Origin of the sequence: Blautia sp. An81 (genome assembly GCF_002161285.1) — a bacterium.
Classification (GTDB): domain Bacteria; phylum Bacillota; class Clostridia; order Lachnospirales; family Lachnospiraceae; genus Blautia; species Blautia ornithocaccae.
Genome location: NZ_NFHH01000030.1, coordinates 1 through 45097 on the forward strand (window position 1 = coordinate 1; position 45097 = coordinate 45097).

General features: G+C 43.5%; 44 protein-coding genes, 1 tRNA gene and 2 pseudogenes. 2 read left to right on the forward strand and 45 right to left on the reverse strand.

The genetic code is table 11. The annotated features are described in order from the left end of the window. The 41 genes and pseudogenes from B5G33_RS22790 to B5G33_RS18115 form a co-directional block, all read right to left on the reverse strand. Positions 1-161: pseudogene (locus B5G33_RS22790) on the reverse strand (IS256 family transposase); the annotation flags it as partial. 347 nt (positions 162-508) lie between these two features. Continuing rightward, positions 509-844, reverse strand: a complete 336-nt coding sequence (locus B5G33_RS17920) for a helix-turn-helix domain-containing protein (RefSeq protein ID WP_087418618.1) — start codon at positions 842-844, stop codon at positions 509-511. Between the two features lie 12 nt (positions 845-856). Then, complete coding sequence (locus B5G33_RS17925; RefSeq protein WP_087418619.1) at positions 857-1960, reverse strand: DUF5688 family protein; 1104 nt, start codon at positions 1958-1960, stop codon at positions 857-859. Next, positions 1960-2094, reverse strand: coding sequence for a hypothetical protein (locus B5G33_RS22245; protein WP_275532845.1), 135 nt, complete (start codon positions 2092-2094; stop codon positions 1960-1962). Before B5G33_RS22245 ends, B5G33_RS17925 begins: the two co-directional genes overlap by 1 nt. Positions 2095-2108: 14 nt before the next feature. Continuing rightward, positions 2109-2375 (reverse strand): hypothetical protein, encoded by a 267-nt coding sequence (locus B5G33_RS17930; protein WP_055171206.1) that lies wholly within the window; start codon positions 2373-2375, stop codon positions 2109-2111. Between the two features lie 176 nt (positions 2376-2551). Continuing rightward, positions 2552-4501 carry a DNA topoisomerase 3 gene (locus B5G33_RS17935; protein WP_242974761.1) on the reverse strand — a complete coding sequence of 650 codons (1950 nt, stop codon included), beginning with the start codon at positions 4499-4501 and terminating at the stop codon, positions 2552-2554. Beyond that, positions 4502-6085: a CD1107 family mobile element protein gene (locus B5G33_RS17940; protein WP_087418620.1), complete on the reverse strand. Its 1584-nt coding sequence runs from the start codon at positions 6083-6085 to the stop codon at positions 4502-4504. Further along, positions 6063-6320 (reverse strand): DUF4315 family protein, encoded by a 258-nt coding sequence (locus tag B5G33_RS17945; protein WP_015533635.1) that lies wholly within the window; start codon positions 6318-6320, stop codon positions 6063-6065. The genes B5G33_RS17940 and B5G33_RS17945 overlap by 23 nt, the downstream gene beginning before the upstream one ends. Positions 6321-6335: 15 nt before the next feature. Then, positions 6336-8927, reverse strand: coding sequence for a CD1108 family mobile element protein (locus B5G33_RS17950; RefSeq protein ID WP_087418621.1), 2592 nt, complete (start codon positions 8925-8927; stop codon positions 6336-6338). Next, a complete protein-coding gene (locus B5G33_RS17955) occupies positions 8927-11422 on the reverse strand; it encodes a VirB4-like conjugal transfer ATPase, CD1110 family (protein ID WP_087418622.1) in 2496 nt (831 codons plus the stop codon). The genes B5G33_RS17950 and B5G33_RS17955 overlap by 1 nt, the downstream gene beginning before the upstream one ends. Next, the gene (locus B5G33_RS17960) at positions 11370-11777 is read right to left on the reverse strand and encodes a PrgI family protein (RefSeq protein ID WP_087418623.1); all 408 of its coding nucleotides are present in this window, start codon (positions 11775-11777) and stop codon (positions 11370-11372) included. The genes B5G33_RS17955 and B5G33_RS17960 overlap by 53 nt, the downstream gene beginning before the upstream one ends. A 51-nt stretch (positions 11778-11828) precedes the next feature. Next, entirely contained in the window at positions 11829-12701 is an 873-nt protein-coding gene (locus B5G33_RS17965; protein ID WP_087418624.1) for a VirB6/TrbL-like conjugal transfer protein, CD1112 family, read from the reverse strand. A gap of 13 nt (positions 12702-12714) precedes the next feature. Further along, positions 12715-12930: a Maff2 family mobile element protein gene (locus tag B5G33_RS17970; RefSeq protein ID WP_002582189.1), complete on the reverse strand. Its 216-nt coding sequence runs from the start codon at positions 12928-12930 to the stop codon at positions 12715-12717. Between the two features lie 375 nt (positions 12931-13305). Further along, positions 13306-15096, reverse strand: coding sequence for a VirD4-like conjugal transfer protein, CD1115 family (locus tag B5G33_RS17980; protein ID WP_162614065.1), 1791 nt, complete (start codon positions 15094-15096; stop codon positions 13306-13308). Positions 15097-15143: 47 nt separating this feature from the next. Continuing rightward, entirely contained in the window at positions 15144-15620 is a 477-nt protein-coding gene (locus tag B5G33_RS17985) for a PcfB family protein (RefSeq protein WP_087418626.1), read from the reverse strand. A 179-nt stretch (positions 15621-15799) separates the two neighbouring features. Continuing rightward, on the reverse strand, positions 15800-16369 hold the full coding sequence (locus B5G33_RS17990) for a hypothetical protein (protein ID WP_087418627.1): 570 nt from the start codon (positions 16367-16369) through the stop codon (positions 15800-15802). Next, positions 16359-17621 (reverse strand): hypothetical protein, encoded by a 1263-nt coding sequence (locus B5G33_RS17995; RefSeq protein WP_087418628.1) that lies wholly within the window; start codon positions 17619-17621, stop codon positions 16359-16361. The genes B5G33_RS17990 and B5G33_RS17995 overlap by 11 nt, the downstream gene beginning before the upstream one ends. Positions 17622-17638: 17 nt before the next feature. Next, entirely contained in the window at positions 17639-18289 is a 651-nt protein-coding gene (locus B5G33_RS18000; protein ID WP_087418644.1) for a hypothetical protein, read from the reverse strand. An 83-nt stretch (positions 18290-18372) separates the two neighbouring features. Further along, positions 18373-18708, reverse strand: a complete 336-nt coding sequence (locus B5G33_RS18005) for a DUF6050 family protein (RefSeq protein ID WP_087418629.1) — start codon at positions 18706-18708, stop codon at positions 18373-18375. Beyond that, positions 18689-19753, reverse strand: coding sequence for a DUF6017 domain-containing protein (locus B5G33_RS18010; RefSeq protein WP_087418630.1), 1065 nt, complete (start codon positions 19751-19753; stop codon positions 18689-18691). The genes B5G33_RS18005 and B5G33_RS18010 overlap by 20 nt, the downstream gene beginning before the upstream one ends. 17 nt (positions 19754-19770) lie before the next feature. After that, entirely contained in the window at positions 19771-20661 is an 891-nt protein-coding gene (locus tag B5G33_RS18015; RefSeq protein ID WP_087418631.1) for a ParB/RepB/Spo0J family partition protein, read from the reverse strand. After that, entirely contained in the window at positions 20651-21436 is a 786-nt protein-coding gene (locus B5G33_RS18020) for a ParA family protein (RefSeq protein WP_087418632.1), read from the reverse strand. The genes B5G33_RS18015 and B5G33_RS18020 overlap by 11 nt, the downstream gene beginning before the upstream one ends. Before the next feature lie 20 nt (positions 21437-21456). After that, a complete protein-coding gene (locus B5G33_RS18025) occupies positions 21457-21636 on the reverse strand; it encodes a hypothetical protein (RefSeq protein WP_087418633.1) in 180 nt (59 codons plus the stop codon). After that, positions 21636-22109 (reverse strand): DUF6075 family protein, encoded by a 474-nt coding sequence (locus B5G33_RS18030; RefSeq protein WP_087418645.1) that lies wholly within the window; start codon positions 22107-22109, stop codon positions 21636-21638. Before B5G33_RS18030 ends, B5G33_RS18025 begins: the two co-directional genes overlap by 1 nt. Positions 22110-22425: 316 nt before the next feature. Then, positions 22426-23904 (reverse strand): annotated as a pseudogene (gene lysS / locus B5G33_RS18035) (lysine--tRNA ligase); the annotation flags it as partial. Positions 23905-23930: 26 nt separating this feature from the next. After that, a complete protein-coding gene (gene greA / locus B5G33_RS18040) occupies positions 23931-24413 on the reverse strand; it encodes a transcription elongation factor GreA (protein ID WP_087273497.1) in 483 nt (160 codons plus the stop codon). A 121-nt stretch (positions 24414-24534) separates the two neighbouring features. Continuing rightward, the gene (gene dusB, locus B5G33_RS18045) at positions 24535-25491 is read right to left on the reverse strand and encodes a tRNA dihydrouridine synthase DusB (RefSeq protein WP_087418635.1); all 957 of its coding nucleotides are present in this window, start codon (positions 25489-25491) and stop codon (positions 24535-24537) included. Beyond that, positions 25481-26272: a type III pantothenate kinase gene (locus B5G33_RS18050; protein WP_087273501.1), complete on the reverse strand. Its 792-nt coding sequence runs from the start codon at positions 26270-26272 to the stop codon at positions 25481-25483. Before B5G33_RS18050 ends, dusB begins: the two co-directional genes overlap by 11 nt. 3 nt (positions 26273-26275) lie before the next feature. Continuing rightward, positions 26276-26611, reverse strand: coding sequence for a DUF6145 family protein (locus tag B5G33_RS18055; protein WP_087273552.1), 336 nt, complete (start codon positions 26609-26611; stop codon positions 26276-26278). 19 nt (positions 26612-26630) lie between these two features. Next, the gene (locus tag B5G33_RS18060) at positions 26631-27479 is read right to left on the reverse strand and encodes a biotin--[acetyl-CoA-carboxylase] ligase (RefSeq protein ID WP_087273503.1); all 849 of its coding nucleotides are present in this window, start codon (positions 27477-27479) and stop codon (positions 26631-26633) included. Beyond that, complete coding sequence (gene argF / locus B5G33_RS18065; RefSeq protein WP_087418636.1) at positions 27479-28474, reverse strand: ornithine carbamoyltransferase; 996 nt, start codon at positions 28472-28474, stop codon at positions 27479-27481. Before argF ends, B5G33_RS18060 begins: the two co-directional genes overlap by 1 nt. 279 nt (positions 28475-28753) lie before the next feature. Then, complete coding sequence (locus tag B5G33_RS18070; protein ID WP_087273508.1) at positions 28754-29689, reverse strand: SPFH domain-containing protein; 936 nt, start codon at positions 29687-29689, stop codon at positions 28754-28756. A gap of 1 nt (position 29690) precedes the next feature. Further along, positions 29691-30137: an NfeD family protein gene (locus tag B5G33_RS18075; protein ID WP_242971364.1), complete on the reverse strand. Its 447-nt coding sequence runs from the start codon at positions 30135-30137 to the stop codon at positions 29691-29693. Between the two features lie 312 nt (positions 30138-30449). Then, positions 30450-31313, reverse strand: coding sequence for a cell wall hydrolase (locus B5G33_RS18080; protein ID WP_087418637.1), 864 nt, complete (start codon positions 31311-31313; stop codon positions 30450-30452). A gap of 234 nt (positions 31314-31547) precedes the next feature. After that, positions 31548-32357 (reverse strand): TrmH family RNA methyltransferase, encoded by an 810-nt coding sequence (locus tag B5G33_RS18085; protein WP_087418638.1) that lies wholly within the window; start codon positions 32355-32357, stop codon positions 31548-31550. Positions 32358-32457: 100 nt separating this feature from the next. Further along, positions 32458-33459 carry a 6-phosphofructokinase gene (pfkA, locus tag B5G33_RS18090; RefSeq protein WP_087273514.1) on the reverse strand — a complete coding sequence of 334 codons (1002 nt, stop codon included), beginning with the start codon at positions 33457-33459 and terminating at the stop codon, positions 32458-32460. Positions 33460-33521: 62 nt separating this feature from the next. After that, positions 33522-37004 carry a DNA polymerase III subunit alpha gene (locus B5G33_RS18095; protein WP_087418639.1) on the reverse strand — a complete coding sequence of 1161 codons (3483 nt, stop codon included), beginning with the start codon at positions 37002-37004 and terminating at the stop codon, positions 33522-33524. Positions 37005-37034: 30 nt separating this feature from the next. After that, the gene (locus tag B5G33_RS18100) at positions 37035-37628 is read right to left on the reverse strand and encodes a class I SAM-dependent DNA methyltransferase (protein ID WP_087273518.1); all 594 of its coding nucleotides are present in this window, start codon (positions 37626-37628) and stop codon (positions 37035-37037) included. A 72-nt stretch (positions 37629-37700) separates the two neighbouring features. Beyond that, positions 37701-38540 carry a CvfB family protein gene (locus B5G33_RS18105; RefSeq protein WP_087418640.1) on the reverse strand — a complete coding sequence of 280 codons (840 nt, stop codon included), beginning with the start codon at positions 38538-38540 and terminating at the stop codon, positions 37701-37703. 11 nt (positions 38541-38551) lie between these two features. Next, on the reverse strand, positions 38552-39259 hold the full coding sequence (locus tag B5G33_RS18110) for an acyl-[acyl-carrier-protein] thioesterase (protein ID WP_087418641.1): 708 nt from the start codon (positions 39257-39259) through the stop codon (positions 38552-38554). 66 nt (positions 39260-39325) lie between these two features. Next, positions 39326-39397 (reverse strand) — tRNA-Gln (locus B5G33_RS18115). A 577-nt stretch (positions 39398-39974) separates the two neighbouring features. On the opposite strand from B5G33_RS18115, the gene B5G33_RS18125 reads away from it, so the two are divergent. Then, positions 39975-40523: a M15 family metallopeptidase gene (locus B5G33_RS18125; RefSeq protein WP_087418642.1), complete on the forward strand. Its 549-nt coding sequence runs from the start codon at positions 39975-39977 to the stop codon at positions 40521-40523. A gap of 91 nt (positions 40524-40614) precedes the next feature. Further along, the gene (locus tag B5G33_RS18130; RefSeq protein ID WP_087273528.1) at positions 40615-42078 is read left to right on the forward strand and encodes a nicotinate phosphoribosyltransferase; all 1464 of its coding nucleotides are present in this window, start codon (positions 40615-40617) and stop codon (positions 42076-42078) included. A 77-nt stretch (positions 42079-42155) separates the two neighbouring features. Here the strand turns inward: B5G33_RS18130 and spoVT are convergent, their stop codons facing one another. The 4 genes from spoVT to B5G33_RS18150 all read right to left on the reverse strand — a co-directional run bounded on the left by spoVT (position 42156) and on the right by B5G33_RS18150 (position 44897). Then, complete coding sequence (spoVT, locus tag B5G33_RS18135) at positions 42156-42698, reverse strand: stage V sporulation protein T (protein WP_087273530.1); 543 nt, start codon at positions 42696-42698, stop codon at positions 42156-42158. A 242-nt stretch (positions 42699-42940) separates the two neighbouring features. Further along, a complete protein-coding gene (locus tag B5G33_RS18140; protein WP_087273532.1) occupies positions 42941-43438 on the reverse strand; it encodes a winged helix-turn-helix domain-containing protein in 498 nt (165 codons plus the stop codon). Positions 43439-43481: 43 nt separating this feature from the next. After that, the gene (locus B5G33_RS18145) at positions 43482-43877 is read right to left on the reverse strand and encodes a hypothetical protein (RefSeq protein ID WP_140403164.1); all 396 of its coding nucleotides are present in this window, start codon (positions 43875-43877) and stop codon (positions 43482-43484) included. A gap of 168 nt (positions 43878-44045) precedes the next feature. After that, positions 44046-44897 carry an HAD family hydrolase gene (locus B5G33_RS18150; RefSeq protein WP_242974762.1) on the reverse strand — a complete coding sequence of 284 codons (852 nt, stop codon included), beginning with the start codon at positions 44895-44897 and terminating at the stop codon, positions 44046-44048. Between the last annotated feature and the right edge of the window lie 200 nt (positions 44898-45097).

Consider the following 45097-nt stretch of genomic DNA (forward strand, 5'->3'; position numbering starts at 1 on the left):
TTACAATTTTTTTCATAGCCCAGAGTTGCATCCATCTCGGCTTCCAGAAGCTCCTGCAATATATCTTTGAAGCTGTCTTTGAGAAGGGAGTAAACATCAGCCACACTGGTAATGTTGTTTTCTGTAATAATCTGTCGGATTTGGTCTTTTGCTACTGCCATAAATAAACTCCTTTTCGATAAGAATTGTCATATCTGTAATTCTTACCAAAAAGGAGCCATTTTTTACCAAAGCCACAAAGTTTTTTACACTACCAAAAAGATTCATGCGTACGTCGTGACTGAAGTTAATTTTTAGTTGCCCAATTTCAAAAAAGTCGTTATAATAATCTTGTTTTAGCATAGTTCCATTATAACATGGAACGGAGAGAAAGGTGGTTTGTCGTTAGCCATCTTTTTCTTTTTTTAGTAAAAATTTCAGGGGCCGGAGTAACTCATGCGAGTTACTCCGGCCCCTGTTTGGAACTATCTATTTCCCGATAGCCCCCGCTTCTTATCTCATCTCTATGTTACACATAAAAACCATGCTCCTCAATGCCTTTTTCCAGAATACAGTTGATCAGTTCCTCAAGCTCCACGTTGTTAATCTCGCTGACAACGATCAGCTTGGCAAGGGTATCCTTCGGAACAGATACCGCATAACTCTCCTCATCTGCACGAAGCTCATGGACACAGATGCCAAGTCCCTCTGCAATCTTGCACATAACGCCAAGCTCCGGCTCCTTAACCCCTGCCATAATATCAAGGATTGTTCTCTCCGGCACACCGGAAATTCTGGAAAGCTCCGCAATCCCGATTTCTTCCTCTTTCATCACGTTTAATAACTTATCTCCTGTTGTATACATATCCCACTCCTCCTATATTACGGCTTCCTTTTTCTTTTCTGGTGCAGAATGCTCCTTTCCGGCATTCATCTTAATAACAGCATCCTTCTTCTCTGCAAGTTTCTCTTTTACTGAAACACGCTCATGGCGGTTATCTCTTTTTTCCTCTTTCTGCTTGGCACGTTCCTCTGCCCGATCACTGCGGAAGAGTTCATGTTCTTTGGCATCATACTCATACACATGATCCGAAAGACGTTCTCCCGGCGCCACCTGTGTCTGATTTACTTCCTGTACCATCTGCTCAAGTTCTTTAAACTCCATTCCCGCATCTTTCGGTATAATCAGAGTTTCGTGGATTGAAGAAGGCAGCATGTAAAAATCTCCTACCTTCTCAGCAATCTCCTGTCTGATATCGTCGTTTAAAATTGCAGCCGCCCCATATACTTTTGTATCATTTGTCAGCACAAACATGGTATCGGGAATATCCGGCATCATCTGCATTGCCATTTCTTTTGCTTCATCCATACCCACATTTTGTTCTCTTGCAATATCAACTGCAATCATCTCCGCAACCGTCTCATTCATTCCTTTGAAACTATGTGGCTGCAAAGTATCCATATTCTGTAACGCCTGGTCATGCAGTTCTTCAAGTGTGATTCCATATCCGTCCATCAGATTATCTGTAATGGTTATGGTTGCAGTCCCTTCTCCTGTTTTATCCATTAAAATCTGATACACAACTGCTAAATCTTCCAGCTTGGAATACGGTTTATCCTGAAGAAACTGCTGATTTGCTTCCTCGTTGATCAGCTTACATACAATTTTTTCCTTAATCTTGTCAAAATCGGTAACTGCCGATACATCTATATCGTGGTCAATATAATGTGACTGATACACACTTGCAATCTGAGCTAATACATCATCCAATTCAGCACCATCCTGTATCTGCTCAAAATATGGATTCAGATAAATGGTAGGTGCAATATTGCTTTCTTCTGTTCTTACCATCAGACCGTCCAGAACACAGTCATTATTCTTTACAATCTGATTGACCTCAACTGCAGCATCTGCAAACTTTTCAGGAAGAAAATCCTGTATCTGTTCTTTTACCTGTTCTACAAAATCTCTGTATTCCATTACTTTTTCTCTCCCTTCTTGGTGTCATTCTGTGATTTATCTGTCAGCTTTGATACTGTGGCACCATACATCTGGTACCTCTTCATCATGTTTCTCTGGCTTGTTACATTGATTTCTTTTTCTAACTGCTTCATTCTGGCTTTCCTCCCTATTCTGCTTTTCTTCCAAATGAAAACGTATCTTCCTTTTCCTTTTTCGGGGCAAATCTGCCTTTGACTTCCAAAAGCCTTTTTTCCATAATGGAAAACATGGCTTCCACCTGCTCCTGTGTGTACTCATAATTGGTGCGGTTGGAAAGGTTCTCAAGCCTGCCGATTGCATCAATGACTTTGTTCACACGATACTCCCCAAGACGGACAAACTTGTCCGCCTTGCTCTCATTGTCCTGTACTTTCTTTGTTTCTTCTGCTCCCATTGTTACGTCCTCCTTTTATTTTTTCTTTCCTGTAAATTTCCTTTTGGGAAACTCCATGACAAACTTAAACTGCACACCGGACTTTTCTTCTCCGTCCTTTGTGTAGTGGTATTCTTCCGTACCGCTCGGAATGATATAGGCATCGTATTTCTTGCCCGCCTTGCTTGTAAGCCCCTTTAACAGCGTCTTTTTCCCGGCAAGCAGCTTTCCACCTGTTCATCTGATAGGGAAACGCCCATGATCCGGCTTACATTCATGCCGCACTTATTCTTGCAGAAAGCTCCGTATTTTCCCTTTACCACCTCTCCGCCGCAGTTCGGACATTTACCAAGTACCTTCTGCTCCTGTGCGAACATCTTTTTCTGCTCGTCACTGACTTCGTGGTAGGTGTGGATTAAGTCAGATACCATTGTTTCAATATCTGCCATAAAGTCCTCACGCTCCATCTCTCCCTTTGCAACAAGGGTAAGGGCATTTTCCCAGTCAGCGGTAAGTTTCGGGGACTTTACCACATCGGGAAGCACCGTAATCAGCTTCATTCCGTCCTCTGTAGGAATCATCTGCTTTTTCTCACGCTTTACAAAACCGTCCTTAACTAACTTCTCGATAATGTCTGCTCTGGTGGCAGGTGTACCGAGTCCTTTGCGCTCCACATCGTCACTCATGTCCTCATTTCCAGCTCGCTCCATTGCAGACAAAAGGGAATCTTCCGTAAAGTGCTTCGGCGGTGTGGTGTAATGCTCGCTGATCTTTGTCTGTGCCCCGTCAAAGGTCTGCCCCTCAGAAAGCTCCGGCAGTTTCTTATCCTCCTGCTCTTTATCCTCCGTTGTCTTAAAAGAACGCTTAAAGGCGTCCTCAAAATCTTTCCACCCGTTTTTTAAGACTGACTTGCCGGAAGCAGCAAAGGTGTAACCGCCACAGGAAAGCCCTGCCTTAACCGTTTCATAAAGATGTTTCTCCCCCGTAGCACACAGCAACCTGTTGGCCACAAGGGATAAAATCTTTCGCTCCGTTTCCGGCAGGGCTGCAAGGTCAGCTTTGGCAATCTCCATTGTAGGGATAATCGCATGGTGGTCTGTAACCTTTTTGCTATTTAACACACGCTTAATATCCGGATTGAACATCATATTTTCCTCAAACAAAATGGAACTGAAAATTGCTTCAATCACATTTCCGGCTGTCTGCTCCATATCGTCAGACAAATACTGGCTGTCCGTTCTCGGATAGGTACACAGCTTCTTTTCATAAAGGCTCTGGGTGTACTCTAAGGTCTGTTTTGCGGTAAAACCAAATAAGCGATTGGCATCCCTCTGGAGCGTGGTAAGGTCATAGAGCTTCGGCGGTGCTACCGTCTTTTCTTCCTTTGCCACAGACGTAACAAGAGCCTGTCCGTTCAGACAAGCTCCTGCAACCTTTTCCGCTTCCGTTTTACTATCAATCCTCTCTGTGACTGCATCCACGCCGCCACAGAGGATATGAGCCATGAAATACTGCTCTTTCTTGAAATTCATAATCTTGCTTTCACGCTCCACAAGCATTGCAAGGGTAGGTGTCTGTACCCTGCCCACCTTTAACACCTTGCCGCCATATAAAACGGTAAAAAGCCTTGTACCATTGATACCCACAAGCCAGTCTGCTTCCTGTCTGCAAAGTGCGGAATGGTATAAGTGATCGTAGTCACTTCCCGGCTTTAAATTCTCAAAACCTTCCCTTATGGCACTTTCCTCCATGGAAGAAATCCATAAGCGTTTCATGGGCTTATTGCAGGAAGCCATGTTGTAGACCAGACGGAAGATAAGCTCTCCTTCCCGTCCGGCATCGGTGGCACACACTACCTCGTCCACTCTACTATCATGCAAAAGACCATAAAGCACATCATACTGCTCTTTGGTATCCTCCTTAATCTCATACTGCCAATGCTCCGGATTGACCGGAAGGCTCTCGTAAGTCCATTTCTTCCACTGTTCTCCATAGCTTTCCGGTTCCGCAAGCTCGATTAAGTGTCCCACGCACCAGCTTACAAGATAGCCGCCGCCATCAAAATATCCGTCCTGTCTGTCTAAGGCTCCCAATACATCGGCTATGCTTTTCGCCACACTAGGCTTTTCTGCGATTACTAACTGCATTTATTCGTCCTCCTCATCGTCTTTTTCAAAGAAATCGTCCTCTGTGTCCTCGGTTTCGTCCTCATCTTCCAAGACTTCTTCTTCCTCGTCCTCCTCATCATCTTCATCAATGAACTGCTCTTTCTTTTTCTTGACTACCTTGAAATAGTAGCCTGCACCGATGCCAATAACTGCAATGATGCCAAGCACGATATAGGTTCCCATCGGATTGTCGGTCTGTGCGGGCTGTTCTTCCGGTTCCTTGGTACTTTCTTCTGTACTTTCCTCACCGTCCTCCGGTAATTCTTCTGTTTCTTCAGTATTCGTTTCTGCATTGTTGTTCGGCAGTGCGCTGTCACTTACCGGGATTGCAGACTCCAGTGCTGCGGAATTTTTCGGAAGGGTTTCGCTGTTATCCGTTGTCGTATTTAACAGATCATTTTCACTGATTTCGGTAAGGAAATAAACCATTTCCTCATCACCGTCCCTGTCGATAATCAGATAAAACACCTTATCGCTTGCTGTCTGAATGGTATAAAACTCTTTCCCCCTCTCCGACTGTTCTGCATTATTTTCTGTCTGCTCCGAAGCATCTGCTTCCTGCATGGCGGCTTTCTTCTGATCTGCAAGGCTTGTTTCCGATGTGGTATTGCCCTCGCTGTCTGTTTTCGTATGCTCCGTTACCTGTCCGGTAGCAGAGGAAGGCTTGGTTGCTTCTGCACTGACCGGGAGCTGCTTAGCCGGATCGCTTTCGTTACTGTCCTCCGCTTCCGGATCAGTGTAATACGGGTTGGCTGTCTTATAGACCTCCGACATATTTCCGGCATTGTCCATTGCGGAAATGGTAAAATACTGATATCCTGCATCAAACTGTTGCAGACGGATATTCAAAACGCCATTCGTCAGCTCTGTAAACTCATAACCATTCACATAGACTGCCTTGATACCGGAATCCGTATCGTGTGCCTGTACGCTTAACAGACCATCGCTGACCGCCGCATTTAAAGTTGGCTTGGTAAAATCAAAGCATTTAATATAACGGTTTTTCTCATAGGTATTGCCCTTCTGGTCTGTCACAAGCACATAGACGGTGCAATTTTCCGAAATCTCCACATACATATCCTCTGTGATGTCTGTCCAGCTTCCATTCTGTGCGACTTTCGCCTGTACGCTTTTTACGGTAAAGTTGCCGGACTTTGCCACATCTTCAACTAAGACAGGTACCTTTGTGGTATCATTGTGCCACCCTGTCGGTGTATTGATTGTGATTTTCACGTTGGGATTCACATACTCACAAAGACTGTAATCCTCTTTACAGACCTCACATTCCTTATCCACCGAGTACTGTGAGCATTTTTCCTTACAGGTACATTCCGGTGTGGGAATGTCATTGCCGGACAACGTTGAGCTTTCCTGTTCACTTTCTTCTTCTGTTTCCGTAGACGATGTTTCTGCTTCACTCTCATTTTCCTCTGCATCCGTATCCTGTGCCTGTACCGATACAGTATTGACGCTGTTTGCCATAAATGCCCCAATCGGCATACAGAACAATACTGCCGACAAGATAAGGGACATGATCACCTTAACTGATAACTTTTTCTTCATTTCCTGTTCTCTCCTTTTCTTTTTGTGCTAATAACTGCAAAATCTCGTCCTCGCTGAATTTGATAAGTAATTGCAGCTTCTCGGACGAGATTTTATGCTTTTCGATAATATCCAGTTTTTCAGCTCTTTCCGCCATACGTTTTTCTTCTTCCAGGTTCTTTAACTTTGCCTGTATGGTGGCGAGCTGTTCTTTTGTCTTTGTGATTTCCTTTTCTATTCTCTGGCTTTTTGTCATAATATCTCACTTCCTCTAATTCAATCTTCCAAAACTGTAAAAATGGCTCTGCCAGTACGGAGTATTAATGGAAGCATATTTGATTGGATCGCCACAGTGTATCATTACCCCGTTGCCGCAGTAGATTCCTACATGACTGACTGCACCTGCTGAATTATAGGTGCCTGTGAAAAAGATAATGTCTCCCGCTTTCGCTTCGCTTGCCGATACGGGAGTACACTGGTCATAAATGCCCTGTGCGGTTGTTCGTGGCAGATTGTGTACGCCGCTGTTGGTAAATACCCAGCACACAAAACCGGAACAGTCAAAACTTGTGGACGGGGACGAACCTCCCCATACATACGGATAGCCTAAATACTTGACTGCTTCCTCCATAAGTGCCTGTACGGTTGCATCATCATAGGAATCCGGTGGTATGGCATTTCCCGGCGCACCGCCACCTCCCGGACTTTCCCCATAAAGCGTTCCCTCGCCTACATCAAAATAAAATAACGGATTGTAATACTCTCCGTTATACAAACACTCGATATGCAGATGGCTTCCGGTACTGCTTCCGGTGTTTCCCGTAGTTCCGATTACCGTCCCTTTGGTTATGCTCTGACCTGCACTGACACTCAGGCTATCCATGTGGGCATATTTTGTAGTATAACCGTCTTTTTCGATGACCACATAATTCCCGTAATAGCTGTCATAAGCTGCTGTCGTGACTGTACCGTCATGGGCTGCATAAACGGTTGTGCCTGTGGGCACTGCTATATCCACGCCCCTATGCAGTTCCTCATTTCCTGTATTCGGGTTCTTGCGGTATCCGTAATAGCTTGAAATATAGTTATACCAGTATAGATCAAGCGGAGAAGCAAACTGCTGTAAAAGCCCGCCAGTCTCTGCATACATGGCATAAATCTCTGTCTGCTCCGCATCCATCTTTCCGGCAACAATGGTTTCCAATGGTTTGACCGTAAGCACTACCCTTAATATGCTGACTTCGTATTCCTCCTCTTCCTCGTATTCGTATTCTTCCTCTGTCTCCTCTCCTGTTACCGGATCAGTAACAGTGCGTGTACCTGTCTTGGTTACTGTCCTTGTCCTTGTTTCCGTATCTGGTGTAAGAGTCAGCGTATACATCTCATCAAAAAGAGCCTGTACCTCGCTTTCCACCTCACTTGCGGTAAACTCCGTATGGACAGCCGATAAATACCCGATCAGCGTAAACGGATTGTGCCCGATTTCCCCCAGATTATAGGAATACTCATCATATCCCGGATAATCGGTTTCGATGTTGTCAATCTCGTTCTGAAGGTCAAGCTCCAGTCTGGTAAACTGCAAGTCTGTCGCATCAATCTCTGCCGGTTCGCTCAAATAGCTTGCCGCAAGCACCGTAGACTGCGTATCTGCAAACATCGCCCCACAGGACGATACCGAGGTCATAATCATAATAAGAAGCACCGCCATGATACCAACCGTTATGAGAACACCCGCATTTTTGCTTGCAATCTCCTGTAATTTCTTTGCTATGGCGGTTGCAGTATTGGCAGTCTTTGACACTGCTTCCTGTGCCGCTTTTGTGGCAGCTCCCTTCTGTCTTGCTTTCATATACTCCCGTTTGATGCGCTGTTTCTGTAAACGCTTCTGCAATGCTTTTTTCTGCATCTGCGGGTTTTCCTCCAAGAACTTCTGGTACTGGAAGTTGACCTCTTTCTGAAACTGCTTTTTTTCCAGCTTCGCTATTTTCGCCCGCTGTCTTGCTTCCTTTCCCTTATAGTGCCTTTTTACAAAACCAATCAGTTCCTCACCCTTCTGCTCCGTTTTATGGGCACCTTCCACAGCAGAGTTTTCTTTTTCGTTCTCGGCAATTTTGCCATGCACGAAATTTCTGCTTTCAGTCTGCATTCGCCGCATGGTGGTCTTAGAAAGGCTCTCCTGCTTAAAAGGCTTCTCCTTATCCAGCGGAACAACCACATATTTCCCCTTGCCCGTTTCCTCGTCAAAGACTCTCTGCAAGGTATATTCCCGCTTCTTGGGAAGTTTTCCTCTAGCCTTTTTGACCTTCTCTGCGGCTTTCTGCGCCTGTTTCTGTTTCTTTTTTAATTTCTCGCTTCCGGTAAACTCCGAAGCACGATCCTCCGTAAAGACCTTTCCGGCATCTTCCGTAAAAACGGTATCTTTGGCTTTTTCCCTGTGTTTATGCTCTCGCTGCACACGCTTTTTGTGGTATTTGCCCTTTTCCTGTGACTGCCTGTAAGTGTCCATGCGGTGGTAACCCTCTTTTTCTTCCTGCCTTTTCCCGTTTTCCTCCGTCTGACCGGAATTATCCTGTCCGGAAAACGTGTTCTCGGCTTTGGTAAATGCCACCTTTTCCTCCTGTCCCTTATCGGCACCGGACTTCTGGACATTTTGTCCAAAAGTTTCCCCATACTCCTTTTTCGCATGGCTTTTCGATGCGCCGGGCTTTTGTGAAGCTCCTGTTTTCTCCTGAAAGACATCGGAAGCTCTCGGCTGAAAATCTGAGCCGCCGCTTTTTTGAAAGTCTGGATTGCCTTCCTTTTGAAATTCTTTCACAGCCTTTTTATGGAAAGCGGCACTTTTTCCTGTCTTTTTATCTGCCATTAACTCGCCTCATCTTTCTTAACTGCTTCCTCCGGTTTGGTGTTCATAATCGCATAGGTCTTGGTGTTTGTCGGATACTTGTCAACAAACGGGATAACCACGTTGTCAAACAGGATAAGACCGCTCCCCGGCTCGGAATTGGTCACATGGGCAAGCTGCTTTTCGGAAAGTCCTAACTTATCCGCAAGTATCGCCTGATCCTTTGCATTCTGGTTCAACAGATACACAAAATCACTGTTACCCAAGATACCCTCGATTTCCTCTGAACGTAAGAAGTCACCCACGTTCTGGGTAAGCCCTGTCGGGATACCTCCCCACTTTCTGAAACGCTTCCATATTTCCACAGAGTAAATGGCAGTCTGCTTCTCCTTTAACAGAAGGTGGAACTCATCACAGTAATAACGGGTGGCAATCTTACGCTCCCTGTTCTGTGATACCCTGTTCCATACTGCGTCCTGTACGATCAGCATACCAAGCTCTTTTAACTGTTTTCCCAAGTCCCTGATGTCAAAACAGATGATACGGTTCTGTGAGTCCACGTTGGTGCGGTGGTTAAAATAATTCTGCGAACCGCTTACATACAGCACAAGGCTGTTGGCAATTCTGACTGCCTTTGCCTTTGCTTCCTTTGCAAGCTCTTTTTCCACGTTTTTCGGCTCATATTTTAAGAGTGCATTGTATAAGTCCTCAAGGATAGGCATATTCTCCGGCACAGGGTTTTCAAAATAGGTATCGTAAATATGGCGAATACATTCGTCAATGATACCCTTCTCATCATTCTCCAGACCGTCCTTTCCTCCGGCAATCAGATCACACAGGGTAATAAGAAAGTCACTCTTTAATTTCAGAGCTTCCTTATCCCCTTTGTGGGATAACTGAATATCCATCGGATTCAAATAGTCTTTGGAATCGGTGGCAAGCCTTATGACCTGCCCCTTTAGTGCCTGTACCAACGGGAAATACTCCCCCTCCGGATCACAGATGATAATGTCATCTCTTGTGATAAGGAAACAGGATAAAATCTCCCTCTTTGCACTGAAGGACTTACCGGAACCCGGCGTTCCAAGTATCACTCCGTTTGGTGTACGGAGCCTTTTGCGGTCTGCCATAATCATGTTGTTACTGAGGGCATTTAACCCGTAATAAATTGCCGGAGCAGGCATGAATAACTCCTGTGTACAGAACGGAACAAGGATAGCAGTGCTTTTGGTTGTCAGCACTCTCTCAATTCCGGTATCATTGCAGCCAATCGGTGCGGATGCCATAAGCCCCTGTTCCTGTAAATACTGCAAGCATCGTAAGTTGCAGTTTGCCTGCTGGATAATGCCGGACACTCTCTGCGTGATATTCTCAAGCTCCCTTTTTGTCTTTCCGTAACAGGTAATTAGGAAGGTCATTTTGACAATCTTCTGGTTGCTCGTATTCAAATCATCTAAAAGCTCTAAGGTGTCCTTTTCATAAGTGATGATGTCCGTAGGAAGAATATCCATATCATAGCCGCTGCGGACAGCCTTTTTCTGCTCCTCAATCTTCATTTTCTGTATGTTCGTCAAAGCACCCTTTAACATCTTGATTGCTTTTACCGGATCCATCGTCTGCATGTGCATGGTAATGGTAAGGTTATCATCAATGTCAAGGAGCTTCTTTAACAGCTCGTCATTAAATCTCGGTGCGATAATATCCAGATAGTGAACACTTCCATACATACTGCCGGACTTAAATCTGCTCGGATACCTAAAGTCAAACCCCGGCGGTGCAATATAGTCCTTGACGGACTTGCCAGACTCTGACAGTTCCTTAAATGAAAAACGGAAAGGCTCCATCGTTCCCTGATTAAAATACTCATGCAGGATACGAAGTCTTTCCTTTCCGTCAAGTGACTGGGCATTTGTGCCGATGTTATTTAAGTTTCGGATAACATCTTTCTCAATATTATTCAGTTTGTTCCTTGCTTCCTTATATCCGGTGCTTTCCACACCAAAAATGAGATACTTGGACTTAATGATACCGTTATTTCCCTTTGCTGACTGATGCTTCAACATCTGAGTGTATTCCTCACGAATATCGTCAAAATCATCATCCTGCAAAGGTATGTCAAACTGTTCCGCAAGTGCCTGTTCATTGACCTGCCTGTTGAATAGGAACAGTTCAAACTTAATGGACGAATCAAAATAATTGATGAGCTTGCTGTACTCCTCTAAAATATCTCCCTGGTCTTCTACTTCCAGAAGGTCATAGTTGATGTCGTAAAACTCCACCATCTTCGTGTAAAAATTATGTGTTACCTGACAGATACCATCACGAAACATCTTTTTGAAGGTAATGGTTTTCTGTGCAGTATCCGGCTTTGCCTGTTCCTTCCCGTTTCCGGCAAGGATACGTCTAAGCTCCACTAACCGCTTCTTTTCCGAAAATGTAAGTCCGGTTTTATTTGCTGCCTGCTTATTTTCCGGCATTCTGCGGTTTCCGGCTTGCGCCTTTTGCTTTTTCTTCAAGGTAGCGCACCTCCTTCTTTATTTTTTCTCTTTCCTCCAACTGCTCGTAGAGGTTTTCCGATTTATAAGGACGAATCCCCGGTGTAAGCATCTTCTGCCGTACCATAAAGTACAGAAGTTTTTCTGCTGGAAATCCATCCCTTTCATACATTGCCAAAAAGAAAAATGGCAGCATCACTCCCACCATGATAAGTGCTGCCGCCTGTGTTCCAAAAACTCCCTTTGTAAGAAAATACAAAGGAACTCCGGTAATGGCAGCTCCGCTAAAACAGATGATCTGTCTTTTGGTAAGGTTTAATGCTACTTTCGTTTTGATGCCACTCAGGTCTTTTGGCACTGGTACTGATATTGCCATAGTCTGCTCCTTTCGTGTGCATACCCATATATGGGCAACGCCCACCATGAATTAGTGGGCGTTAAAGATTGATTTTGATAAGGAACCTGTCTTGAATAAACTGAAGCATAAGATTACGGTATAGGCTGCCACAGACCATAAGGCGCTGTGAAGGTTACTTGCCACTGCCACACTTGCCACAAGCACAGCATAGATTGCCACACATACCATAATGAAAAATCCCTGAAATGCTAAAGCGATAAGTCCCTTTAGATAGTTTGTTCCGACTGTTCCCCATTCCCTGTTGGTTACGGTTGCCGCCGGAATTGGTGCTACTGATACATAAAGATATATTTCAATCATACGTCCGTATAAAATGACGGTGATAAGGACGGACATGATTTTCATACACAGGCTGATGATCATGGTTTCCATGCCAAGTCCTATCAGCTCCCCGATACCCATGCTGTCAATCTGGCTGTTGAACATGGAAGTAAGCGTAGCCTGCACATCCAGACTCGTTGAGCCGGATATGGAAGCTGCCGCCTGTGTCACTACATGACTTCCCACGTCAAAGACCGCCATGACAATATCAAAGGTCTTAGAAAGTAAGCTGACAGCGATACAAGCCTTGAATAAAAAACGGAAAAACAGGCTCGTATCAAAGTCGTGCATGTTGTTTTTGTCGATAACCATTGTAATCAGCTCATAGACCAGCACAAAGCTGATAATCATTCCCGCTATGGGGACAATGACATTTTCCGATAACGTCTGCACCATGCTGAAAATACCGGAGTTCCATGAGCTGGGTGTCTTGCTGACCTCCCCTGCAATCGTGCCTACCTTGTCATTCACATCGGTAAACATGGTTTCAAGGTTGGACAGCACCCACCCTTGCAGCATTTCCTTTATGAAATCAGTGATCTTGTCAATGATTCCACCCATGAAGGACTATCTCTTATGAGAACAATGTGGAGAGCTGTGGAATCACCGTCTGCGCCACAATGATAATGCCACCGCCGGACATAAGCTGCTTGATACCCTGTGACTTTGCTCCGGGATTGTCGTTACCGTAACCTTCCAGAAGGTTGATAACACCCCATACACCTACACCTGCTCCGATTGCTGTTACTACGGTCTTTAATCCTGTTACTGCTGTTGTAAAAAATGACATTTTAGTTTACCTCTTTCTTTCCTTAAATTTGATTTGTGATTGAAAGAGTTTTTCGTGTCAAATGCCCCGTCCTGTGATAAAATAAGGACAGGGCATTCCTTTAGGATTACCCTGACGGGCATCCGATACCTTCAAGTTTGCCGACTGCGGTATCGGGTGCTTTCTTTTTCCTAAAGTACATTCAAAACTCCGTTTCCACTTTTGGACATTTTGTCCAGAAGTTGTGTTACGATATGCCAGCTCAATTCCTCTATCGCTCCATTTCGCTGTGGCTGAACGCCATATACAGATAATTGCAGTTCTGCGTGTCTGCAAGTAAACTTGCACACTTGTCCTGCATTATCTGTGCATATCGTTTTTGTTCCATATTCAGTTTTATGCTGCGATTTCCCCGACATCTTCCACCTCATCAACGGTGTCGTTGTTCCTGATCTTTGCATGGTACAGGTTCTTTACATATTTTTCGATGTCAAAGGCATTCTTCTCGTCATAGTCAGAAAGCAAGTGGTACTGCTTATGCTTTGTTATATCAAACTTATTGGAGAAGAATGGTCTTACTCCCCTAAGCTGCATAATGCACTTGCCACCATCCATGACTGCAATCTCGTCCTGACTCATAAGCTCTTTTCCGGTCTTTTGGTAATTCAGACCGTAGGACTGGCTCGTACCCCTCGTGTCCGAGGTATTATAAAGGTCAATGGTTTCTTTACCCAAAACTTCTGCCAGCTCTTTGAGCGTGGTCTTTTCCTTCCCACCGAGGAATAGTGTGGTATCACAGTTGCCTTCTATGGTATCAGCGTTGTCCTTATAAATCGCTTTAAGCTGTGACTTTGACTGCAAAATAATAGAAGCTGAAATTTCCCGGCTACGGATCGTAGCTATCAGCTTCTCAAACTTTGGTATCTGCCCAATGTTCGCAAACTCGTCTAATAAGCAGCGCACATGAATCGGCAGCCTTCCGTTATACACATCATCTGCCCTGTCACAGAGCAGGTTAAAGAGCTGTGTATACATGATTGACACGATGAAATTGAATGTATCGTCTGTGTCGGAGATAATGACAAACAAAGCTGTCTTTTTGTCCCCTAACATATCAAGCTCCAGTTCATCATAGCTTGTCAGATCACGAAGCTCCTTAATGTCAAATGGTGCTAATCTTGCACCACAGCTAATCAAGATACTCTTAGCTGTCTTTCCCGCAGCCAGCTTGTACTTTTTGTACTGCTTTACTGCGAAATGGTCTGGTTCTCGCTCCTCAAGCTCATCGAACATCAAGTCGACAGGATTCTTAAACTCCTCATCGTCCTCCCTTGCTTCACTGGCATTGATCATGTCAAGCAGGGTGGTAAAATTCTGTTCTTCCTCCACACACTCATACCAGATATATCCGATAAGAGCTGTGTAGTAGAGCTTTTCGGCTTTCACCCAGAAATCTTCACCGGATTGCTGTCCCTCTCCTTTGGTGTTTAAGATTATTGTGTTTACAAGTTTCAAAATGTCCTTTTCACTCCGGATATAAGCGAAAGGATTGTAGTGCATTGATTTTTTGAAGTTAATGGTGTTCAGAACTTTTACTTTGTACCCGTTCTTTAACAGCATTTTCCCGCACTCCACAAGCACCGTTCCTTTCGGATCAGTGACAACGTAGGAGCTGTGCATCTGCATCAGGTTGGGTTTCACAAAAAAGCGAGTCTTGCCGGAACCGGAACCGCCGATAACAAGAATGTTTTTATTTCTTGCATACTTCGGCTGCTTCGGTCTGCCCGACATCATCAGCCTTTCCGTTTCTGTCAGTATGACATTGTTCTCAAAGACTGGATCGACATAAGGCTCTATATCCTTTGCATTTCCCCACCTTGCGGAACCGTACTCTACACCCTGCCTAAATTTCTTGGCATTCTTGGCTTTGAAATACACCACAAGACGGAGTGTAACGCCGCCCACAATACCGATCAGCAAATCTTTCGGAAAAAAGCTCGGCAACGGATTGGAAAACAAATCATTCAGCCCGTTCATGGCTTCCATCATCTTATCGGAAGCATTCTTCCCCGGCGATACACGCCACAGCCACGCTATCTTGTCACAAAAATACCCTGCAAGAATATACGGGAGATTCATAAGAATGAGCTTCTTTTTATTCACACCTGCGGTCTTAGCCTTCAGCATTTCGGGAATGGCTTTTAGGTCTTTGGTAATACCGTCTATAATCTTACTCATAGCGACTGCCCCCTGTCTTTCTGGTGTTCCCTTGCTCTTTCCCTGTTCTTGTCCTTTCCAAGCAGTTCCCTGAACTCTGCCAGCTTCTCCCTTACGGATACTCTGCCACGCTTCTTCTCATTAACTTTCACAAATTCCTTAAATGCCTGTGTGATCACATCGGCATCTTTGCCCTTGAAAAATACCATATACTTCGGAGGTTCCACCGTCTTATCCTTTTTCACAGCAAAGTCAACATTGTATTTCCTTGCCACCCGCTCAAAGGACTTGATGTTGTTATCCGTAACCTCAATACTCGAAGCTCCCATACCCTGACCGACCAGCTTTTTCACTGACATTTTCCCATGCGTTGCCTGTTGTCCGGCTTTCCGGCGCTCCAGATACATCTTCATGGCTTTTTTCAGTACATCGGCGGTCAGCCTTGAGGACTTGAAAACAAGGGCAATCGTTTTCTGTGTAACTTCCTCCTGCATGGTTTTCCTCCTTGTTTTTTTGTAGCTGTAATTCCGCTATGGTGGAACATACAGCCTGTGCAGCAAATACTTCATTTTTCTCCTTTCCACTTCTGGACATTTTGTCCAAAAGTTCTGTAAACGCAAAAAGGGCAGCTACAAACCTTTACGGTCTATAACTGCCCTTACGCTGTTGTAATTTAATTATGCAAATTTTTTATACATGCCGCATCAATATCACCTTCCGAAATTTCATCAACCATTCTAAAATATATCTCTGTTTTTTCAATTTCATAATCAAATAAAGGCTCTAATCTAGCTTCGCTCATATAAACAGGAATAATCTTATAACTTAAGTATCTTTCAAATTCCTCCCGAAAAACCGCCATATTACGATTGTCCTTTGTTGTTTCTATGCGTCGAAAACGACTTACAATCGCAAAAAGAGCTTCATCTATCTTAATATTTAATTCTTTGCACTTTGATACTAAATTCTCCTGATTGGTTGTTATATGAACTGTATATCCGTGCTCCTCTTCTGGAATATCTCCTTCTATTATAGATATTCTTATTTCTTCATAAATATCTTTATGTCCAAAATCCCTGTTCCACTGTTCAAAAATCTTAACTGCTGCTTCTCTATTTTCAAATAACAACCCCAAATATGGAGCTGATTGTCCATCTGAAAGCACTGCCGTTCCACACCATCCTGCTTTATTCCATAACTCTGTATCTATTACTCCTGTTACACATAAGACCTTATTCCCCATCTTCTTCACCTCCTTTATTCATAACAGATAAACATTGAATGAATTTATCATACATCTCATCAAGCTTATCAATTAAAGTATTTGCAATAACAATATAATTTCTTTCAGTCTCTGCTAATCCTAACCTTGTACAACACGATTCTAATAATTCTTCTCTGGAATTATCAGAATATAAATGAGCTGACACCAACCTCAAATCGTATAGCACAAACAATGGTGCAATTTCCACATTAACATCTATTCCCGTTGTATTCTTCTCTAGCCATAGTTGTAATAGTTTTATACCCTTTTTGCCCTTTAACTCCTCTTTCAACTCTGGATATTTCTGTTTTAAATCTTTACTAATATCTTTATTGTTAATAGCTTCTACAAATAACTCATTAAGCGGAATAATCAAATCCTTAAAGGCATCGTTGGTATTGACAAGTAATTTACGAATGTTCTTAGCAACTCTAAGTGTTTCTGTATCCAACTGCGCAACCGCTAAATTATAATTATCTCTTACCTTCTCATTAAAATCCAAACGCTTCTTCAATAACTTTCTTTCCGCAGAAGCCTCTGCCCACTGTACTTCAATTTGTGCTTCATAAAATTCTGAACCAATTGAATGGTCTGAGGGTACATTTTCCGAACGCAAATAGAACTGTTCTTCAACATTTAAGTCAATAATATCTCCTAACCACATAATTACTTTATTGTTTTCATTAATTCCAAAAGAGATATAATGCTCATCTCCTTTATAAATATATCCGAATGTATCTGCTCCTATATCTAATCCGTACTGTGGATGATGAATATATTTTAACAAAACTTCTATATTAAAAAAAACTGGTGTAAGAAAGCCTATTTTCCATGGTCTTACCAAACCTGGAATAAAATAGTAATCATCTCTGTCATATAAAAATTTTACTTTTTCTGCTATAAACTTATCATTGCAGAACATATTTTTTATTTTTTCAAAATCATACCATGTCTCAGTTTCTTCTACTGAAAACTCTTTTTTATCCTCTTCCTTTTCTACAATATCAATACTTCGAGGCTGATTTTCATGCTCCGTATTTTCCAGCATTTGCTGAAATTCATCTAATATTTCCTTTGTCTGATATGGGATATATCTTTTTTGACAGCCCCCACACATTAACAATGGCACATTCGCAAAAGCTATCTTTTCTCCACTTTTTAACTTCATAAACTTATCGCTATGAATTAAATGTAGCTTACCACCACAATTTTCACAATCTAATCCTGACACACTTAACACCTCTTCTTTCAATTCCTCAGAAAAATACTACAAAGCTCCGCATACATCTTGCCATCTTCAAACTTCACATCATCAAGCAATAATGCCTGGAATAACACTTCCCGGACACTCTCTAATTTTACCATAGAAAGCTCCGCTTCCGAAAGTCCCTCCAGCTCTATATTTTCCAAAGCCACCGCTTTTCTTGCTGACAGACAGTATGTATATAAAGCCATAATATATCTGTCAGACATCACAAAGGCATAGGTGTCCTTGCCTTTATAATTGTATCGGCACTTTTCCAATTCTTCCGCAGATATGGTAAAGAAACATCTGACTGTTTCCAGATACACTTTTCCCTCATAGTCCGGCTTATATTTCTTTGCCAGCCGCTTAATTGTTGCAAAAATATTATTTCTCTCATAGGTCAGTCTGGTTCTCTTAAAAACAGCTTTTTTCCCCCGCATATCCATGTAAACATTGTTCCCTATGGTTTTTCCGGCGAATGGCTCATACTCACCGACCCGCAACAGATAGGAAAGCACCTGCAACAGCTTTTCCTTTGAAGTAATTTCATTATAGCTGTAATCGCCAAAACCTAACTGTTCAAACCGTAATGGTGTGCTTCCCTTTTTAATTTCCCGTTCCATTACCCTGTCCACATCTCTCATTGACTCCATATATCTTTTTGCTCCTTCCTTTCTTACAATAAAAGAGCAGCCATATTTGACTGCCCCACCTTTGGACAAAATGTCCAGAAGTTCTATATTTCCACTTTTGGACTTTTCGTCCAGAAGTGTCCTGTTATAATACTGATAAGCTCTCCTGCAATGCCGATTATCTTAAAAATCAGCACTACACCGCCAATCAAACCGCCTATGATACAATTCAGTGCAAGAACACCGATACTGCCGCTGATGCCGAAATTCTTGGGTATCAGCCACAGGCACATCCGGCGAATACCAAACGGACACCCTGCAATAATCCAATATAAAAACCAGTCAAAGCCTTCTGCTTTCTTACATACCGGATAACAGGTCAGCATCCATACCGCAATTATCACTGCCGGAACAATGACCTTAAACAATACCCTTTTCATGCCATCCACCTCCATACATATCGTGCTGTACCTCTTGTTGGTAATAATGATTGATTGTGCTTGGCGCATTATAAAGTGTTGTCACCATATACGCCTTGATATTCGTAATCTTGGTTGTGGTATTCTTCATGCAGCCAATGACATAATTCAAGTGCGAGCTGTTCAGTTTCAGGAACTTTGACTTTACCAGCTCATACGGGTAATCATCCCCGCCAATCCTAACCGTCTTGTGCTTTACACATACAACCTCGCAAATCACCTCAAAAAGCTCATCATAAAGTGCTTTGTCCTGCCAATCACCATATTTCATGTAGTGATCGTATTCTATGTTCTCCTTGATGATTTCAATGTATGCGTTAACATCTTCCATCGCATCAATCGTTTCTTCTGTTTCACTTTCAGATTGATTAGATTGATTGTTATAACTCAAATCAGTATAGTTAGTATTGTTATAATTAGCGTTCGCTTCTCGAACCTCTGCAAGTTCGGTTTCCGAACCTCTTGAAGTTTGATTTCCGAACACCTGCAAGTTTGGTTTCCGAACCTCTTGAAGTTCGATTTCCGAACTTCTGGAAGTTTGATTTTCGAACCCCTTGAAGTTCGATTTCCGAACTTCTGTGGAAGCATAAGTATTTGAAGGACTTTTCGGCTGGCTTTCTGGCTCTCCACCCACTTCCAAAGTGGCAAAGTTTTTGACATAAATAATATCCGGCTTCCCTAATCCCTGTCTTTTTTTCTCTATCAGACCAATACCCTTTTTGCTGTCAAGCTCTGCCAATACTTTTACACACTTTTCTTTTGCACAGCCTAAATCCTCCATAATATTATCAAGGGTATAATGAATATATGCCCTGTTTTCATCATCAAACCATCCGTTTTTCATGGATAGTGACATTCTGTCAAGCATCAGACCATAAAGGAGCTTTGCATCACTGGATAACTCTTTGAACCGTTCGTCCTTAATCAGCAATCTTGGAACTCTGTAAAATGAAAACTGTTCTGCTTCGATACCATAGTAATAATCAAATCTCATCATGTTACCCATGTGCCTGCACCTCCTTTCTACTGTCTTTTCTTCCATTCATCCAAAAGCTGAATGATAATATTCTCTATATCTTCACTGCTATAATCTTCAGCAAAATACTTGCTGATCTTGTCCGCTTTCAGTGTAACCTTGCGTTCCTTTGGCTTTTCTTCTGTCAGAATCAGTCGCACCATTGCAAGCGTAAGCTCTCCACTTTTGCCATATTCCTTTAGCTTGCCGGATTGTACGGTGCTGACATTACAGCCCCGTTCTTCTATAATGACCTCTACCCACTGCTGTGCTTCCTCTGACAGAAAGGATATGTCCACGCCCTGCGAAAACCCTAATTTCCTGCTGTCCACCATTTCAAGAAGCTCATCGGAAAGCCTTGAAAGCCAGATATAACGCTGTACCTTTTTCGCATTCTCTCCGGCAGCTTCCCCAACTTCATCAAGGGTATTCTTGCCCGATTTCTTTCCCTGATGTTTCATAGCTTCATATTTCATCTTGTAGGCTTTTGCCTTTTCACTCGGTAAAATGTCCTCTCTCTGAATATTGGAGTCGACCATGATAATGGTTGCTTCATCATCGGAATAATTGCGGACAATAATCGGCATTTCCGTTTTCCCGGCTCTTTCTGAGCCATGCTTCCTACGGTGCCCGGCGATCAGCTCATAGCCGCCGCCAGCTCTCGGTCTTGCAATTCCCGGAACAAGTACCCCGTAAAGTCTGATACTCTCCGTTGTTTCCGCCATCTTTTCATCGTCCAATACCTTAAATGGGTGGTCTTTGAACTCATGAAGGTCTGCTAACGGGGCATTGATAATCTGCTCTGCCCCTGTTTCCTGTGCGTTGCTTCCACCGAATAAATCATCAAAACTCTCCATTTTGATTTTAGATGCGCTTCCTGTCTTTGTATTACTGCTCATTTGCAAGCACCTCCTCTGTCAAAGAATTGTAGGCAGATGCCACCTTTCCCTTTGGATCATGCTTATAAATGCTGACTCCTTCCGCAGAAATCTCCGCCGCCCTTACCGAAATCGGGATAATATTGGTAAATATCTTTACCCGGCTTCCATAGGCTTCCTTCAGCATGGCACTGATGTCCCTTGCATAATTCGTCCTGCTGTCCACCATCGTCAATAAAATGCCCTCTATCTCCAGTTTTGGGTTAATCTGACGCTTTACCTTGCCAATGGTCTTGATAAGCTGCTGTAAGCCTTTTACTGGCAGATATGCCGCTTGCACAGGAATCAAAATACTGTCGGCACAGGCAAAGGCATTTATGGTAATCATTCCAAGTGAAGGCATACAGTCAATTAAGATGTAATCGTAATAATCCCGCACCATGCTTATGTACTCCTGCATGATACGCTCCCGGCTCATGACATTCACAAGGGAAACCTCCAGACCGGAAAGCTCAATATTTCCCGGCATAAGGTCTATTCCTTCCTCATGGTGTAAAATACCATCCATAGGCTCAACTTCCTCGTCCTTAATCAGACTGCCCATGACCGATGCCAATGTGATCTCGATTGCGTCCGGCTCTGTGTACCCCAAACTTGCGGTAAGACTGCCCTGTGCATCGGCATCAATCAAAAGTACCTTTTTCCCCTGTTTTGCCAGTCCAATTCCTAAATTGCTTGTTGTGGTGGTCTTTCCGACTCCACCTTTCTGATTTGCGATTGCAATAACTCTACACATGATAAATTCTCCTTTGCTTTCTACTCATTTTCTTTTACGTTGCTTTTTCTGACTTCCACATAAGCCCTGTGGAATTTCTTTGTTCCTTTATTCGGGTATAAATCTGAAAACTCTGTTACCTCAATCTTGGGATTTCTCTGCAAAATCTTCCCAAACCATTTAATATCATTCTTTGTTCCCATCAATCGAACTTTTAACATCAATCTGCTCCTCCAAACAAGGCATACAGTTTCCGGTTATAGGTTGCATATTCCGGATACCGGATTTGTATCGCCTGCCAAAAATACGGTGCGTAGGCACAGCAGAACAATTCTTCCACCGTATACTGCCTACACTCATTGATCTGCTCCTCTGCGTCCTTGTAATCGTCAACACTTGGTGTACCGTTGCAGTACAGATTAAACGCCATTCTGACTACTTTCACGCTTCCGCTGGTCTGCCAGCCTTCATGTAAACATTCTGTCTTTACACAGCCTGTCTTAAAATCATAAATGCGATTTGCATTTCTTCTGGTATCATCGCTAATACCAAGACAATAGCAAAGTGCCTTGTGGTACACATCCTGATACCGTACCTCTTTCAATTTCTCATAGTAGAATTTCTCATGTGCTTCGCTGATAAAAATAATTTCTTGAGCTTTTTCGGCTCCTGCTCCTAACGCTGTACTATTCATGTTCTTTTCCTCCATTTCTTATTTCTGCTTTGCTGACCATAACGCTCGCAGCATAGCTGCTCGCTGTCGCGGCATTCGCCAAATGCTCATGCAAGCATGGCACTTGGCTCATTGCTACACGCAAAAAAGGACACTTCTCTAAAATTTCTTTTAGAAAAATGTCCTTATAGTACAAAATATTAACTTGAACTGACTCGATTTTAATTTAAAATCGTTTATTTTAACCCTTTAAGACAGGTTATTTTGTCGTACTCTTGTCGTACCATACAATTTAAAAGTCCGCAAACCCGCATAAATACTGGATTTATTTGTCCAACGACTTCATTGTCGGGAACAGCAGAACATCACGGATGGCTGCGCTGTTTGTCAACAGCATACACATTCTGTCGATACCGAATCCGATACCGCCAGTAGGAGGCATACCGATCTCCAGTGCGTGAAGGAAGTCTTCGTCTGTAGTATTAGCCTCTTCATCGCCCTGAGCCAGCAGCTCTTCCTGAGCTTTGAATCTTTCTCTCTGGTCGATAGGATCGTTCAGCTCTGAGTAGGCATTTGCCATTTCCCAGCCGTTCATAAAGAACTCGAAACGCTCTACATACTCCGGATTCTCCGGTTTCTTTTTTGTAAGAGGAGAGATTTCAATGGGATGATCCATAACAAAAGTAGGCTGGATCAGATGCTCCTCAGCAAATTCTTCGAAGAACAGAGAAAGAATATCACCTTTCTTATGGCGTTCTTCAAACTCTACATGGTGTTCTTTTGCTACAGCTCTGGCTTCTTTCAGGGTATGGATCTCGTTAAAGTCTACACCTGCATATTTCTTAACTGCGTCTACCATGGTAATGCGCTCAAAAGGTTTACCCAGATCCATCTCAATGCCGTTATAAACAATCTTTGTAGTTCCCAGAACTTCCTGGGCCACATGACGGTACAGATTCTCTGTAAGGTCCATCATGCCGTGATAGTCGGTATATGCCTGATAAAGCTCCATAAGAGTGAACTCTGGATTATGTCTGGTGTCCAGACCTTCGTTACGGAACACTCTTCCGATTTCGTAAACCTTTTCCAGTCCGCCTACGATCAGTCTCTTTAAATACAGTTCCAGAGAAATACGCAGCTTAAAGTCCTCGTCAAGAGCATTGAAATGAGTCTCAAAAGGACGGGCGGCAGCCCCACCTGCGTTGGCAACCAGCATAGGTGTCTCTACTTCCATGAAGCCCTGTCCGTTTAAGTAGTTCCGGATGCTTGCCAGAATCTTAGAACGTTTGATAAAAGTATCCTTTACATCTTCGTTCATGATCAGATCCACGTATCTCTGACGGTAACGCAGATCTGTATTTGTCAGACCATGGAACTTCTCAGGAAGAGGATTCAGGCTCTTGGAGAGCAGTGTCACTTCAGTAGCATGAATAGAAATCTCCCCTGTTTTGGTCTTAAACACTTCGCCTTTGATTCCTATGATATCGCCGATATCCAGTTTCTTGAAATCTTTATATGATTCCTCTCCAATATTGTCTCTTGCCACATAGGCCTGCATAGAGCCCTGGAGATCCTGGATGCTGCAGAAAGAGGCTTTTCCCATAACACGTTTGGACATCATACGCCCTGCCAGGGTAACCTCTTTTCCTTCGAACTCGTCGAAAGCATTTTTAATTTCCATGCTGTGGTTTGTCACATCATATTTTGTGATCTGGAAAGGATTCTTTCCGTTTGCCTGTAAATCGGCTAATTTTTCACGGCGGACCTGCAATAAATGGTTTAAGTCCTGCTCCTGGGCTTTCTTCTGTTCTGCCACTTCGTACACTCTCCTTCTATATAGAATTATATATTTCTTTCAATTTCCAGAACTTTGTATTCCATAACTCCTGAAGGCATCTCTACGGAAACGGTATCCCCCTTCTTCGCTCCGATCAGAGCCTTTCCAACAGGAGATTCATTGGAGATCTTACCTTCCAGACTGTTTGCTTCTGTAGAACCTACAATCCTGAATTCCATCTCCTCATCAAATTCTACATCGTATACTTTGATCTTACATCCAACGCTGACCTTGTCCAGATCAACCTCGTCTTCTACTACTACCTCTGCGTTTTTCAGGATTTTCTCAATTTCTTCAATCCTGGCTTCTATGTCTCTCTGCTCATCTTTTGCAGCATCGTATTCTGCATTCTCAGATAAATCTCCCTGCTCTCTGGCCTCTTTGATCTTATCTGCTACTTCTTTTCTTTTGTTTACCTTCAGATCATGAAGTTCATCTTCCAGTTTTGTCAATCCCGCATAGGTAAGCAATGTTTTCTTTTCTTCCATTTTTTGTACACCCTTTCTTATATTCTGATATATGGACTTTTGCCCCTATAAACGCTTCTTAACAGTCATAATATTATAAATAATACCCTGATATATGTCAAGTAATAATGTTCGATTTTTACTACATTGTCTGTATCAGCTCTTCCAGTTCTTCCCAGCTCTCCACCTCGTTGACCTTTCTCCGCACAGCCGCTGAATGGGGCATTCCGGAAGTATACCAGGCAATATGTTTGCGCATTTCCCGGATTCCTGTATAGGCCCCTTTGTATTCCAGCTGGAGTCTTCCGTGGCGAAGCATCATTTCTTTGATTTCTTCTTTGTCCGGCGGCGGCAGAAGCTCACCTGTCTCCTGATAATGAAGTATCCTGGAAAAAAGCCAGGGATTTCCCTGGACGCCCCGTCCTATCATAATGCCGTCGCAGCCTGTTTCCCTTACTATGGCCTCTGCTTTTTCAGGGGAATCTATGTCTCCATTTCCAATGACCGGAATAGAAACTGCCTCTTTTACCTGCCGGATAATATCCCAGTCTGCCTGTCCGGAATAATACTGTTCCCTGGTCCTTCCGTGGACGGCTATGGCTGCAGCTCCTGCATCCTCTGCGATTTTTGCAATTTCCACTGCATTTACACTGTCTTCCGTAAATCCCTTTCGGATTTTCACTGTTAAAGGCTTCTCAATGGCCCTTGAAACCTTATATATGATTTCATGAACCAGGGCAGGATTTTTCATCAGTGCAGAGCCTTCTCCGTTATTTACCACCTTTGGGACCGGACATCCCATATTTATATCCAGAATATCAAAATTTCTCTCTTCTATCTGTCTGGCAATCTCTGCCATAAGGTCCGGCTCTGAACCAAAAAGCTGGAGAGACACCGGTCTCTCCCTCTCATCGATCTGCATAAGGCTTTCTGTATTTTTATTTTTATAATATATGGCCTTGGCGCTTACCATTTCTGTACAGATCAGCCCTGCTCCCTGCTCTTTGCACAGGAGGCGGAAGGGGAGGTCCGTTACACCTGCCATAGGCGCCAGCACCAGATTGTTTTCCAGTGTTACGTTTCCGATTTTAAGCTTCATTCCTGCTCTCTGCCTCTTTGTTTTTTTCGTATATGATCCGAAGGCCCTCTAAAGTCAGCCGCTGGTCATAGATATCGATGGCCTCAGTCTCCCTGGCCAGTACCTTTCCCAGTCCTCCGGTAGCCACTACCTTGAGATTTTCCAGACCGGATTCTTCCTTCACTTTCTTTACAATATACTCTACCTGTCCGATATAGCCGTACACCAGCCCGGCCTGCATACTGGTTATGGTATCTTTTGCCAGTATGGATTCCGGCTTTTCTATGGCAAATTTCGGAAGTTTAGCCGCCTGCTGCCACAGGGCTTTAGCACTGATCTCCAGCCCTGGAGATGTAATCTCCGCTACAAATTCTCCTTCTTCATTTACCAGGTCGTAGGTAGTAGCTGTACCAAAATCAGCAATCAGCACCGGCCCTCCATAAATCTCATAGGCAGCTGCCGCATCCACGATCCGGTCCGCTCCCAGAGATCTGGGATTTGCTGTCTTAATGACAATTCCCGTAAAACTATCTGCCTTTACAAGATAAGGCTTTATATGGAAGTATTTTATGATGCTGCTGGTAAGAGAATGCATAACATCAGGCACAACTGAGCTGATAATGGCAGCGTCCACCCCTTCCTTATTGATTCCCCGGTATTCCAGCATATTACAGATAAAAATCCCGTATTCATCAGAGGTCCGGCTGTAGCCTGTAGTCATCCGAAAAGTTCCCTTTAATTCTTTCTCCTCAAAAACTCCCAGTGTTATATGCGTATTTCCAACATCTATAACCAGCAGCATGTCCTATTCCTCCAGCCCTTCCCCCAGGAAGAACACCCGGTAATATAATTCCAGAGACTCCAGAAGCTCTCTTTTGGTCTTTCGAAGTTCTTTGATCCTCAGCACACTGCCGATATCGTCAAACATAGCGTCAGCTTCCAGGGCTTCCACCTGAAACTGAAGATTTCCCTCTTCATCAAACTCCAGAGTAAGGATTCCGCCGATTTCCTCTGTGTACATAACGCACATGATCTGCAGCTCATCCTTTATCTGCTGAGGCAGGGCAGAAAAATCTTCATTAAAATAATATTTCTGTTCATAGGCGCTGGCGCCGCATAAAACTACTTTATCTTTATACATTTTCACATTCCTTTTCTCTTTATACATAGCTGTACAGTCCCCGGACGGAAACCTCACCTGACAGGATTTCTCTCAGATTTCCATGACTGTCTTCCACCAAAAGCTCGCCCCTGTCATTGATTCCCCTGGCAGTTCCCTGCCATTGGCTGTTTTTCTCCAGGATTCGTACCTGCTGGTCTTTGTTCAGAAGAAGGCTTTCATAGTCTTCTTTCATTAGGGAAAGGTCTTTGGTTCTGAGAAATTTTTTATAATTTTCTTCAAAGCACTCCATAATCCTGGCGATTCCTTCAATTCTGTCTGCTTCTTCTCCTATTTCCAGAGCCAGGGAAGTAGCCTTGTCCCCAAGCTCTGGGGGGAATTTTTTCTGATTTACATTAATCCCCACTCCGATCACGATATACTCTGGATTCTGGCCCTTTAGCTTCATTTCTGTGAGAATACCGCAGATTTTTTTTCCGGAATACACCAGGTCATTGGGCCACTTGATACCTGCCCTTTTTCCTGTAAGCTGCTCCACACCCTGGGCCACAGACAATCCCATGACCAAAGTGAGCTGGGAAGCAGATAACGGCTGAATCTCAGGTTTCCACAGAAGAAGGCTCATATAAATATTCTCTCCCGGAGGAGAGGTCCATACTCTCCCCTGGCGGCCTTTTCCGGCAGTCTGTTTTTCCGCCACAAAAAGGGCGCCGTCTGGATTTTTGATTCCTTTTTCCATCCAGATACGGCTCCCTGCATAGTCTTTTGCCCAATTATTGGTGGAATCTATCTCTTCTTTCCACAGAACCTGCCGGGCAATCTTTTCAGTTCTGAGACATTCCTGAAACCGCCCGGCAGGGAAATACTGTTGGTTATTATCTTTGCACATTAAATTTCTGCTCCCAGAGTAGCGGCCATCACAGCTTTAATGGTATGCATCCGGTTTTCCGCCTCGTCAAAGACTACAGACTGAGGAGATTCGAAGACTTCATCTGTAACTTCCATCTCTGTAATGCCGTATTTTTCCCCCATTTCCTTTCCAATTTCTGTATCCAGGTCATGGAAAGAGGGCAGACAGTGAAGAAAAATTGCCTGGCTTCCTGCATTTTCCATTACTTCTTTTGTTACTTTGTAAGGAGACAGCTCCCGGATTCTTTCTTCCCATACTTCGTCAGGTTCACCCATGGATACCCATACATCTGTGCAGATCACATCGGCTCCCTTTGTGCCTTCCTTTACGTCTTCTGTAAGGGTGATCGTTCCTCCTGACTCTTTTGCATAGCCTTGGCACTGCTCTACCAGTTCCTGGTTTGGGAAATATTTCTTCGGAGCACAGGCTACGAAATGCATGCCCATCTTGGCACAGAGGATCATCAGAGAATTTCCCATATTATATCTGGCATCTCCCATGTATACCAGTTTCAGGCCTTCTACTTTTCCCAGGTGTTCTTTGATTGTCAGAAGATCCGCCAGCATCTGCGTGGGGTGATACTCGTTAGTCAGCCCATTCCAAACCGGAACTCCCGCATACCGGGCCAGTTCTTCTACGATTTCCTGGCCAAAGCCTCTGTATTCGATACCATCATAAATCCTTCCCAGAACTCTGGCTGTATCTTTAATGCTCTCCTTTTTTCCAATCTGAGAGCTCTTAGGGTCCAGGAAAGTGCTTCCCATTCCCAGGTCGCTGGCTGCAACTTCAAAAGAGCAGCGGGTTCTTGTACTGTTCTTTTCAAAGATCAAAGCAATGTTTTTTCCTCTGAGAACATCTACCGCTTCTCCTTTTTTCTTCTTCTCTTTCAGCTTTGCTGACAGGTCAATGAGATACTCGATTTCTTCTTTTGTAAAATCTTTCAGTGTGAGAAAATTACGTCCTTTTAAGTCCATATTGCTTTTCCTCCTGTTTTGGTTTTTATATATTCAGACTGATACAGCTATGCCCTTATCCGCTAATTTCCTTCCATAATAACATGCTTTCCTTGTACAGGGCAATAGTTCAAGTCATTTTTCCCTGATAAATCGTAAAAGTTTAATCCGATGAAACAGCAAAAAGGACCCCTGCATGTCTGCAGCGGCCCCCTTGCCATCTGTTTCACTTTATTCCCGCGAGCAACGAGCCAAGCGGGCATGCTCGCATGTCCATTTGGCGACTGCCGCGAGGGTCTTTTATTTATTTTCACTGTCTTTGATAACTTCTGTCAAAGAAGAAGCAAGTCCGGCAATTCCCTGTATTTCAGAAGGAATAATGATCTTTGTGGATCTGCCGTCTGCTGCTTTCTGAAATGCCTCCAGGCTCTTCAGAGTCAGCACCGCCTGGTCTGCTCCGGCTTCTTTGATAAAACGGATACCGTCTGCATTGGCCTGCTGCACTTTCAAAATCGCTTCTGCCTTACCTTCTGCCTCCCGGATCATCTTCTCTTTCTCAGCCTCAGCACGAAGGATGGTTGCCTGTTTTTCAGCCTCTGCGTCAAGGATTTCCGATTCTTTCTTTCCTTCTGCCACAAGAATGGTGGATTTTTTCTCACCTTCTGCACGGAGAATAGCTTCACGGCGTTCACGTTCCGCCTTCATCTGTTTCTCCATGGCTTCCTGGATAGCTGCCGGCGGAATAATATTCTTCAGTTCCACACGATTTACCTTAATGCCCCAGGGATCTGTGGCCACATCCAGAGAAGCCCTCATCTTGGTATTAATAATCTCTCTTGATGTAAGAGTAGCGTCCAGCTCCATATCACCGATAATATTACGAAGAGTTGTAGCTGTCAGATTTTCAATAGCCATAATGGGATTTTCCACGCCATAGGTAAAGAGCCTTGGGTCTGTAATCTGGAAAAACACAACTGTATCGATACGCATGGTAACATTATCTTTTGTGATCACCGGCTGAGGAGCAAAGTCCACAACCTGCTCTTTTAAATTTACCTTCCGCGCAACCCGGTCAATAAAAGGAATCTTAATATGCAGTCCCGTTCCCCAGGTTGCCAGATACATTCCCAGCCTCTCAATAATTAATGCATGTGCCTGAGGCACGATCTTGATGCAGGAAGCTGCCAGGATCAACAGCAAAACTACTAACACAATTACTACAATTAAACCAGCCATACTACTTTTCCACCTCCACAATCAGTTTGACGCCTTCCACCGCCAGAACTTTCACTACTTTTCCTTCTTCAATAGTATCTCCATTTTCTGACTTTGCAGTCCAGACCATGCCGTCCACCATCACCTGTCCTTCTGCCTTCAGATTATCTATGGTCTCTACCACCACCCCTGTCTTTCCCGGTATACTATCTACATTGGTTTTCTGCTGGTTCTTGTTCATATACCTTACAGCCAGAGGTCTGGTAAATACCAGCAGCACCACTGAAACCGCAAGAAACAGCAGAATCTGGAGCCAGACAGGACCGCCCAGAAGTGAAACCACAAGGGCTGCTAAAGCTCCTCCCGCAAACCAGATGGTGGTAAGTCCCAGTGTAATAATCTCAATGACCACCAGAACTGCCAGGATAATAAGCCAGATAATAGGGATCATTCCCGCTGTTACTGCCATTTTCCCACCTTCTCCTTATTTTATTCCTCAAAGCAGCTTCTCCCAATGTGAAAAAGGGAATCTTCTCTGTAAAGCAGAGCCCTGACTTTGATAGGTGACTTTATTATATCTTAATTTTCTGAAATCAACAAGATTTTCTTGAATTATTTAACAAATCTGGCACACATTTTACAGAATTGAAACATATTAAAAGATGTGTGGAATTTTGTCTGTGAAGGTATAGTGCAGAATAAATTTCCAAAAGCAAAAAGAGCATCCAGAAACTTCTCTCTTTCCCGGACGCTCTTTTCGGTTAATTCTTTTTCTTATTTCTTAATAAAATGTCTGATTTGCAATTGTCAGTCCGCTTCCTCCCCCTGCATGGAAGAAGAGGCAGTCTCCTACAGTGTTTGCCCCTGCAAATACGTCTCTTGCTGCATCATAGCAGTCCTGTCTGGCACCTCTGCTCAATACGGAAGCAAGCTTTCCGCTGGCTACCGGGGAGAACTGGCCGCTCTGGTAAATAACCTCGGAGATGGTATTGGGGAACTGGGAGCTTCTCACCCGGTTCATTACCACGGCTCCAACACCGATTTTGCCTTCGTAAGGCTCTCCTCCTGCCTCGCACTCAATGATGGCTGCCATCAGGTCCAGGTCTGCCTGGGATACAGAAGCAGATACCTGGGCTGCCGCCTGAGCTTCTGCTTCAGCCTGGGCCTGAGCCGCCGCCTGGGCTTCTGCTGCTGCCTGAGCCTCTGCTGCTGCCAGAGCAGCTTCATCTACTGCCTCTGCACCTACAATATCAGCTTCTGCACCGTAGGAAGCTTCGAAAAGCTGCCTTGCAGCATCTCCGGTAACCAGAAGGTCTCCCCTGATATATCCTTCTACTTCTCCGGATACTACCTGCAACCAGCCATTCTCTTCTCCTACTACAGTTACCACAGCTCCTGCAGAAAGCTTACCTACCCGGTCTGTTCCGATGTCAGATCCCTGACGGATATTGGCATATGTATTTACATTTGCCGCCGCCTTATCTGACCAGTCAAAGGACTCCTCCTGTACGGCTTCCTGCACCTGTGCTGTATCTATATTCTGATTCTCCCCTGTCGTGTCCGCCATAGCCGGAACCGCCATTGTGACAGTCATCACTCCAACTGTTCCCACACAGGCCAAAAGTTTCTTCATTCTCTCTTTCATGAAATATAACCTCCTATAAGTCTGTAACATTTTTGTTATCATTTGTTACAAATTTATTAAGCTATGTTACGGACATATTCTATCAAGGTTACATTTTATTGTCAAGCGGGTAATTTTTGTAACATTTCACAGAATTTAGGAGGTAAAAATCCTAAAAAAGGTAATTTTGTAAAAAATATGTATTATTTTGTTAATTTAAACAATTTTCCCGGACTGTTTTTCTTGTAAAGACACTCAAGAATTTCTTCTCTGCCGGGAAGCCTCATACATCAGGATTCCGGAAGCCATAGCTGCATTGAGAGACTCTACTTGCCCCTCCATGGGAATCCGGATCCAGATATCTGCCTTTTGTGAAAGCTCTCTGCTTAATCCATTTCCTTCATTTCCAATAAAAAAAGCCGTGCCCTTTGTGTAATCCTCCTGGTCATAACTGTTTTTTCCTTCCAAATGTGCCGCGTATCCGGTGATTTTCTTTTCCCTTAGCCAGGGAAGAATCTCTTCCTGAATGGAGGAAGTGTAATAGAAAGGCATACGGTAAACAGAACCCATTGTAGAACGGATTACTTTTGGATTGTAAATATCCACAGAATTTTTCGACAGGATAATCCCTGTTACCCCTGCTCCCTCCCCAGTTCTGAGAATCGTTCCCAGATTTCCCGGGTCCTGAAGGTCTTCCAATATCATAAGAAGAGGGACTTTTCCCTCTGGCACCAGCTCCTCCAGGGTACAGTCTCTCATCTTTATCAGACACAGCACTCCCTGAGGCGTTACCGTATCGGAAAGTGTCTTAAAGACTTTATCTTCCACAACTTCTATGATTTCTCTCTCTTCTTTCTCCAATCCTTTCTCTCGAAGTATCTCCTTCCAGGTTCCTTTTTCGGCAAAAGCACCAGAAAGATATACCTTTTCAATCCTGTCTGCCGGGGCTTCCCGGAACATCTTAAGTCCCTCTGCAATAAAAAGCCCTTCTTCTCTTCTTACTTTTGATTTTTTCAATAATTGCTGTATTTTCTTTATCTGCCCATTTGACGTACTTGTGATCATATACCTGCCTCCAGTATTAAATTTCAGATATCCTGGTATAAAGAAAAGGCGCACTGCATTGATTTGCCGCACGCCTTTTTCTCTTCTGATAATGCTTTCTTTATGCCTGATTCTTTGTGTAATTGTGAGACAAAGAATAGCTGACTTCGTACTGATATTCGGAAATAGATTTCTTCATAGACAGCGCTTCGTTGATGTCCATATCCACATACTCACCGTTTCTGTAGCAGATTACTCTCTTCGTCTTTCCTTCCAGAAGTACGTCCACTGCTTTGGCTCCCATAATAGAAGCATAAACACGGTCTTTACAGGTAGGTGTTCCGCCTCTCTGCATGTGTCCCAGGATTGTTGCTCTGGTCTCGATTCCTGTGGCAGCCTCAATACGTTTTGCCATAGCTTCAGAATGGCCGATACCCTCTGCATTAATGATAATGTGATGCTTTTTACCTTTCTTACGGTTATCAATAATGTTATTAATGATCCGCTGCTCATCATAGTCATATTTTTCAGGAAGAAGAATATCTTCCGCACCATTGGCAATACCGCACCACAGAGCAAGATAGCCGGCATCCCTTCCCATAACTTCAATGATACTTACACGCTCATGAGAAGTAGAAGTATCACGAACTTTATCGATTGCTTCCATAGCTGTATTGACAGCTGTGTCAAAACCAATGGTATATTCTGTACATGCAATATCCAAATCAATAGTTCCAGGTACGCCTACAGCATTTACACCCAGATTTGCCAGCTTCTGAGCACCGGCAAAGGAACCGTCACCACCGATAACTACCAGACCGTCGATACCGTGTTTCTTACAGATTTCGGCAGCTCTTTTCTGTCCTTCTTCTGTACGCATTTCTGCACAACGGGCAGTATAAAGAATCGTACCGCCCTTCTGTATGGTATCTGAAACATCCACAGCAGTCATATCTATAATTTCTTCATTCAATAGGCCTGAATAGCCTTTTAAGATTCCTTTCATCCTGATTCCGCGGCTTAAGCCTCTTCTTACAACCGCACGGATTGCCGCATTCATTCCCGGAGCATCTCCACCACTTGTTAAAACGCCAATTGTTTTGATTTCTTTATTCGCAGTCATCTTTCTCCTCCATATTCTCGCAGCCCTTTGTTTTGATTTTCATACATCGAATCGTTCTTATTTTATAGCATTTTCTGGATATTTTCAATACTCTTTTCTACAACTTTTACATTATCCTTTCCGTACTTTTCGTACAGATTGTCGAGAAGTTCCTGATTTATCCTTACATTTTTTGATGGTCCCAGCTTTTTTACTGCCTTGGGAGAGCGGATATAGATTACCACCGCATCCTTGCCGTCTGAGTCTCTGATATCCTGATAGAGCTGCTCTTCTTGTGCCAGAAAGGCCTCTTTGTTCTCAAACTGGAACCAAAGTTCTCTTGGAACACTGTCAAAAGGATAGATATTTTCACAGATCAGCTTGCTGGCTTTGTCATCCTCAGCGGAAACCCGTCCCTGGATAAATACCTTGGCGTCTACATCCATAAACCGGACATTTTTTTCATAATCTCTGGGAAATACTACGATTTCTACAGTTCCCACCAGATCTTCCAGGGTAAGAAAAGCCATGATTTTATTGGTTTTCGTATATTTGATGGTTTTGGCTGTGATCATTCCGCCTACTACGGCTCTGGAACCGTCTCTTACCTTAGGCGCTCCCGTCTCTTCGTCCGGCTGAAAATCCCCGGTTACCGCAGTTATATTTTTCTTCCATCTCTCTGTATATTCTTCCAGAGGATGACCGCTTATATACACGCCAAGGACTTCTTTTTCAAAGGCCAGTTTAGCCTCTTTGGGATATTCCTCTACGTCCGGCATACGGATTTCAAAGGCCTCTTTTTCTTCATCAGAAACCAGGTCAAAAAGGCTCATCTGCCCTGCCATTACATTCTTTTTCTCCTGATTTACAGAATCCAGGATCTGGGCATAGACCATCATTTTCTGCCGCCGGTTTCCCGGAAGACCGTCAAAAGCTCCGGCTTTGATAAAGTTCTCAATGACCTTTTTATTTACATCTTTTCCAGACATCCGTTCAATAAAATCCTGAAGATTTTTAAAGTCTCCCCTCTGGCTTCTCTCCTCTACGATTTCCTTGATCACCGGCCTGCCGATGCTTTTAATAGCCGACAATCCATAGCGGATAGAGCCATTATCCACAGAAAACTGGCTTTCACCTTTATTAATGTCCGGAGGAAGAATAGCTATTCCCATCTTTCTGCTGGAAAGGATATACTCCGCCACTTTAGAAGGATTATCAATAACAGAAGTCATAAGAGCGGCCATAAATTCTACCGGGTAATAATATTTGAGATATGCGGTCTGATAGGCCACCAGGGCATAGGCCGCTGCATGGGATTTGTTAAAAGCATACTTGGCGAAATCAATCATCTCGTCATAAATCTTATTGGCCACTTCTTCTGAAATCCCTCTGTTAATACAGCCTGGAACTCCTTCTTCCTCATTGCCGTAAACAAAGTTCTGCCGCTCTTTCTCCATGACAGCAGCTTTCTTCTTGCTCATGGCCCTGCGGACCAGATCGCTTCGTCCCAGAGTATAGCCTCCCAGAGACCTTACAATCTGCATAACCTGCTCCTGGTACACAATACAGCCATAAGTCGGCTTTAAGATAGGCTCCAGTTCCGGACAGTCATAATGGATACTGTCTGCATGGTTCTTTCCTTTGATATATTGAGGAATAAAGTCCATGGGGCCTGGGCGGTACAGCGAAATTCCCGCAATAACGTCCTCCAGATTCTGGGGTTTCAGCTCCTTCATGAAGCTGGTCATCCCTGCACTTTCCAGCTGAAACACTCCATCTGTCTTTCCAGCTCCCAGCATCTCATATACATTCTTATCATCATAATCAATATGATCGATATCCAGGGAAAGTCCCTTATCTCTCTCAGCCAGTTTTACTGCATTCTGGATGACTGTCAGGGTTCTGAGGCCCAGGAAATCCATTTTCAGAAGTCCCAGTTCCTCCAGTGTAGTCATCGTAAACTGGGTAACGATAGAGCCGTCAGAGGCTCTGGACAAAGGTACATATTCATCCACTGCTTTCTGGCTGATGACCACTCCCGCTGCATGCATAGAGGTATGTCTTGGAAGGCCTTCCAGCCTTTTACTCATATCGATAAGCTTCTTCACTGTTTCGTCAGTTTCATAGAGATTCCGAAATTCCGGATTCATGGTCAGAGCTTTGTCTATGGTAATATTCAGCTCATTGGGGATCATCTTGGCGATGGCATCACACTGGGCATAGGGCAGGTCCATAACCCTTCCCACGTCCCGGATAACGCCTCTGGCCGCCATGGTACCAAAGGTAACAATCTGGACCACCCGGTCTTTTCCGTATTTTCTCACTACATAATCAATAACTTCCTGGCGGCGTTCAAAGCAGAAATCCACGTCAATATCCGGCATGGATACGCGCTCCGGATTCAGGAAACGTTCAAAGAGAAGATCATATTTAATCGGATCCAGCTTTGTGATCCCCAGGGTATAGGATACCAGGCTGCCGGCGGCAGAACCCCTTCCAGGTCCCACCATAATATCATGGTCTCTGGCATATTTGATAAAGTCCCATACAATAAGGAAATAATCTACATAGCCCATCTTTTTAATGACGCCCAGCTCATATTCCAGACGTTCTTTCAGCTGCTCCATATTTTCAGAATACCGTTCTTCCAGACCTTCATAACAAAGCTTGTTCAAATATTCCCAGGAAGTATACGGGGCCGGCACATCGAATTTCGGCAGTTTGGTCACACCGAATTCAATTTCCACATTGCATCGGTCTGCAATCTTCTGAGTATTGGACAGGGCCTCCAGAGCGTAGGGAAACAGTTCTTCCATCTCCTCAGGAGATTTCACATAATACTGCCCACCCTCATATCGCATTCTGTCCTCATCCTGAAGGCGCTTGCCCGTCTGAACACACAGAAGAATATCATGGGCCTGCGCATCCTCTGCATAGGTATAATGGATATCATTGGTGGCTACCAGCTCAATTCCCGTCTCCTGGCTCATTCTCAAAAGCTGCTGGTTGACTAGTTTCTGCTGAGGCAGCCCATGGTCCTGGAGCTCCAGAAAGAAGTTTCCTTTTCCAAAGATTTCCTCATAGCGAAGGGCAGCGCTTTTGGCCTCTTCATACATGCTTCTTGCAAGATTTCTTGCAACTTCTCCTGCAAGGCAAGCACTTAGCGCAATAATTCCTTCATGATATTCCTGGAGAAGTTCAAGGTCTACCCTTGGTTTGTAATAAAATCCGTCAATAAATCCCTTGGACACAATCTTCATCAGATTCTGATATCCAAGATTATTTTCTGCCAGCAGGACCAGATGATAGTATCGTTCATCAGAATGCCCCGCTTCTTTATCAAAACGGGAACCGGGAGCGACATATACCTCACAGCCCATGATCGGCTTGATGCCTGCTGCTTTTGCCGCCTTATAAAAATCAATGCAGCCAAACATGACTCCATGGTCTGTTATGGCTGCACTGTCCATTCCCAGTTCCTTTACTCTGGCTACATATTCATTTATTTTATTGGAACCGTCCAGCAGACTGTATTCCGTATGTACATGTAAATGAGCAAATTCCACTGTCTTTCTCTCCTTCGTTTCGCAGCTGTCCTATTCTTCTTCTCTCCGCTTTCTCAGCAGAACATTAAACCATTTATTATTTCTGTCTTCCCTTACATCACTGGTCTTCCATATATCAATAACCTGGATTTCAGGAAAAGAATCTAAAAGATCATTCAGCGAATCTCTGTTATAGTCGTAGAAATACCTGCCGTTGAATCTGCCCTTCCGGTCTCCTTTCCGCACAGAAAAGTAAAGAATGCCGTCCTCTTTTAAAGCTGACAGTATCTTGCCCATCACATCTTTTATCTCTTCCGGGGGAAAATGTCCCAATACAGCACAGGCCCAGATTCCATGAAAAACATTCCTGAATTCCATCTCCTCTACCCTAAGATGAAGAACTTCTCTTCCTGTATGGATGCTGGCCAGGTTGCACATTTTTTCAGACCCATCCATAGGGGTCACCACACAGCCCTCATCTTCCAGATACACAGTATCTCTGCCGGAACCGCATCCTAGATCAAGAACATCTGCACTTTCCGGCAGAAGCTCCACAAAACGTTCCAGCTGTTCTTCCATGCTTAAATCTACAGTTTCTTCATAATATGGCACGGCATATCGGTCATAATAATCTATCGAGTCCACTGATTTTCCTCCTTTTGGACATAAACATAAGTTATCATTGATTATACCATAATCTTTTTTTCTGGAAAAGCATTACAGTATATAAATTTTCCCGTTTTTCAGCTCTATTTTTTTCTCTTTCAGAAGGTGTCCCACTGCCCGTTTAAAAGCATTTTTGCTCAGGCCGAATTCCCTCTGTATCAGTTCCGGCGCAGCCTTGTCATCAAAAGGCAGTACACCGTCAAAGTCTTTAATAGTCTCAAAAACATTCTCCGCATCCTCATAAATCTGAAGATATGCTTTTTTCTTTGGACTTAAAGTCAGTTTGCCGTCTTCTCTCACTGCGCTTACACGGCAGGTTACTTCTTCCCCGACTTTGTAACCTCCCTGGGCCTCCTGTCTGGGTATCATGGCAGAATACTTATAGTCCACCGCCACAAAAACTCCAAAGTTATCACTAATCTCATACACCACCCCTGTAACGGTATCTTCTTTGTCATAGGGCGCTTCTGTGGAGAGATAATGGTATACTTTCATAGTTCCGCACAGCCTGCTGCTCTTGTCAATATATACTGCTGCCAGAACTTCTTCTCCTTCATGGAGCTTCTTTGTCTGCTCTTTATATGGAAGAAACAGATCTTTTTCCAGACCCCAGTCCAGAAAGGCGCCGATTCTTGTCACCTGAGCGACCTTCATTACTGCCAGCTCTCCCAGAACAGCCTTAGGCCTGTCTGTAGTTGCAATCAGACGGTCAGAAGAATCCTTGTAAATAAAAACCTGGAATCTGTCCCCTTCTTTGGTTCCCTCCGGCACTTTTTTTCCCGGAAGGAGCACCCGCTCCTCCTGACCTGCATCAGGCTTTTCTCCCAGGTAAACGCCGAAATCCACTTTTTTTACCACTGTTAATTCCTGTACTTTTCCTAATTCGATCATACTGTCTCCTTTTATTTCCGCAGTTCCACCACTGCATAGACTTCCTTTTCAGGGCTTTCCAGCACCACTGTATAGACGTCTTCCTCTTCCTTTACCTTTGGCAGGATCACGTCATTTAAAACTGCCTGTTTCTTATATTCTGCCCGCATTTGTCCCACTGTAAAATCTTCCGGAAGATATTCCTGGGCCATAAGTACATACTGTCCATTGTTCACATGATGATTGGTATCCAGATGATGGGACCTTACCTGAAAAGAAGGATATTCCTTCATACCTTCTGGAATGGCGATCTTCCTGGAGGAATAATCCATGTCCAGCTTTTCCCCCAGTGCATAGGCCTGCAGCTGTTTTTCATCTGGGTTCACCGGTTTTCCGGCAACAGCATCCAGAAATGTCCATAGACTGTTGGCATAGGCAATCAGCTCTCCATTTTCGTCCTCCATGGTAAAATTCCGGTTTCCCAGAAATCTTTTAAAAGCATATGGCCAGGTAGAAATTCTGATTTTTTCAAACAAAAGAGGGTATCTTTTTACAACGATCTGCCAGGATGTCAATACCCAGACCTGGCCTTTTTTTGCCAGATAGTCCATTCCCACACCTACACTCTCCGAATGGAAAGTACAGCAGTCCTGAAAATAGTTCAATATTCCATTTAATGTCAGCCTTCGGTCTTCTCCAGTTTCACTGTACCGGACCCTGCTGTCAAAAGAAAATCCCATAGCACATCCTTCTCCCAAATCTTTATATACGAAAATATCCCAGACACTTGTCTGGGATATTCGTAGCTGGGCTACAAGGATTCGAACCTTGAAATGACGGAGTCAGAGTCCGTTGCCTTACCATTTGGCGATAGCCCAATATTTTCAATGTTGTCTCACAACAATAGCTATTATATATCATCTCTTTTTAAAATGCAAGCACTTTTTTAAATTTTTTTCTAGCATTTTTTCTAGTATCTTTTTTATAGGGATTTTTCTGCTTTTAAGGATACTTTATATAGCTTGTTCTTGCTTCTCCGCCATGATACAATAAATAGGCTACCGCCCCTAGACAGGTAGAGGAAGGGCGTGCGCACCAATGAGTGAATTTCTGTCATTTTTTCTTTCCGTTTTGGCAAGTGTTGTTGCCTACTTCATTTGCAAATGGTTGGACGGAGAGCAGTAACAGGTAGCCAGCCTAAGGTATAAGCCGCCTTCCCAAAATGGAATAGAAACTCCCCAAAGCTGCAACTTCGGGGAGTTTCATGCGCTCAATGAGCATTTCTGTCATTTTGCCTACAGGCATTATATCATATGCCAGGGGCTGTTTCAAGTATTCCACTGTTTTATCTTTTCTAGTCTAACTCACGTCTATCCGGTATTTTTTTAATTTTGTCAGCATAGAATATATCCCGGTAAAATTATTCTCATATAGTTTCAAAAAAGGCGGTGTACTATGTCCTATTATCCTGTTCTTGTAAATAAAGTCTATCTCCTGCCTCCTGACTACATACCTGATGACCTGGAAGAGGCCGGTATTCCCTTCTGTGCCCCTCCTGGTTCCGAAAAGCGTCTTCTGAGAAAAAAAGCCTCTGAAGCCGCAGTCCGGCTCTTTACCCAGGCAGCTCTGGACAAAATGGGCCTCATGGGGATTTCCGGCTATCGTTCCTACCGGCGGCAGGAAGAATTATATAGAGATGCTCTGAGAAGGAAAAGCTCTGCAGTGGCTCCTCCCGGCGCCAGTGAACATCAGACCGGTTTTGCCCTGGACCTTTCCTGTCCCCAGGTAAATTTTGAACTGGAAGAAGCTTTCGCAGAAACCCCGGAAGGTCGATGGCTGGAAAAGCACGCCCCTCTTTACGGCTTTGTAATCCGCTACCCAAAAAACAAAGAAAACATCACTGGTTTTCCATGGGAACCATGGCATATCCGCTATGTAGGAGAGCCTCTGGCTCTGTATCTTTCCATGACCGGCATGACCTTGGAAGAATATCACAAATTATAGAAGAAAACTTTCTTTTTTTAAGTGAAAGTGCTATAATGGCAGAAAATACGTGCGGCAAGGCGCATAGAAGAAATATAAAGGAGCAGCATTTATGAGAGCCTTGAATTTAACCCTATTAACAGATTTATATGAATTGACCATGATGCAGGGATATTTTAAAAATCCCACAGATCAGATTGTGGTCTTTGACGCTTTTTACAGAAAAAATCCCTGTGACGGAGGATATGCCATCGCTGCGGGGCTGGATCAGATTATTGAATATATCCGGGATCTGCACTTTGCTCCTGACGATATTGACTATCTCCGGTCCCTGAATATTTTTGATACGGATTTTCTGGAATATTTAAGAGGATTCCATTTTACAGGAGACATTTACGCTATACCGGAAGGAACTGTAGTATTCCCCAGAGAACCTCTCCTGAAGGTGATCGCTCCAGTCATGGAGGCTCAGCTTGTAGAGACTGCTATCCTGAACATGCTGAATCACCAGAGCCTTATTGCTACCAAGGCATCCCGTGTGGTTTATGCAGCCAGGGGTGACGGAGTTATGGAATTCGGACTTCGCCGGGCTCAGGGGCCTGACGCAGGCATCTACGGTGCAAGGGCGGCAATGATCGGAGGCTGTATCGGAACATCCAATGTCCTCACAGGTCAGATGTTCGATGTTCCCGTAAAAGGTACTCACGCTCACAGCTGGATCATGAGCTTCCCCGATGAATATACAGCATTCAAAACCTATTCTCAGCTTTATCCTGATTCCTGTATCCTTCTGGTAGATACCTATGACGTATTGAACTCCGGTGTTCCAAACGCTATCCGGGTATTCCAGGAAATGCGGGAAGAAGGCACTCTCGCAAAAGGTTATGGAATCCGCATTGACAGCGGTGATCTGGCCTATCTCTCTAAAAAAGCTTATAATATGCTGGCTGCTGCAGGCTTTGAAGACGCCATTATCTCAGCTTCCAGCGACTTGGACGAGTATCTCATCGACAGTCTGAAAGCCCAGGGAGCAAAAATCAATTCCTGGGGCGTAGGTACTAATCTTATTACATCCAATGGCAATCCCGCCTTTGGAGGAGTATATAAGCTGGCCGCCATCAAGAATAAAAACGATGAGGAATTCACCCCTAAGATCAAGCTTTCAGAAAATATTGAGAAAGTTACCAATCCGGGAAATAAAACTGTCCAGCGTATCTATGACAAGACCACTGGAAAAATCCGGGCAGACCTTATCTGTCTGGCAGATGAAACCTTCGACACCAGCAAAGATATGATCATCTTTGATCCTATGGCAACCTGGAAAAAGACCAAAATCTACGGAGGCACTTACACTTTAAAAGAGCTTCTGGTTCCTGTCTTCCTTAAAGGACGGTGTGTATATACTTCTCCTTCCGTAATGGAAATCCGGGAAATCTGCCAGAAAGAAATGAATACTCTGTGGGACGAGACCAGACGCCTGGTAAATCCTCAGGAAGTCTATGTAGACCTTTCCGACAAACTGTTCAAGATCAAGACCGATCTCCTGGAACAGATGGGACAGGCATCTATAAAGTAGCTTCTGGGCTCTTGCCCCCACGTGCACACAGAACAGCCCCTGTCGGCGCTTCACAAAGCAGCCGACAGGGGCCTTCTTTATTGTTCCATCTGCCTCCCCAGAAACCCTGCTGCCACCTGGGCCAGCTTTTCCTCAGTTTCGGAAAATTTTCTGTCTCCCGGTTTTCCAAGGATTACTACAGCTCCCACCGCATCTCCTGCACAGGTAATGGTGTAGATTACCTGAGAGCCGTATTCGCTTTTATCTTCTTCTAGTATCCGCACATAATTTCCTTCTGTGATGCGCACGTTTTTTCTGTCGGAAATCATATCCTCCAGATCCCGGTTAATCCTTTTCTCCATATATTCTTTTGAGCCGCTTCCTGAAGTGCCGATAACCTGGTCTCTGTCTGTAATACACACCAGGCACCCGGCAGCCTGGGCCAGAGCCTCGGCATATTCCCTGGAAAAAGTCCCCAGCTCTCCGATAGGCGAATACTTTTTCAGAATGATCTCCCCTTCTCTGTCCGTAAAAATCTCAAGGGGGTCGCTTTCTCTTATCCTCAGTGTTCTTCTGATTTCTTTGGGAATCACTACCCTTCCCAGGTCATCTATCCTCCGCACAATCCCCGTTGCTTTCATATTTTCCCACTCCTCCTGTATTTTCAGTGTTTTCTATGTCGGCCAATGTAGAGTTAGTATATGGAAAAACAGGAGAATTATTCATTAAACAATCAAAAGAATCTCCCGTAAACCTTAGCTTTGTAGTTTATCTATAATATTTCAAATATATTAACGATTCACCAATTAAAATTCAATACATCAACTAATTCACCAACTAAGATTTAATACATCAACTAATTCACCAATTAAAACGCCTTGCTTCAGTTTTTTAGTTGATAGATAAAATGTCTGCCCTGTCGTACCTTTTTCACTAAACCAGCCTCCATCAATCTTCCAAGTGCTACGGACGCCCCTGCTGTTGTCGTAATCTTAGTAATATTAAGTATTTGATAAGTTGTTATAAAGCCGTTAGCTCTTATATAATTATAAATAATTCTATCCGTTTCATTTTTTAGAACAGGTTCTTTATATGATAAATCAAATATCTCCATTTGTTCATTCTGAATTTTGTACTCATGGTTCAAATGATAGCTTGTCCAACGGCCTCTCTTATTATTTACAAGCATATTTTTATCAACCAATTCAGAAAGGAGATGTCCTATTTCAATTCTATGAATATCTAATATAGACTGCAATCTAGTATTGGTCACCTCCTCTTCTAGATAAGCTGTCCCAAGAATAATTTGTTCTTCTTTCTTCAGATGTAGATAAGCTGTTCCAAACAATTTTTGTAAATATTCTGAACATTCTTCTGGCATTAGAGAAATCATCCATAGCCTTAATTCAACCTGATGTAATTCTTCATTTTGATTTAAATCCGGTTTCCGCCAATCGAAATGGTCTTTTCAATCCACTAACCAATTTAGGCATAACTTGCCGTATAAAATTATATAGATTGTTTTCCCACAGACCGTCATATGTAAGGCGATCACTCCACCTGCCGCCGGCTATAAGGTTACTCTCATCTATATAATCCATACGAATGTTATCAAAACGTTCCCTAACGGCGATTCCTTTTCCAAACATCAATAATCCGGCAGCAGTCAGCCATCCTTTTCCAGTAAGTCTATCAATTGCATATCCGCCCATATTTTTGAGAAATTCTTGATCTTCAATACTATTCCAAATATGCTCAGGATTTTGATGTTCAAATTCAATTCGGTAGGATCTCAATGAATTCATATCAATATCATTCATCGTATAACCTTCCAATATTCCTCCTACTAGGATATTCTTCGCTGTAAAGTTTTCAACAGATAAGTAAAATTATATCATATCTCTTTAATATTTTATGCATTGTCATTCCTATAATTAAAAAACAGAAGAACAGTGATTATCTCGCTGTGCTCCTGTCTTTTATCATTTCTATTTGTCTTCAATATGAAGGTTTTCCTGAAACTCTTTAATCTTTCCGTCCTGATAAGCCCCTGTATAATCACCTTCTGTAAAGTGCTTCAAAGCCTCAGAGAACTTCTCCCAGCTCTCTCTTTCCTGATAGGCAAGTATAGGATAAAAAAGAACTTCTGCTCTTCTCGCCGCTTCAAGATCAGCCGGCGCATCTCCGATCATCAGCACATGGTCCTTTTCATAGCCTTTGTCCAGAAGTTCCCGCAGACAGTCTTCCTTTCGCCCTGTTTCCTGGGACATAAGGAGATCTGTATACTGAGCCAATTCAAAGAACTCCCACTCTTTGTTTATTTCCTGACGATTAGCCGCTGTAACTATGACGATATCTGCATATTCTCTGGCCATCCTCAATGCATCCTCTGTACCGTCAAAAGGAGGTTTTTTGTTATCAGACACCATAGCCATGGACTGATTCACCAGTCTTGACCAGTCAAGAGCCTTCTTCATGCAGATATTCTCTGTTTTCTCATAAGCTTCTTTCAGGCTTTTATCTGAAAGTTCCTGTGCAGATTCTGCCCAGTGCAGATATTCTTCCAGACCTTCCACTGTTGTATAATTTTCATTAATACTTTTCAGTACCTGAGCCAGTCCCTGAAAACGGTTCACGCCTCTTGTGACACTTAAAAGATTTACCTTTCTCCAGAGGCGGATGATCTCATCTCTGTACTCTCCCAAATCCCATTCATACACCAGGCAGGGGCCGAAACAGCGCATGTGCTTCACATCCATGGTATCCATAACACAGCCGTCAGAATCAATACAGATCAAATAGTCTTTTGTTTTCCTGAATTCTTTAACATCCTCTTTCACTTTAAATCCCCCTGTTGCATCGTTCAATTTATTTTTTATTATAGTCTTCTGATGTATGAACTGCAACAGAGAATCCTTACATTCAGTTTTGAAAGGTAAAAATATATCTGCCTGCTTTAGGATGGAGAGTTTTCTAAAAAAACGGGTTATCTACATTCTCCGGCTTTTCCATTGGTTTTATCCACTTCCATTGGAAAGAC

Excerpts from the sequence above, each read along its gene's own strand:
- B5G33_RS17920 (WP_087418618.1), bottom strand. The coding sequence starts at position 844 with ATGTATACAACAGGAGATAAGTTATTAAACGTGATGAAAGAGGAAGAA.
- B5G33_RS17925 (WP_087418619.1), bottom strand. The coding sequence starts at position 1,960 with ATGGAATACAGAGATTTTGTAGAACAGGTAAAAGAACAGATACAGGAT.
- B5G33_RS22245 (WP_275532845.1), bottom strand. The coding sequence starts at position 2,094 with ATGAAGCAGTTAGAAAAAGAAATCAATGTAACAAGCCAGAGAAACATG.
- B5G33_RS17930 (WP_055171206.1), bottom strand. The coding sequence starts at position 2,375 with ATGGGAGCAGAAGAAACAAAGAAAGTACAGGACAATGAGAGCAAGGCG.
- B5G33_RS17935 (WP_242974761.1), bottom strand. The coding sequence starts at position 4,501 with ATGCAGTTAGTAATCGCAGAAAAGCCTAGTGTGGCGAAAAGCATAGCC.
- B5G33_RS17940 (WP_087418620.1), bottom strand. The coding sequence starts at position 6,085 with ATGAAGAAAAAGTTATCAGTTAAGGTGATCATGTCCCTTATCTTGTCG.
- B5G33_RS17945 (WP_015533635.1), bottom strand. The coding sequence starts at position 6,320 with ATGACAAAAAGCCAGAGAATAGAAAAGGAAATCACAAAGACAAAAGAA.
- B5G33_RS17950 (WP_087418621.1), bottom strand. The coding sequence starts at position 8,927 with ATGGCAGATAAAAAGACAGGAAAAAGTGCCGCTTTCCATAAAAAGGCT.
- B5G33_RS17960 (WP_087418623.1), bottom strand. The coding sequence starts at position 11,777 with ATGGCAATATCAGTACCAGTGCCAAAAGACCTGAGTGGCATCAAAACG.
- B5G33_RS17965 (WP_087418624.1), bottom strand. The coding sequence starts at position 12,701 with ATGGGTGGAATCATTGACAAGATCACTGATTTCATAAAGGAAATGCTG.
- B5G33_RS17970 (WP_002582189.1), bottom strand. The coding sequence starts at position 12,930 with ATGTCATTTTTTACAACAGCAGTAACAGGATTAAAGACCGTAGTAACA.
- B5G33_RS17980 (WP_162614065.1), bottom strand. The coding sequence starts at position 15,096 with ATGCTGAAGGCTAAGACCGCAGGTGTGAATAAAAAGAAGCTCATTCTT.
- B5G33_RS17985 (WP_087418626.1), bottom strand. The coding sequence starts at position 15,620 with ATGCAGGAGGAAGTTACACAGAAAACGATTGCCCTTGTTTTCAAGTCC.
- B5G33_RS17990 (WP_087418627.1), bottom strand. The coding sequence starts at position 16,369 with ATGGGGAATAAGGTCTTATGTGTAACAGGAGTAATAGATACAGAGTTA.
- B5G33_RS18000 (WP_087418644.1), bottom strand. The coding sequence starts at position 18,289 with ATGGAGTCAATGAGAGATGTGGACAGGGTAATGGAACGGGAAATTAAA.
- B5G33_RS18005 (WP_087418629.1), bottom strand. The coding sequence starts at position 18,708 with ATGAAAAGGGTATTGTTTAAGGTCATTGTTCCGGCAGTGATAATTGCG.
- B5G33_RS18010 (WP_087418630.1), bottom strand. The coding sequence starts at position 19,753 with ATGGGTAACATGATGAGATTTGATTATTACTATGGTATCGAAGCAGAA.
- B5G33_RS18015 (WP_087418631.1), bottom strand. The coding sequence starts at position 20,661 with ATGAGCAGTAATACAAAGACAGGAAGCGCATCTAAAATCAAAATGGAG.
- B5G33_RS18020 (WP_087418632.1), bottom strand. The coding sequence starts at position 21,436 with ATGTGTAGAGTTATTGCAATCGCAAATCAGAAAGGTGGAGTCGGAAAG.
- B5G33_RS18025 (WP_087418633.1), bottom strand. The coding sequence starts at position 21,636 with ATGTTAAAAGTTCGATTGATGGGAACAAAGAATGATATTAAATGGTTT.
- B5G33_RS18030 (WP_087418645.1), bottom strand. The coding sequence starts at position 22,109 with ATGAATAGTACAGCGTTAGGAGCAGGAGCCGAAAAAGCTCAAGAAATT.
- greA (WP_087273497.1), bottom strand. The coding sequence starts at position 24,413 with ATGGAAGAAAAGAAAACATTGCTTACCTATGCGGGATTGACAAAACTG.
- dusB (WP_087418635.1), bottom strand. The coding sequence starts at position 25,491 with ATGAAGCTTAAAATCGGAAACGTAACACTGGAAAACAATCTGGTGCTG.
- B5G33_RS18050 (WP_087273501.1), bottom strand. The coding sequence starts at position 26,272 with ATGCTGCTGGTTATAGATGTTGGAAATACGCATATAACACTGGGAGTT.
- B5G33_RS18055 (WP_087273552.1), bottom strand. The coding sequence starts at position 26,611 with ATGTATAAAGATAAAGTAGTTTTATGCGGCGCCAGCGCCTATGAACAG.
- B5G33_RS18060 (WP_087273503.1), bottom strand. The coding sequence starts at position 27,479 with ATGTGCAAAGATAATAACCAACAGTATTTCCCTGCCGGGCGGTTTCAG.
- argF (WP_087418636.1), bottom strand. The coding sequence starts at position 28,474 with ATGGACTTAAAAGGACGTAATTTTCTCACACTGAAAGATTTTACAAAA.
- B5G33_RS18070 (WP_087273508.1), bottom strand. The coding sequence starts at position 29,689 with ATGGCTGGTTTAATTGTAGTAATTGTGTTAGTAGTTTTGCTGTTGATC.
- B5G33_RS18075 (WP_242971364.1), bottom strand. The coding sequence starts at position 30,137 with ATGGCAGTAACAGCGGGAATGATCCCTATTATCTGGCTTATTATCCTG.
- B5G33_RS18080 (WP_087418637.1), bottom strand. The coding sequence starts at position 31,313 with ATGAAAGAGAGAATGAAGAAACTTTTGGCCTGTGTGGGAACAGTTGGA.
- B5G33_RS18085 (WP_087418638.1), bottom strand. The coding sequence starts at position 32,357 with ATGATCACAAGTACGTCAAATGGGCAGATAAAGAAAATACAGCAATTA.
- pfkA (WP_087273514.1), bottom strand. The coding sequence starts at position 33,459 with ATGACTGCGAATAAAGAAATCAAAACAATTGGCGTTTTAACAAGTGGT.
- B5G33_RS18105 (WP_087418640.1), bottom strand. The coding sequence starts at position 38,540 with ATGATCGAATTAGGAAAAGTACAGGAATTAACAGTGGTAAAAAAAGTG.
- B5G33_RS18110 (WP_087418641.1), bottom strand. The coding sequence starts at position 39,259 with ATGGGATTTTCTTTTGACAGCAGGGTCCGGTACAGTGAAACTGGAGAA.
- B5G33_RS18125 (WP_087418642.1), top strand. The coding sequence starts at position 39,975 with ATGTCCTATTATCCTGTTCTTGTAAATAAAGTCTATCTCCTGCCTCCT.
- B5G33_RS18130 (WP_087273528.1), top strand. The coding sequence starts at position 40,615 with ATGAGAGCCTTGAATTTAACCCTATTAACAGATTTATATGAATTGACC.
- spoVT (WP_087273530.1), bottom strand. The coding sequence starts at position 42,698 with ATGAAAGCAACGGGGATTGTGCGGAGGATAGATGACCTGGGAAGGGTA.
- B5G33_RS18140 (WP_087273532.1), bottom strand. The coding sequence starts at position 43,438 with ATGCCAGAAGAATGTTCAGAATATTTACAAAAATTGTTTGGAACAGCT.
- B5G33_RS18145 (WP_140403164.1), bottom strand. The coding sequence starts at position 43,877 with ATGAATGATATTGATATGAATTCATTGAGATCCTACCGAATTGAATTT.